Origin of the sequence: Sinorhizobium alkalisoli, from assembly GCF_008932245.1 — a bacterium.
In the GTDB taxonomy this organism is placed as follows: domain Bacteria; phylum Pseudomonadota; class Alphaproteobacteria; order Rhizobiales; family Rhizobiaceae; genus Sinorhizobium; species Sinorhizobium alkalisoli.
Genome location: NZ_CP034909.1, coordinates 3,533,767 through 3,589,828 on the forward strand (window position 1 = coordinate 3,533,767; position 56,062 = coordinate 3,589,828).

Genomic DNA, 56,062 nt, shown 5'->3' on the forward strand with positions numbered 1-56,062 from the left:
ACGACATGCACATGGAGCTGCCGAACGATGTTGCCGAGTGCGCCGATATTGACCTTCTCCGCCCCGGCCACCTTTTTCAGGGCCGTCGCCACCATGTTCGTCTCGAAAGTCAGCATCGTCTGGTCGAGCGGCGACAGATCGAAGATCTCCGAGACACCGTCGCGCTGGGGGATGAGGATGATCCAGGGCCAGCGGCGGTCGTTCATCAGGCGCAATTGGCAGAGGCCGATCGAAGCGATCGGGATGCCGTCGCGCTCAAGGCGCTCATCGAGCGTGAAGGTGGACAAGAAACTCTCCTCGGTGTGCAACGGATTCGCCTTGTTTTGCATACCGATATCAGTTTTTTGATGGCTTGGCTTGCATTTGCTGGCGATATTGCCGATATGGAAGCCGGGAGGTTGGTGGTGGACGAGCCACTCGCCAACCGGGTCAGGTCCGGAAGGAAGCAGCCCTAACGAGCCACGGCACGGGTCATCGTGCCAGCCTCCCACCTTCTTCTCCGTCCTGTCGGGACAAGAGTTCGAGCAGCGGCAGGGTCGATGAGCGACGAAGCGCCTATTTCATCCCCCGGTTCCCTTCCCGTATCACCCGCCGAAAGACCGGCCGCCTATCGCGTTCTCGCACGCAAATATCGCCCGAAGGACTTCTCCGATCTCATGGTCGGCCAGGAGCCGATGGTGCGTACGCTCACCAACGCCTTCGAGACCGGCCGTATCGCTCAAGCCTATATGCTCACCGGCGTGCGCGGCGTCGGCAAGACGACGACAGCGCGCATCCTGGCGCGCGCCCTGAACTACAAGACCGCGGAGATCGACAGGCCGACCATCGACCTGGGTGTCCCGGGCGAACATTGCCAGGCGATCATGGAAGGTCGCCATGTCGATGTGATCGAGATGGACGCCGCCTCCCATACCGGCATCGACGACATCCGCGAGATCATCGAGCAGGTTCGCTACCGGCCCGTCTCGGCCCGCTACAAAGTCTATATCATCGACGAAGTGCACATGCTCTCGACGCAGGCCTTCAACGGCCTGTTGAAGACGCTGGAAGAGCCGCCGGAGCACGTGAAGTTCATCTTTGCGACCACGGAGATCCGCAAGGTCCCGATCACGGTCCTGTCGCGCTGCCAGCGCTTCGATCTGCGGCGCATCAGCGCCTCCGACCTTGTCGGGCTGTTTTCGACCATTCTCAGCAAGGAAGCGGTGCCCTTCGATCCGGAGGCACTGGCCATGGTGGCGCGCGCAGCCGAGGGCTCGGCGCGCGACGGCCTGTCGCTGCTCGACCAGGCGATCGCCCATGGCGGCGGCGCCGTCGAGGTCGAAACGGTGCGCTCGATGCTGGGGCTCGCCGATCGGGCGCGCATCGTCGATCTCTTTGCCCATATCGTCAAGGGCGATGCGGCGGCGGCACTCGGCGAATTTTCGGCGCAGTACGAAGCCGGCGCCAATCCGACCGTGGTTCTGACCGATCTTGCCGATTTCACCCACCTCGTCACGCGGATGAAATACGTGCCCGATGCGGCGAACGACCAGTCCTTGAGTGAGATCGAGCGCACGCGCGGTGCAGAATTCGCAGCCAGCGTCGCGGTGACGACGCTGTCGCGCATCTGGCAGATGCTGCTCAAGGGCATTCCTGAGGCGGAAAGCTCCGCGCGGCCGGCAGGCGCCGCCGAGATGGTTTTGATCCGGCTCGCCCATGCCGCGCATCTGCCCTCGCCGGAGGAGGCGGCGCGGCGGCTGCTCGAGCTTTCGGGAGGGGAAAACGGCGGACGTCCCATGCCGACCCGCAATGGCGCGAGCGCTGAGCCGCAGGCCGGTCCGGCGGTCGGGGCCCGTTCCGTCGAAGCCGCCCCCGTCCAGAGATCTTCGGGCAGTGGCGCCACCATGCTGCGCGCCGTCCCGGACGCAGCACCGCAGCCGATCGGCGTCGGGCGCCTGGAGGACAGCCCGGCAGCGGTGCCGGCCGCGAAGCCGCAGCCGAAGACTCCGGTCGCCTCGATCAGCGACATAGCCGATCTGTGCGCGAAGAACCGCGACATCAAGCTGAAGACTCTGGTGCGTGGTTTCCTGCGTCTCGTGCATATCGAGCCCGGCCGGCTCGACGTCAATCTGCCCGAGGACGCGCCGAAGACGCTGCTCGGGGAACTCGCGGTCAAGCTCAAGGAATGGACCGGCATTCACTGGGTCGTCAGCTACAGCCGCGAGCCCGGCCAGCCGACGCTGGTCGAAGCCGAGCAGCGCGCCCAGGAGGAGCGCGTCAACGACGCGCGCCAGGACCCGGACGTCGCGGCGATCCTCGCACGCTTTCCGGGCGCGAGAATCACCGACGTCCGTATTCGCGCGGCCGAGGAGGAGGAAGCGGAAAGCCTCGCGCCGGCGACGGCCGAATCCGAGGACGGCGATATCGTGCCGGGCGATGACATAGAATAGCGAGAACGGCATGGCGCATCGCGCGCCTTCATTCAGGTCGGAAAACAGGAGACGACAATGCGCGACATCATGGGCATGATGGGCAAGGTCAAGGAAATGCAGGCCAAGATGGAGAAGCTGCAGGCGGAGATCGCCGCGCTCGAAGTCGACGGCGCCTCCGGCGGAGGCCTCGTCACCGTTCGGCTCGACGGCAAGGGCCACATGAAGAGCCTGAAGATCGATCCTTCGCTCTTCAAGGAAGACGATGTCGAGATCCTCGAGGACCTGGTCGTCGCAGCCCACAAGGACGCCAAGGACAAGGTCGAAGCCCTCCAGGCTGAAAAAACCCGCGAGTTGACCGCCGGCCTGCCGATTCCGCCTGGTATGAAGCTGCCGTTCTGAGCGATACGAGACGATTCCGTTTTTCGGCGATATGCGCTAAAAGCGCGCCATGGCAAAGCGAGTCACCGGTCCCGAAATCGAAAAGCTCATCCAGCTCCTGGCGAAGGTGCCGGGCCTCGGCCCCCGATCCGCCCGGCGGGCGGCGCTGCACCTCGTCAAGAAGAAGGAACAGTTGCTCGGGCCCCTCGCCGAGGCGATGGGCGAGGCGCATCGCAAGGTGCGGGTCTGTTCCTGCTGCGGCAATGTCGACACGATCGATCCCTGCACCGTCTGCACCGACGAGCGGCGCGACCAGTCGGTGATCATCGTCGTCGAGGATGTCGCCGATCTCTGGGCGCTGGAGCGCGCCGGCGCCATGAACGCCGCCTATCACGTGCTTGGCGGCACCCTGTCGCCGCTCGACGGCATCGGCCCCGACGACCTGAACATCAAGGGCCTTGTCGACCGGGTGGGCAAGGGCGGCGTGCGCGAGCTGATCCTCGCGGTCAACGCCACCGTCGAGGGCCAGACGACGGCGCATTACATCACCGACCAGCTGGAGGGCATGGAGGTCAAGATCACCCGTCTTGCTCATGGCGTGCCGGTCGGCGGCGAACTCGACTATCTCGACGAAGGCACGCTGACGGCCGCGCTCAGGGCGCGCACGACGATCTGAGCCTTCGCAAACGCTCGTCTGATCGTGGGGAGCCCGATGCTGAAATTCCTGTCCGTTCTGATCCTTTCGCTCGCAACCTCGTGCGGCTCCTGCCTTGCCGCCTCAAAGGCCGAGGTGGAGGGGCAGTTCCGCCGTTGGCTGCAGGACGAACTCTGGCCGGAAGCCGAGAGAGCCGGCATTTCCGCCGGTTCCTTCAAGGCCGCCTTTCAGGGAGTGAGGCTCGATTGGGATCTGCCGGATCTCGCGCCGCCCGGCTTTCCAAAGCCCAAGGAGCGCAAACAGAGCCAGGCGGAGTTTTCCTCGCCAGGATCCTATTTTTCGGAAAAACGGCTGCAGGGACTGGCCGCGACCGGCCGAAGCCTCGCCTCCGCCCATGCCGCAACGCTGAAAAAGATCGAGCGGACCTATGGCGTACCGGGCTCGGTCGTTCTCGCCATCTGGGGGCGCGAATCCGGTTTCGGCCGGGCGAAAATCCCGCATCCGATCATCGACGTTTTGGCGACCAAGGCCTTCATGTCGACGCGGCCCGAGCTTTTCCGGCGCGAGCTGATCGCGGCGCTGCATATTCTGGAGAGCGGCGACGTGAAGGAGGCCGACATGCGCGGCTCCTGGGCCGGCGCCATGGGCCAGCCGCAGTTCCTGCCCTCCAGTTTCCTGCAATATGCCGTCGACTTCGACGGCGACGGCCGCCGCGACATCTGGAACTCCATACCGGACAGCCTCGCCTCGATCGCCAACTATCTCGCCGAGAAGGGTTGGCAGAGCGGCCGTGACTGGGGATTCGAAGTGTCGATCCCGGCCGGGGTCTCCTGCGCGCAAGAGGGGCCCGATCGCGCCCGTCCGATCGCCGACTGGGCCGGCCTGGGCATCGCTCGCGTTTCGGGCAAGCCTTTTCCGGCGGCGGAACGTACGGCGTCCGGCATGATGCTGGTGCCGGCCGGGCGGCATGGGCCGAGCTTCGTGGTGACGCCGAATTTCTATGTCATCAAGGAATACAACAATTCCGATCTCTACGCGCTCTTCATCGGCAACCTTGCCGACCGGATCGCCTCGGGCAGCGGCGCCTTCCGGGCGGACTGGGGCGATGTCGGCAAGATGCTGCGCTCCGACGTGCTCGGAATGCAGAAGGCGCTCACCGCCATCGGCTACGACGTCGGAAAGGTCGATGGGCTGCCGGGCTACAAGACCCGCCGCTCGCTCGGCGACTGGCAGGCGAAAAACGGAATCGCCCCGACCTGCTTTCCGGATGCTTCCCTGAAGGGGAAGTTGCGAGGGGCACTCCCCTAGGTCGCGTTAGAACACGAACATATAAAGCAGGATAATGACGATCAGGGGGACACCCATCAGCCAGAGAACTATACCTTTCATCGCCCGCTCCATGTTGTTGGCGTCTGGTGGTAACGCCGCGAAGGCTATTCCGTTCCCCCATTAACGGTTCTCAAGCAAGACCGCGGCTTTGACCTTCTCCGCCAACTACAGCACCGCGCGTCTTTTCAGACGCGCAAAAGTCGCTGTCTTTGGGATCCGCGCATTGTCATCTTCGTTCGGTGGGCGTGGCGCAATCATACCGAACGGCCCCTCTCACGCCGTCGCCGCGGCAGCAGAATACTTCTGTGCCAGCATTGCGCACACCATCAACTGGATTTGGTGGAAAAGCATCAGCGGCAGAACAATGGCGCCGGTCGACTGCCCGGCGAAGATGACGCTTGCCATTGGCACGCCACTGGCGAGGCTCTTCTTCGATCCGCAAAAGGTGATGGTGATCTGGTCTGGCTTGTTGAAGCCCATGAGGCGGCTGCCGCGCATCGTGAAGGTGAGCACAAGGGCAAGCAGCAGCATGTCGAGACCGATAACGACGGCAATGTCTCTCAACGAGAAAGCCTGCCACAGCCCTTCGACGACTGCCTTGCTGAAGGCGAGGTAGACAACCATCAGGATGGAACCTCTGTCGACGGGAGCCAAAATCTTCTTCTTTGAGCGGACCCAGTCTCCGATCCACGGCTGTAGGATCTGCCCGATGACGAATGGCCCGAGCAACTGCAGCAATATCTTTTCCATGACGTCCGAGGAGAACCCGCCATGGCCGCCCGCGGAAAAGAGCAGGCCGACGAGCAGAGGCGTCAGGAACATGCCGAGTACATTGGAAGCGGAAGCCGAGCAGATCGCGGCCGGCACGTTCCCGCCTGCCACCGACGTGAACGCAATCGATGACTGCACCGTGGACGGCAGGACACTCAGGAACAGGATGCCGAGGTAAAGCGGCTGTGGCAGGATCGATTTCGGCACGAGGCCGAAGGCCATGCCGAGCAGTGGAAAAACGGCGAATGTCGTCAGGAGAATGAACAGGTGCAGGCGCCAATGCAGCACGCCGGCAATGACGATATCGGTAGACAACCGCGCGCCATGCAGGAAGAAGAGAAGCGCAATGGCGAGACTTGTGGCCACGCCGAAATGATCCGCAAAACTGCCGCTTGCCGGCAGCAGTGAGGCAAGGACGACGCTGAAGACGAGCAGGATTGTGAAAGTGTCGGGCAAAAGGCGGCGCATGGTGCTTCCCTGGATGTCAGATGGCTTCCGTAACCAGCTTGATGTTGAAGAAGTTGTCCATGGCCTCGCTTCCGCCTTCCGATCCGTACCCGGATTCCTTTATGCCGCCAAAGGGAAGTTCCGGCAGCGCCAGCCCGTGGTGATTGATCGAGATCATCCCGCTTTGTATGTCGCGGCTGAATGCGGCGCTCGTTTTCCCGGACGTCGTATAAGCATAGGCTGCCAGGCCGTAGGAGAGGCGGTTCGCTTCCGTGATGGCGGCCTCATAGGTCGAAAAGGGACTCATCACCGCCACCGGGCCGAACGGCTCCTCGTTCAGGATTCGGGCACTCAGCGGCACATCCGTGAGAACGGTGGGTTTGTAGAAATTCCCGTGATTGCCGATCCGCTCGCCGCCGGTCGCGACCTTTCCGCCCCGCGCGACGGCATCGCTCACCAGTGTTTCCATGGCTTCGACCCGCCTGCCGTTTGCAAGGGGGCCCATGGTCGTTTCCGAATCCAGTCCATTGCCGACCGTGATGGCCTCCGCAGCCTTGACGAAGCGGTCGAGAAACCGCGCATAGATCTTCTCTTGTATGAGGAAGCGCGTCGGAGCGACGCAGACTTGACCCGCATTGCGGAATTTCGCTCCGGCCAGGATTCGAACCGCAAGATCGAGATCGGCATCGTCGAACACGATCGCCGGCGCGTGACCGCCAAGTTCCATCGTCACCCGCTTCATATGGGCACCGGCGAGAGCCGCAAGCTGCTTGCCGACGGACGTCGAGCCCGTGAAGGAGACCTTGCGAATAATCGGATGGGGAATGAGGTGGTTGGAGATGTCGGCCGGAATGCCGAATACCAGGTTGAGGGCGCCAGTTGGCAAGTCTGCGTCCGCGAATGCGCGAACAAGCTCCGCGCAACTCGCTGGCGTCTCCTCGGGTCCCTTCAGAATGACGGAACAACCGGCCGCAAGACCGGCCGCCACCTTGCGCACGGCCTGATTCAAGGGGAAATTCCAGGGGCTGAAGGCCGCGACCGGGCCGACCGGCTCCTTGACGACGAGCTGCCGAACATTGAGGGAGCGGGAAGGGATGACACGACCGTAAGCCCGCCGCGCCTCCTCGGCAAACCAGTCGATAATGTCGGCCGCCGCGAGGGTCTCGGATTTTGACTCCGCGAGCGGCTTTCCCTGTTCGAGAGTCATGATCGTCGCGATCCTCTCAACCCGGTCCCGCAGCAGCTGGGCAGCCTTGTGCAACAGCTTGGCGCGCTCGACCGCGCTGAACCGAGACCAGGCCTCGAACCCGGTTGCGGCTGTTGCAAGGGCCTCGTCAAGATCATCCCGCCCGGCATTCGCCACTGTTCCGATGATCTCATCGGAGGCAGGATTGACGATCGAAAGGCGCTCTCTCGATCCGTCTCGCCAGATGCCGCCGATATAGAGTTGCGTTTCCGGATAGTCGGACATCACCTTCTCCGATGTTCTGAAATCAGTACCCGAGCGCGCAACCATCCTTGCGGTGATCGGACGCGCCGAGCAGGGTTCCGTGTCGATCATCGATCCAGATCGCCTGCGCTCCGCCGATGGCCCATTTCGGTGGGATCACCTTGAAGCCCCGGCCCTGGAGGTTCTCGCCGATCGCACTTCGAATAGCTTCCTCGGCTTCGATCGTTCTGGTGCCGGGGAGGGGAAACAATCGAGGAAGCTCGATCGCCGCCTGGATATCCATGCCAAAGTCGAACAGCTTCGACAGAAACTGCGCATGCCCCATCGCCTGATAGTGGCCACCCATGACGCCGAATGAGAGGACGGTTTTGCCGTTCCGCGTGACCATTCCTGGAATGATCGTATGCATCGGCCTCTTGTATGGACCGATCGCATTCGGATGCCCGTCCTTCAGCACGAAACTCTGGCCGCGGTTGTGGAACAACACGCCCGATTTCGGAGCCATGAGTCCGCTGCCATAAGGGTGGAAAATGGAATTGATGAAGCTGACGGCATTGCGATCTTTGTCGACCACGGAGATGTAGACGGTGTCCGAATGTTCCACACCATCCATGATACCGATGGCGTCGCAAGCCTGGTTCGCTCTGATCATCGAGGCAAGGTTGTCGGCAAGTTCGTCCGACAGAAGAAAATCGACCGGCACGTCGGCTGTTTCCCCGTCCGCCAGCCAGCGTTCCCTCGCAGCATAAGCAAGCCGGGTCGCCTCCACTTCGATGTGCAGGTTGTCGGCATCCAGAGGATCGCCCGACGGGGTGAAACGCTCCAATATCTTCAGGATCATGAGAGCAATGATGCCTTGCCCATTGGGAGGGCATTCGTGAATCGTCCATCCCCGATAGGTGGCACTAATGGGCGTAACGTATTCTCCTGCGGCGGAGGCGAAATCCTCCAGGGTGTGCAGACCGCCGAGGCCCTCGAGATAGGAGACCATGTCCTCGGCAACGTCACCCCGGTAAAATGCGTCGCGCCCGTGCTTGCCGATAGCCGACAAGGTCTCGGCAAGCTCCGGCTGACGCTGAACCGACCCGACCGCGGGAGCTTCGTCGTTGTCGAGGAAAATGCGGCGCGTCGACGAATCGCGCGCAAGCATTGCCCGCTGATGCGAAATGTCGGCGGCAACGCGCGGTGTGATGGCGTAGCCGTCGCGCGCAAGCGCGATCGCCGGCGCCAGGATATCGGCCATGGACATGCGCCCATGATCAGCGACCAGCCGCGTCCAGGCATCGACGGCACCCGGAATGGTCACCGCGTGAGGCGAGGACCGCTCGATCTCCGAGATTCCTCGGCCGCGGAACCACTGGAAGTCAGCGGCGGCGGGCGTTCGGCCGGAGCCGTTATAGGCGATCACCTGGTCGCTGCCGTTGGCGGCCAGCAAGGCGAAGCAATCGCCGCCAATACCTGTGGAGCCGGCCTCGACCACGCACTGGACCGCACAGGCTGCCACCGCCGCGTCGATGGCCTTGCCGCCGCTCTTGAGGACCTCGATGGCGGTCAGGGTTGCCATGGGATGAGAGGTCGCTGCCATGCCGCTACGGCCGACTGCAATCGAGCGCCCGGGCTGTTCGAAGTTCCTCATGGAATCGTCCTTATGAATAGAGGTTGCTGGCGCGTGCCCATGCATAGGTGTCATCGAGCGCCTTTTCCGAGCGGTCGAACATGTCGTTGATCTCTGCTTCCGTGATGATCAGAGGTGGGCAAAGAGAGTAGTTGTCGCCGATGGCGCGCGTGACGACACCATGCACTTGTGCACGTTTGCCGGCGTGGATCGCGACGCCGTCCGCCGGCTTGAAGGGCTCCTTGGTTACCTTGTCGCGGACGAGCTCGAGCGTACCGATCAAGCCGCGTCCGCGCGCACTTCCGACGAGCGGATGTTCTGCGAGCGCGCGGAGCCTTCGTTGAAAGAGCGGCGCGACTTTCTGGACGTGCCCCAGAATGTCCCGTTCCTCGTATATCTTCAGGGTCTCCAGCGCCACCGCAGTGGCGACCGGGTGCCCGCTGTAGGTGAAGCCGTGGCCGAAGGTGCCGATCTTCTCGCTTTCGGCGACAATGGCCGCGTGGACCTTCTCGTTGACCATCAGCGCTGATATCGGCTGGTATGCCGCCGACAACTGCTTGGCCATGGAAATCATGTCGGGCCGCATGCCGAAGCTCTCGGAGCCGAACATCGTGCCAAGCCGACCGAAGCCGCAGATAACCTCGTCGGCAATCAGCAGGATATCGTACTTTCTGAGCACGGCCTGGATCTTCTCGTAATAGGTTGGCGGAGGGACGATGCAACCCCCCGACGCCATCAGCGGCTCGGCGAAGAAGGCGCCTATCGTGTCGGGCCCCTCGGCAAGAATCAGGTTCTCGAGCGATTCGGCGCAACGGGTCGCGAATTCCTCCTCGCTCTCGCCGGGATGACCATAGCGGTAAAATTCAGGACAATCGGTGTGAAGCACGCCCGCGAGGGGCAGGTCGAAATCGCGATGATTGTTCGGCAAACCGGTGAGACTTGCGGAGGCGATCGTCACCCCATGATAGGCGCGCCAGCGGGAGATGACTTTCTTCTTTTCCGGTTTGCCGATCGCATTGTGATAGTACCAGACGAGTTTCAGCGCCGTGTCGTTGGCCTCTGAACCCGAATTGGCAAAGAACACTTTCGACATCGGGACGGGAGCAAGGCGGATCAACCGTTCGGCAAGTTCGATTGCCGTCTCATGCGATTTTCCGCCGAAGCTGTGATAGAAGGGCAATTCCTGCATTTGCCGCATGGCAGCGTCGACGAGCCGTTGTTCGCTGAAGCCCAACGACGCACAAAACAGGCCACCGAGTCCCTCGATATACTTGTTGCCTTCGCTGTCGATGATGTGGATCCCTTCTCCCCTGGAAATCACCAGCGGCCCGTCCTGCAAATGCTGGGACGCATTCGTGTAGGGATGAAGGACAAACGCCGCGTCGCGCGCTTCGAGCGAATTGAGAAGAATGGTCACGATAACTCTCCGGTGCTGATCTGCTGCATGCCTCCGTGGAATCGCCGGGGATTCGAGGGCATGCAGCAACTCGAGGTGCCACAGCGACGTTTGCGCGTTTGACAGGACGTGCGGCGCTGTCGGCGTGTTGAAAAACTCGCCGCAGTTCGATTGCAGCCGCCGAATCTTTCGAGCTCCGACGGCTGTCGGTCTTGCGGGCCAGATGCCGGGCTACCGGCCGATCATTCGAGGTCGATCTTCATCCACTTTTTTGCAAGTGTGTTGATCGTGCCGTCAGACTTCGCCGCGCGGATCGCCTCATCGAGCATGGCCTTGAGTTCGATGTCGTCCTTGCGAAGGCCGGCAGCGATTCCTTGGCCGAATACGCCTCCGGTGAAGGTCGGCCCGGCAATGGTGTAGTCCTTGAAGTCATCCTTCGACAGCGTCGCGGTGAGCGATGTCGTCTGCGCTATGACGGCGTCGATGCGACCCGCCTGCAGATCGAGGTCGTGTTGCTCGACCGTCTTGTATTCGCGCGGTTCGACGACATCCTTGAAATAGGTGTCAAGGAAAGCAACGTTGGCCGTGGAGACCTGCGCGCCAACCGTCTTGCCGTTGAGAGCGTCCCGAAGAGGCTGCAATTCCTGCTCGACCTTCGCTTTTTCGCCCGCAAGATCGATCGTCGTTCCGGTGCCGGGGAGATTGGCGAGCGGGCCTGACTTTTCGACCATGAACGCCGCCGCGGTCGGAGCGTAGGGTTCGCTGAAGGAGATGACGGCAAGGCGCTTCTCCGTGACGATCATCGACGCCATGATGACGTCGAACTTCTTGGCGATCAGCGACGGGATGAGCCCGTCCCAGTCCTGCGCGACGATGTTGCATTTGATCTCCATGCGGGCGCAGAGATCATTGGCGAGATCGACCTCGAAACCGGCAAGCTTCCCGTCGGGTCCCGTGAAATTCCACGGCTCGTAGGCGCCTTCAGTAGCGATGGTGATTTCCGTTGGCCTGTTCTCAGCGTGGGCGCTGCCAGTGGCAAGGGCGACCAGAACCATGCTGGCGCATGCAAGTTCGATTGTTCTCATTTTCATTCCCCTTCTTGGTTTGGCGCTCATTATTGAGCGGCACTTGCTCTTGATCAGCGTGGCGGCTCGATCTGCCGAACGCGAACCCTTGTCGCCTCTGCGGCCAGGCAGAGAATTTCGAACAGAACCTGGGCGGCGATCTGCGCCGTATTCGTGGTCGGATCGTATTGCGGCGCGACCTCGACGACGTCGCCGCCGACAATGTCGAGGCCCGAAAGGCCGCGAAGGATGCCGAGCGCCTGGGCGGAGCTGAGCCCGCCGACTTCCGGTGTGCCAGTTCCTGACGCGAATGCCGGGTCCAGGGCATCCACGTCGAAACTGACATAGGTCGGGCCGTCACCCGCTACCGCGCGGGCCCTTTCGATCACATGCTTGATGCCGAGCTCCTCGACCTCCTCGGCGTGAATGACCGTCATTCCAGAGGCGTAGGAAAACTCCCAGAGATACTCGGAATTGCCGCGAATACCGATCTGTATCGTTCGGCGGGGATCCAGCACGCCGTCAAGCACGGCTTGTCGGAACGGGCCGCCATGATGGAATTTGCAGCCCTCGAACGAGCCGCTGGTATCGCAATGGGCATCGATGTGGATCATGCCCACCGGACGATCGCGTCCGACGGCGCGGAGCAATGGCAGTCCTATGGAGTGATCGCCGCCGACCGAGAGCGGCACAGCTCCAGCATCGACGACGCTGCGAACATATCGCTCTATATCCTCGTGGGAACGAGCCAGATCGAAACGGCTGCGAAAGGGCACGTCGCCCACATCGGCCACACGGACGTGTGCAGTGGGAACCGCACGCAAGACGTGATCGTAGGGCCCGACTCTCTCGACGTTGCGAACGGCGCGAGGACCGAAGCGTGCCCCGGGGCGGTTCGTCACGCCCAGATCCAAGGGAATGCCGAGAAGCGCTACGTCGATATCCGTAAACCGGGGCGCGGCGTCCTGCCGAAGAGGGGCTTTCAGCAATGTCGGGACGCCGCAATAGGGCGCTTGGCGGCTGTCGCCTTCGCCGAAGACTTGGTCTGCGACCTTGCGAAACTCCGGATCGAATATGTCTGCCCCGGATGCGTTTCCATAGCGGGCCCGCAGTTCTTCGAGGCGCAAGATTCCGGGCATGCAAACTCCTCTCGTCCCATTTTAGCCCCGCGGCTCGTCCCGACCGGGCCTTCGACAAAATCCGGTTGAATGCTGTGGGCAATATTGTATACATATTCGTATTCCACTTGATCTGGCAAGCGGAAAATCGATATCGTTCCCGCAGAGATCGGACTTCACGGCGGCGGACGATGAAAGGGGAGCTGGTTTGACACTCGGGAAAACGGAGCCGCGCGGCTCTCTGCGCGAAACGACATATGCTCGACTGAAGGATTTGATCCTCAGCGGACAGCTGAGGCCCTCCGAGCGCCTATCCGAAAACGCTCTCGCAAAGAGGCTCGGAGTAAGCCGCACGCCCCTCCGCGAAGCGTTGATGAAGCTTGAAGAGGAAGGCCTGGTGGTCGGCCAAAGAAACCTCGGTTACACGGTTTCCGACCTGGATATCACCGCCTTCTGCAATCTCCTCGTCGTCCGGGAGGCGCTCGATGTCTGTGCGGCCCGGCTCGCCTGCGCCACGGCGACGGAAGAAGACCTCGACAGGCTCCGCGGCGTCATCGCGCAGATGGTTGAGCTCAAGGAGAGCGTCAGCGACACGCCTTCCGATGCGGCGCGAAACCTCGATCTCGGTCTCTACATCCACCGGGTCATTCTGGAGGCGGCGCGCAACGATGCGCTCACCCGGGTCAGCGAGCAGGTGTATCAGCAGCTGCGGCTGGCGCTCTGGCTCGAGGTCCTGTGGGTGGATCTCGAGCAAACCGATCTGGAGGAGCATCGGGCCATTGCCGATGCCATCTGCGCGCGCGACCCCGAGGCCGCCGAAGCGGCTGCCCGAGCGCATGTCCAGAGCTCACTGAAAAACATGTCGAAACTGCAGCGCATCTGGGCGCATCGACGGGCTGTGGATTGATACGCCCGCGGGGCGGGAAGGTCGGAATACGGATGGAACTCATCGACAGGTATTTGGCGCTCGTCGGTTTTGGCGAGACCGGTTGGGGCGCGCTGCTGCTCAGCGCATCGGCCATGACCATCGCGGTCTCCGTCTGCGGTTTCTTGACAGGTACCGTCCTCGGAACGGTCGTCACGTTCATGAAGCTGTCGCGGTACCTGGTGCTCCGCTGGCTGGGGGACGGCTACACGACCGTGCTCCGCGGCGTGCCCGATCTCCTTGTCATCTACCTTTTCTATTTTGGCGGGAGCGCATTTCTGGGGTCTCTCGGAGGTCTCTTCGGCTATGAAGGCTTCATCGGGATGCCGGCTTTCCTCACCGGCACATTGGCGCTCGGCGTTGTTTCCGCAGCCTATCAATCCGAAGTGTTTCGCGGGGCCTTCAAGTCCGTCGCCGGCGGCGAGCTCGAGGCGGCGAGCGCCGTCGGAATGCGGCCCTGGCCGAAGTTTCACCGCATCGTCGCGCCCCTGGTTCTGCGCTACGCCATTCCCGGACTGGGCAACACCTGGCAGCTCGTGCTGAAGGAGTCGGCGCTGATTTCCATCACGGGCCTCGTCGAACTTCTGCGGCAATCGCAGATCGCCGCCGGTTCGACGCGGCGCCCTTTCGAGTTCTACCTGACTGCCATCGTCCTCTATCTCGTCATCACCTGGGCATCGTCGATCGCCTTTCGCCATTTGGAAACGAGAACCATGCGCGGCACCCGGAGGTCTCTGTGATGGACATTCAATTCATGTGGGAAACGTTTCTCATCCTCCTGACGGGCCTGCCGCTCACACTGGAGCTTGCAGTGACGTCGATTTTCGCCGGCGGCATTTTCGCACTCGTTCTGTCGCTTCTTGCGGTGGTCGGAGGACCGATCGGCGGTGGTTTCACCCGAGGCTACGTCTTCGTCTTCCGAGGGTCGCCGCTGCTCGTGCAGATGTTTCTCATTTATTACGGTCTCGGGCAGTTCAGGCCGTTCCTGCAGGACGTCGGCCTTTGGCCAATGCTGCGTGAGCCCTATTGGTGTGCGGTGATCGCACTGACGCTGAACACGGCGGCCTACACCAGCGAGATCTTCCGCGGAGGCTTGCAGGCCGTTTCCGTCCAGCAGATCGAGGCGGCACGTGCTTGCGGCATGTCGGGCCCCCTCTTGTTCAGGCGCATCGTTTTGCCAATTGCCATTCGGCATGCGCTCCCAGCCTACGGCAACGAAGTCATCCTGATGCTCAAGGCCACCGCGCTGGCATCCGTCATTACCATCATGGAAATCACCGGCCTTGCGGGGAAGCTGATTGCCGACAGCTTCCGCGCCTTCGAGGTCTTCATTGTCGCCGGTGCGATCTATCTCGCGATTACCTTTCTCGTCACGCGTCTGATGATGATCGTTGAATTCTGGCTCTCGCCCCATCTCCGCATGAGGCCACCAACTCTGGCATAACGGGAGTACGCATGTCCGACAGGGGAACGTTTCTCGCGGCTGACAACAAGAACAGCACAGCCGCCGTCTCGATCAAGGACCTTCGCAAATGCTTTGGTCCGCTGGAAGTGTTGAAGGGAGTTTCCCTAGAGGCCGGGGAAGGAGAGGTGATCTCGATCCTCGGTTCATCCGGATCCGGAAAGTCGACGATGCTGAGATGCATCAATATGCTCGAAGTACCCGACAGCGGTGAAGTCCGTATCGGCGGCGAAATGTTTCGGCTGAAGAAGGGGCGATTCAAAACCGAGCCGGCCGATCGGCGGCAGGTCGACCGTCTTCGCCAACACATTGGAATGGTATTCCAGAGCTTCAATTTATGGTCGCATATGACGATCCTCGAGAACGTGATCGAAGCGCCCGTACACGTTCAAAAGCGCAATCGCGCCGAATGCATCGAAGAGGCGGAGGCTTTGCTCGAGCGGGTCGGGATCGGCGACAAGCGTAATGCATACCCCGGGCATCTGTCCGGCGGACAGCAGCAACGGGCGGCAATCGCACGGGCGCTGGCGCAGCGGCCGAACGTCATGCTCTTCGACGAGCCGACATCCGCCCTCGATCCGGAGCTAGTCGGCGAAGTGCTGAAGGTTATGCGTTCGCTCGCCGAGGAAGGCCGGACCATGCTCGTCGTCACCCACGAGATGGCGTTCGCACGTGACCTGTCCAGTAAGGTGGTGTTCTTGCACAAGGGCGTCGTCGAGGAAGAGGGCCATCCTGCCGAAGTGTTTCAACACCCGAAGTCCGAACGGTTCAGGCAGTTTCTTTCCAACGAGCGGTAGCGCCGGGCGCTCACGACAGGTAGGCCGTCAATGCATCTCGACCGGCCGCTTATAGCGCTCGTAATGCTCGGGAACGATGGTCTGGCGCTCGACCATCCGGTGAACGCGCGGTGGCTTGTCGCCCCGATGAAGCGCCGTCAGCCTGTCGCCGACGGCGGCGTCGGCCTGAGTGCGGCGCTGGTTGTGCCGGACATATTCGACCCAGGTCGGCACGTGGTAGGTCTCAGTCCAGGTGGTCGGGTTCTCAAGGTCGCGCATCAGCGCCCAGTGGCCGGCACCGTCGCGGATGCGGATGCGCCGCCGCTCCGCCATCGTCTTCAGGAATTCGGGAATGTCCGCCTCGGCGATCTCGTAGTCGATCATCACCACGATCGGGCCACTGCGGGGCTTCAGGTCGAGCGCGAGCAGCGGCTCGTTGAAGCGGTTGAGCGGGTCGAGGTTCAGCGACGTGAATTCCGGCAGCGCGAAGCGCAGGCCGATGGCAATGCCCGCGAGCATGAGCAGACAGGAGCCGATCAGCGCGTTGGCGGCGCCGTATTCCTCGGCGGCCACGCCCCAGAGCCAGCTGCCGCCGGCAATGCCACCGAATGTTGCCGTCTGGTAGAGCGATAGCGCCCGGCCGACCACCCAGCGCGGCGTGGAGAGCTGAACCGTGGTGTTGAAGAGAGACAGGGCCAGCACCCAGCAGGCGCCGGAGACGGTGAGCACGAGCGCGGTCAGCCAGGCCGCGGTGCTCATCGCGGTGACGATCGCGCTCAGCGCGAAACCGGAAAAGGCGCAGCGCACGATGGTTTCGCTCGACAGATGTTCCCGAAGCCGCGCGCTCAGCAGCGCGCCGCCGATCGCGCCGAGACCGAAAGCGCCGAGCATGATGCCGTAGGTGAGCGGCCCGCCGGCGACGAGATCGCGCGCCACCAGCGGCAGGAGCGCCAGGATCGCGCTTGCCGAAAGGCCGAAGGCAAAGCCGCGCAGCAGCACCTTGCCGATATTGGGCGACATTGCCACATAGCGAAGGCCGGCGAATACCGCCCGTCCGAGCGCCTCCCGCGGCAGCCGGCTCACCTCGGTTGTGGGGCGCCAGCGGAAAAGGGCGAAGAGTATGGCGACATAGCTGATCGTGTTCACGGCGAAGGCGGCGGCGGCTCCGGCCGCCGCAACAATGGCGCCGCCGATTGCCGGCCCGACGGTGCGGGTGATGTTGAAGCCCATGCTGTTCAGGGCGACGGCCGCCGGCAGGTCGTCCCGCGGCACCATGTCGCCGACCGAGGCTTGCCAGGACGGATTGTTGAGCGCCGTGCCGCAGCCGATCAGGAAGGTGAAGATGAGCAGCAGCCAGGGTGTCACGAGCCCGAAATAGGCCGAGGCCGTCAGGAGCGCCGACACGGCGAGCATGAAGCCCTGAGCGACCAGCATGATGCGGCGGCGGTCGAAATTGTCGGCGAGCGCGCCCGAGACGAGCGAGAAGAGCATGATCGGCAGCGAGGTGGACGCCTGCACCAGCGCCACCATGTTGACCGACTGGGAGATGGAGGTCATCAACCAGGCGGCGCCGACCGCCTGTATCAGCCCACCGAAATTGGAGGCGAGGCTGGCGGTCCAGATGGTGCGGAATGTATTGTGGCTGAAAGGGGCCAGCGGCGATTGGCGGTTCGTCACCTCGTAGTCTCTTCCATTCGATCCTGAACCGGGAGGTTTCTTCGTTATACGCCTTGAAACGCGATGCGCCAGCCGCTGAAACTTGCCCCGACGAGCGAAAGGGGCAGTGTGCGACGTGAAGGCGCCGTTCGGCGCTACCCTTGCAATCTCCGGCAAGGAAGCGTATATGAGCCTCAAATTCTTGATCGGTAGATGAAGAGTGGGCTCCGTCAGGACCCGCTCTTTTTTATTAGCCGGTCCGATGAGGAGATGATCGTTGTCCGATAATGCATCGGCTGAAAGTGCAAATGAACCGCGGCTGATCGTGGAAACCGGCCTTGACCGGCGTGTTGCCGACATCGTCGAGCCCGTTCTGGTGCAGATGGGCTTCCGGCTGGTGCGCGTGCGGCTCTCCGGCCAGAATGGACTGACGCTGCAGGTCATGACGGAACGCGACGACGGCATGATGACCGTCGAGGATTGCGAAGAAGTCTCCAAGGCGATCTCGCCGGTTCTCGATGTGGAAGATCCCATCGACAAGGCGTATCATCTCGAAGTGTCGTCGCCGGGTATCGACCGGCCGATGGTGCGCAAGTCCGACTTCATCCGCTGGCAGGGTCATCTGATGAAATGCGAGACGTCGGTCATGGTCGACGGGCGCAAGCGTTTCCGCGGCAAGATCGTGTCGGTGGACGAGGAGGGCTTCCGCCTCGAGCGCGACCAGCCCGCCTATGGCGAGGAGGCAGCGGTCGCAATCCCGTTCACCGCCCTTTCGGAAGCGCGGCTGATCCTGACCGACGATCTGATTCGCGATGCGCTGACGGCCGACAAGAAGGCAAAGGCGGCGCGCGCCGCCAACGAAAACTTCGAAGACGAAGACAAACCTATCGAATGAGGCAGGGCGCTCTTTGAGGCTTCTGCAACCAGACGGAGACAAGACATGGCAGTCAGTGCTAACCGGCTCGAACTTCTGCAGATCGCAGATGCTGTGGCACGCGAAAAGGTGATCGACCGGGAGATCGTTCTGGCCGCGATGGCAGATGCGATCCAGAAGGCGGCGCGCTCGCGCTACGGCTCGGAATCGAACATCCACGCCGACATCAACCCGAAGACCGGTGAAATCCGTCTCCAGCGTCTTCTCGAAGTGGTCGAGCATGCCGAGGACTATTCGACCCAGATCCCCCTCGAGCTGGCGCGCGACCGCAATCCGGACGCCAAGCTCGGCGATTTCATCGCCGACCCGCTGCCGCCGATGGATTTCGGCCGCATCGCTGCGCAGTCGGCCAAGCAGGTGATCGTGCAGAAGGTTCGCGAGGCCGAGCGCGATCGCCAGTATGAAGAGTTCAAGGACCGCGTCGGCGAGATTGTCAACGGCACCGTCAAGCGCGTCGAATACGGCAACGTCATCGTCGATCTTGGCCGCGGCGAGGGTATCATCCGCCGCGACGAGATGATCCCGCGCGAGGCCATGCGCTATGGCGACCGCGTGCGCGCCTTCGTTTACGACGTTCGCCGCGAACAGCGCGGGCCGCAGATCTTCCTGTCGCGCACGCATCCGCAGTTCATGGTCAAGCTTTTCACCATGGAAGTGCCGGAAATCTACGACGGCATCATCCAGATCAAGTCGGTCGCCCGCGATCCGGGCTCGCGTGCCAAGATCGCCGTCGTCTCGAACGATTCGTCGATCGATCCGGTCGGCGCCTGCGTCGGCATGCGCGGTTCGCGCGTCCAGGCGGTTGTCGGCGAGCTGCAGGGTGAGAAGATCGACATCATCCCGTGGTCGCCGGATCCGGCGTCCTTCATCGTCAACGCCCTGCAGCCGGCGGAAGTGACCAAGGTCGTCCTCGACGAAGATGCCGAGCGCATCGAGGTCGTGGTACCCGACGAGCAGCTTTCGCTCGCCATCGGCCGCCGCGGACAGAATGTCCGCCTTGCTTCGCAGCTCACCGGCTGGGACATCGACATTCTCACCGAGCAGGAGGAGAGCGAGCGTCGCCAGAAGGAATTCAACGAACGCACTCAACTGTTCATGGAAGCGCTCGACGTCGACGAGATGGTCGGCCAGGTGCTCGCCTCCGAAGGCTTTGCCGAGGTCGAGGAAATCGCCTATGTCGACCTCGATGAGATATCGTCGATCGAAGGTTTCGACGAGGAGACTGCGACGGAGATCCAGACGCGCGCCCGCGAATATCTGGAAAAGATCGAGGCCGAAATGGATGCCAGGCGCAAGGAGCTCGGCGTTGCCGACGAGTTGCGTGGGATCGACGGGCTCACCAGCCAGATGCTGGTGGCGCTCGGCGAGGAAGGCATCAAGACGGTCGAGGATTTCGCCGGCTGCGCCGCCGACGACCTCGTTGGCTGGACCGAGCGCAAGGACGGCGAGACCAAGCGCTTCGAGGGCGTTTTCTCGAAGCTCGACGTCACCCGTGAGGAGGCTGAGGCAATGATCGTCCAGGCCCGTCTGGCGGCCGGCTGGATCACCGAAGAGGACCTGGCCAAGGATGAGGACGAGCCGATCGAAGTCGCCGAAGGCGCCGAGCAGGATGCCTGAACCTGATGACCGCAGCAACCGAGGCCGGGATAAAGCCTTTGGACATTCTGCCCTCGGATAGCGGGCCGAAGAACCGGAGCGGCAGCAGCCGGACCTGCATCGTCACGCGCGAGAGCGGTTCGCCGGAGACGCTGATCCGCTTCGTCGCCAGTCCGGACGGTCGTGTGATCCCGGATCTGAAGCGGCAGCTTCCCGGGCGCGGTTGCTGGGTCAAGGCGGAGCGTCAACTGATCGAGAAGGCCGTGGCGAAGAAGCTCTTCGCCCGCGCCCTTAGGGCCGATGTCAAGGCCGATGCGGCGCTGGCGGACGAAGTGGAAAGGCTGCTCGGCGAGCAGCTCGCCGGCATGATGAACATGGCGCGCAAGGCCGGCCAGTTCGTCACCGGTGCGACGAAGACGGAACAGGCCGTGCGTGGGCTCGCGGCGCTCGGCGTCTTCCACGCGATCGATGCGGCTGCCGACGGCGTCCGCAAGGTCGATAAGGCTCGCAAGGCGATGAGCTTTGTCAGCGAGGACGAAACGGAAATACCAGCCTTCCGCCCCTTCACGGTGGCGGAAATGGAGGGCCTTTTGGGAAGTAATGCTTTTATCCATGCCGCAGCGCTTGCAGGGCAGGCGGGTGAAGGTGTAGTGAAGCGCGCAATGATGCTCGAAAAGTACCGAGGATCCGTCCCGGTCCGGGCCGAAGGCGGCGCTGGCAAGCCACAGCAATGACACGCGTCACCGGCAGATGCCGGCATGGCGAACCTTGCTTGAGACAATTTGGAAGACGGGGTCAGGTGATACGCATCCGGCCCTGATCGCTAGGAACGGAACGGAATGACCGACAACAAAGACGACAAGACACTCAGCGTAGCGGGCAAGAAGACGCTGACCCTGAAGCCCTCCGGGGTGCAGCATGGGACGGTACGCCAGGATATGGGCCGCGGTCGCACGAAGGCGGTCGTGGTCGAAACCAAGAGAACGCGCGGCCATGTGACCAAGCACAAGGACGAGCGCCCGATCACGCCGGTCGCCGGAACGCCGGCTGCCCGGACGGCCGAGCAGCGCCCTGTTCCGCCGCAGCCGGCCGGCCGGCCGGCCCCGCAGCCGCAGCCGCATCAGCCCCGCGCGGAGCAGAACCGTCCGCGTGTCGGCGTCGTCCTGAACGATCTGTCGGCAGGCGAAATGGAAGCCCGCCGCCGCGCGCTCGCCGAAGCTCAGGTCCGTGACGCCGAGGAAGCCAAGCGCCGCGTCGAAGAGGAAGCCCGCCGCCGGCGCGAGGAAGAAGAGCGTCTCGCGCGCGAGAAGGAAGAGGCCGCCCGTCGCGCCGCCGAAGAGGCTGCGCGCCCCGCCGGAGAAGCAGTAAAGGTCGAGGAAGTAGCGGAAGAGGGGCGTCCGGTTGTCGCCGAGCGCCCTGCCGGGACGCGCCCGCAGCCGGCACGTCCGGCGCCCTCCGCACCGCAGACGCCGCCGGCCGCCCTTCGTGGCCGCCGTGCCGGCGCTGAGGAAGAGGACGAGCGTCCGCGTCCCGCCGCCGGAGTGCCCCGCGGCAAGGTCACGCGGCCGGAGCCGGCAAAGCCTGCCGCCCGTCCGAAGGGCGACGAAGGTCGCCGCCAGGGCAAGCTGACGCTGACCGCTGCCGTCGACGAAGACGGCAGTCAGCGCGGCCGCTCGCTTTCGGCAATGCGTCGCCGCCAGGAGAAATTCAAGCGCAGCCAGATGCAGGAAACGCGTGAGAAGATCTCGCGTGAAGTCGTCCTGCCGGAGACCATCACGATTCAGGAATTGTCGCAGCGTATGTCGGAGCGCGCCGTCGACGTCATCAAGTTCCTGATGAAGGAAGGCCAGATGATGAAGCCCGGCGATCTGATCGACGCCGATATGGCCGAACTCATCGCGGTCGAATTCGGCCACACCGTCAAGCGCGTCTCCGAGTCCGATGTCGAGGAAGGCATCTTCAACATCGCCGACGTGGAAGAGGATCTGGAGGCGCGGCCGCCGATCGTCACGATCATGGGCCACGTCGACCACGGCAAGACGTCGCTGCTCGACGCGATCCGGCATGCCAACGTGGTGGCCGGTGAAGCGGGTGGCATCACCCAGCACATCGGCGCCTATCAGGTCGAGCAGAACGGGCAGAAGATCACCTTCATCGACACACCCGGCCACGCCGCCTTTACGGCGATGCGCGCCCGCGGCGCTCAGGCGACGGACATTGCCGTCCTGGTCGTCGCGGCCGATGACAGCGTGATGCCGCAGACGATCGAGTCGATCAACCACGCCAAGGCGGCGAATGTGCCGATCATCGTGGCGATCAACAAGATCGACAAGCCGTCGGCGGACCCGCAAAAGGTCCGTACCGAGCTTCTGCAGCATGAGGTCTTCGTCGAGTCCATGGGCGGTGAAGTGCTCGACGTCGAGGTTTCGGCGAAGAACCATACCAACCTCGACAAGCTGCTCGACGCGATCTTGCTGCAGGCGGAAATCCTTGACCTCAAGGCCAATGCGAACCGGACGGCCGAGGGTACCGTGGTGGAAGCCGAGCTCGATCGCGGCCGCGGTGCGGTTGCGACGATTCTCGTCCAGAAGGGAACCCTCACGCCGGGCCAGATCATCGTCGCGGGCGACCAGTGGGGCCGGGTGCGTGCGCTCGTCAATGACAAGGGCGAGCATGTGAAGGCTGCCGGTCCGTCGACCCCGGTCGAAGTCCTCGGCCTCTCCGGTACGCCGGCCGCCGGCGATAAATTCGCCGTCGTCGAAAGCGAAAGCCGTGCCCGCGAGATCTCCGAATATCGCCAGCGGCTTGCCCGTGAGAAGGCGGTCGCCCGCCAGTCCGGCTCGCGCGGTTCGCTCGAGCAGATGATGAGCCAGCTCCAGACCTCCGGCCTCAAGGAGTTCCCGCTGGTCATCAAGGGCGACGTTCAGGGCTCGATCGAAGCGATCGCCGGCGCATTGGAAAAGCTCGGTACGGACGAAGTCCGTGCACGAATCGTGCATTCGGGCGCGGGCGGCATTACCGAGTCGGACATCTCGCTCGCCGAGGCTTCCAACGCCGCGATCATCGGCTTCAACGTCCGCGCCAACAAGCAGGCGCGCGATGCCGCCGAGCGCGCCGGTATCGAGATCCGCTACTACAACATCATCTACGATCTGGTGGATGACGTGAAATCGGCGATGTCCGGTCTGCTCTCGCCTGAGCGGCGCGAAACCTTCCTCGGCAATGCCGAGATCCTGGAGGTGTTCAACATCACCAAGGTCGGCAAGGTCGCGGGCTGCCGCGTCACGGAGGGCAAGGTAGAGCGCGGTGTCGGCGTCCGCCTCGTGCGCGACAACGTCGTCATCCACGAGGGCAAGCTCAAGACGCTCAAGCGCTTCAAGGACGAGGTCTCCGAAGTCCAGTCCGGCCAGGAATGCGGCATGGCCTTCGAAAACTACGAGGACATCCGGCCGGGCGACACGATCGAGTGCTTCCGCGTCGAGCACGTCACGCGGACCCTCTAAGGCTACTGCATGTCTCCTTTAATCGGCCTCGATTAAAGGACAAAGACATGCAGCAGTTCAAAGCTACAGCGATCTTCGCGCGTCTGATAGGACGCGCGGCGCTGTAGTCCGGCAGGAGATTGTGCGAGCGCCGGATCGCTTCCGGCGCTCGCGCTGTTTTCTACAGAACCGAAAGCGACCGCCGCGGAACGGCAGGCGGTCCGGGATAAAAACGATGACTAGACCCACATCCTCCGCCCCGTCCCAGCGCATGCTGCGCGTCGGCGAACAGGTGCGTGCCGCGATCACGCAGGTGCTGCAACGCGGCGAAGTGCGCGATCCTGTGATCGAGAAAACGGTGATTTCCATTTCCGAGGTGCGCATGTCGCCCGACCTCAAGATCGCCACCGCCTATGTGACACCGCTTGGCGTCGTGGATCACGCGGCGATCATCGAGGCGCTGAACAAGCATGCGAAGTTCATCCGCGGCCGGCTCGGACCGCAGCTTCGGCAGATGAAATACATGCCGGACGTCCGATTCCGCGACGACACCAGCTTCGACAACTACAAGAAGATCGACGCGCTGCTTCGCTCGCCCGAAGTCAGCCGCGATCTCGATCCGGATTCCGAAGACGAAGAATAAGAATGTCCAAACCGCGCAAACCCAAGGGCCGTCCAATCTCGGGCTGGCTTATTCTCGACAAGCCGCTCGACTACGGTTCCACCGAAGCGGTCTCCAAGATCAAGTGGCTGTTCAAGGCACAGAAGGCGGGTCACGCCGGCACGCTGGATCCGCTTGCCTCCGGAATGCTGCCGATCGCGCTTGGGGACGCGACGAAGACCGTTCCCTATGTGATGGATGGCCGCAAGATCTACGAATTCACTGTGGCCTGGGGCGAGGAACGCTCGACCGATGACCTCGAAGGCGAGGTCGTCCGCTCGTCGGCCGAGCGGCCGAGCGAGGAGGCGATCCGCGCTTTGCTGCCGAAATATACAGGTGTCATCGCACAGGTGCCGCCGCAGTTTTCGGCGATCAAGATCGACGGCGAGCGCGCCTACGACCTCGCGCGCGACGGCGAGACCGTGGAGATTCCGGCGCGGGAGGTCGAGGTTTTCCGTCTGTCCTTGATCGGCTGCACGCCGCATCTGGCCCAGTTCGAGATCGAATGCGGCAAGGGAACCTATGTCCGCTCGCTTGCCCGCGACATGGGCCGCGACCTCGGCTGCTTCGGCCATATAGCATCACTCCGCCGCACCTTCGTCGCTCCCTTCGGCGAGGAGGACATGGTGCCGCTTGCCGAACTCGTTGCGCTGGAAAAGATAGAGGACGAGGCGGAGCGGCTTGCCGCCCTCGACGGCTGCCTCATCGAGACCGGCGAAGCGCTTTCCGACCTGCCGCATGTTGCGGTCAACGACGATCAGGCGTACCGACTCCGGATGGGAAATCCGATCATCCTGCGGGGTCGAGACGCGCCTCTGCCGGCCCCTGAAGCCTATGCCACGGCGCGCGGCAAGCTCGTCGCCATCGGGGAGGTCGCCGAGGGTGAATTCCGGCCGAAGCGCGTATTTGCCGGTCAGTGAGCAATCCAGCGCATCGGCCCGAAAATCGTAGCGCGTCTGAAAAGACGCCACTATGCATAACGGTAGCGTAAATGGGTTTGGCGGCGCCCCCACCACAACCATGAGGCGGCACTGTGATCGTGCGCGCCAAGGCTGAGTAATCCCGTTGAATTGCCGCACGTCTTCGTTGTCATATCGAGGGCGATCGAGGGAGATCCGCATCAGGCGCCGCCGAAAAGTCATTCCCGTCGAAGCAAGCGCGCGTATACTCCTATTGACGCGAAGGGAGTGAAGTGTGTCGATCGGATTGCCCCCACCTCGTGTGCCGGCGGGCGGATGAGGGGATACACGGTCTTACATCCCAAGGGCAAAAGGCGATCCGGATGATTGAAGTGAGCAAGAGTGAGCGAGAGATCTCTGGCGGCGGCTTACAGTCGGTAGCTAGCTACATTCGCCACTACCTCCGGCGTCCCTTCAGCTTCTACCTGATTTCGCTCCTGTTGATCGCAATCATACCGCCCTTCATCTTCTCGCTGGTGATCCTGAAGCGCAGCCTCGATGCACAGGAGCAGGTGGTTACCTCGCTGCTCAAGGCCTCGACCGGATCCGTCACGCGCATCGTCGAGCGCGAGGTGGAGGGAATGCTGACGACGCTGAAGGTGCTTTCGACCTCGCCGGCGATCGATCCTGACAAAATAGGCACCTTCTTCGATCGCGCGTCGGTGGCGCTCGCCGATTCCGATTCCGACATGATCATGATCGACCGCAACCACAATCTGCGCCTGAACACACGCTTTCCCCTCGGAACGCCGCTCGGCAAGGGTTCGGATCCAGAAATCGAACGCGCCTTCACAAGCGCCACGCATTCCGTCTCGGGCGTCTTCTTCTCCGAAGCGAGCGGGCGATGGGTCTTCAGTGTCTACCTGCCCTATATGGCTTCGGACGGAGAGCAATATCTGCTGGGCCTGACCCAGGATGCTTCCAGCATGGGAAAGGCCGTCAACCGCGAGACGCTGTCGCCCGGCTGGAATGCGGCGCTGGTCGATCGCGCGGGCAAGGTCATCGCCTCCTCCGATCCGGTGGTGAGGTCGGGCGAGCCGTTCTTTCTGAAGACGCTGCCGGCGATCAGCATCGGTGTTGGCAATGTCAGTGCGAACGGCACGGAATATCGGGTCGCATCGGAATTCTCCGTTGTGTCCGGCTGGCGCATCGTCGCCTGGGCGCCGCGCGAGATCGTCGATCAGCCGATGGTTTCGTCATTCCTGTGGCTGTCGCTCGGCGGAGTCCTCTTCGCGGGGATCGCAATCGCGGGTTCGCTGACGATCGCGCGGCTGCTGACGCAGGGCGTCAAGCTCCTGGCGCTCGACGCGCGGCGTCTCGGTGCCGGCGAAGCGATCGAGCCGCGCCGCTATGTGATCGCCGAAGTCGAGGCCGTGTCGGCGGCTCTGGCGCTCGCGGCGGCCGCGCGCACCCGGGCCGAAGCGGAAATTCGCCTTCTGATGCGCGAAGTCGCCCACCGCTCGAAAAACCAGTTGACGGTCATCCAGTCGATGCTCGCCCAGTCTGCCGCGTCCGCCGACGATACGACGGAATTCGTCGATGCATTCCGCCGGCGCCTGGCTGGGCTGGCGCGCTCGACCGACCTGATGCTTGCCAATGCCGCGCTCGGGGTCGAATTCCGCGAGCTGGTGCTGGGCCAGTTGCAGCCCTTTATGCCCGACGATCAGAACCGTGTCATACTCAAGGGTCCGGATCTGCGGCTGGACACGCAAATGGCCCAGACGCTCGGCATGGTTTTCCACGAGCTGTCGACCAACGCCATCAAGCATGGTGCTCTCGCCAATCCGGCCGGGACGATCATGCTGGAGTGGTCAATGGAGGAGAAAATGCTCGTCATTCGTTGGCGCGAGCGGGGCGCGAAGATAAGCGTCTCGAACAAGGCCAGGCCCCGCAGAGGGTTCGGAACCGTCGTGATCGAGCGCATGCTCGGCATGGCACTGAGCGCCGAACTGGAGCGAACGACGCATGCCGACGGCATCGAATGGCTGATTCGCATCCCGCGTGACGGGGGGGATAGCCGCGAGGAAGCGGCGTCGTGAGGGGTCGGGAGGCGCCTGTGCGGACGGCGCAAGCGCCAGTGGTGCATCGCCCTTTCCTTTTGGACCGGTTTCGGTTATAGGCACGCCAGCGAAGGGGCGCTGCCTCTTCGTGTGAACGGCCGCGGCTGGACGACATCCCGGCTGCCGGCGACCCCGAAATCCTCGAACGAAAGGATCATCCGATGTCGATCGCTGCAGAGCGCAAGGCTCAACTCATCAAGGAATTCGCGACCGCCGAAGGCGATACCGGCTCCCCGGAAGTCCAGGTTGCGATTCTGACGGAACGGATCAACAATCTGACCGAGCACTTCAAGGACCACAAGAAGGATAATCATTCCCGCCGTGGCCTTCTCGCGCTGGTTTCCAGCCGTCGTTCGCTCCTCGACTATCTGAAGAAGAAAGACGAAGCGCGTTACACCAAGCTGATCGGTGCCCTCGGCATCCGTCGCTGATAAAGCTGACCGGCGGGTCGCCTGGCGATCCGCCGGCTTTTTTTGGCGCTCGCGCGCCGCAATGCATGTTTCCATAAATCGGAACCGATTTAAGGCTAGAAGACATGCAGGCAATCGAAATGCTGCACCGACATCGCGCCTTGAGAAAAGCCGCGCTTCGCTGCAGAAATCGTCTCCCCAGGAGCGCCGGACGCGCTTGAAAGAAAGGGGGGATTGTCCAGCGAACCGGATGGGCCGGTATCGCGGATCAACCGATGGCCCGTCATGGGGCAGGATTGCAGGATGCTTCCGCGCCTGCTTGCCGAGGCGCTTCCCTGCGGGTGCGCAGCAGGCGGCGAGCGGCCGGTCTTATCAGAAGCCTCCCGTTGTCTTGCCCGTGATGCGCCATAAGCGGCATTGAGATCGCCCGCGCCGCAGTGGCCGCGGACGCTCTCCCGCACACGAAGGACAGAACATGTTCGAGACCCACAAGGTAGAAATCGAATGGGCTGGGCGTCCGCTCAAGCTCGAAACCGGCAAGATCGCCCGCCAGGCCGACGGTGCCGTTCTCGCCACCTACGGCGAAACCGTCGTGCTTGCCACCGTCGTTTCGGCCAAGGCGCCGAAGCCCGGCCAGGATTTCTTTCCCCTGACCGTCAACTATCAGGAAAAGACCTATGCCGCCGGCAAGATCCCCGGCGGTTACTTCAAGCGCGAAGGCCGCCCGTCGGAGAACGAGACGCTTGTTTCGCGCCTGATCGACCGTCCGATCCGCCCGCTTTTCCCCGAAGGCTACAAGAACGACACGCAGGTCATCATCACCGTCATGCAGCATGACCTGGAGAACAATCCGGACGTCGTGTCGATGGTCGCCGCCTCCGCTGCGCTGACGCTTTCCGGCGTTCCCTTCATGGGCCCGGTCGGCGGCGCCCGCGTCGGTTACATCAACGGCGAATACGTCCTGAACCCGCATCTCGACGAGATGGACGAGTCCACGCTCGACCTCATCGTCGCCGGCACCCAGGACGCCGTGCTGATGGTCGAGTCGGAAGCGAAGGAACTGCCCGAGGACGTGATGCTCGGCGCCGTCATGTTTGGCCACAAGGGCTTCCAGCCGGTGATCGACGCGATCGTCAAGCTTGCCGAAGTCGCCGCCAAGGAGCCGCGCGAATTCGATCCGGAAGACCATTCCGCGCTCGAAAACGCCATGCTCGAACTTGCCGAGGCCGAACTGCGCAACGCCTACAAGATTACCGAGAAGACTGCGCGCTACGCCGCCGTCGATGCCGTCAAGGCGAAGGTAAAGGAACATTTCCTGCCGGAGGGCGTCGAAAACCCCGGCCATACCGCGGAAGAGATCGCTCAGGTGTTCAAGCACCTGCAAGCCAAGATCGTCCGTTGGAACATCCTCGATACGCAGAGCCGCATCGACGGCCGCGATCTCGTAACCGTTCGCCCGATCGTCGCCGAAGTCGGGCTCCTGCCGCGCACCCACGGCTCCGCACTCTTCACCCGCGGAGAGACGCAGGCAATCGTGGTTGCCACGCTCGGTACCGGTGAAGACGAGCAGTATGTGGATTCCTTGACCGGCATGTACAAGGAAAACTTCATGCTGCATTACAACTTCCCGCCCTTCTCGGTCGGCGAAACGGGGCGCCTCGGCTCTCCGGGCCGCCGCGAGATCGGTCACGGCAAGCTCGCCTGGCGCGCCATCCACCCGATGCTGCCGACGGCTGAGCAATTCCCCTACACGCTGCGCGTCGTCTCCGAGATCACCGAATCGAACGGCTCGTCCTCGATGGCGACCGTCTGCGGCACCTCGCTGGCGCTGATGGATGCCGGCGTGCCGCTCGCCAAGCCCGTTGCCGGCATTGCCATGGGCCTGATCAAGGAAGACGAGCGTTTCGCCGTTCTCTCGGACATCCTCGGCGACGAGGATCATCTCGGCGACATGGACTTCAAGGTCGCGGGCACCGAATCTGGCATCACCTCGCTGCAGATGGACATCAAGATCGCCGGGATTACCGAGGAGATCATGAAGGTCGCGCTCGACCAGGCGAAGTCCGGTCGCGTTCACATCCTCGGCGAAATGGCCAAGGCGATCTCCGAAAGTCGCGGTCAGCTCGGTGAGTTCGCGCCGCGCATCGAAGTCATGAACATCCCGGTCGACAAGATCCGCGAAGTCATCGGATCCGGCGGCAAGGTCATCCGCGAGATCGTCGAGAAGACCGGCGCCAAGATCAACATCGAGGACGACGGCACGGTCAAGATCGCCTCGGCCTCTTCGAAGGAGATCGAGGCCGCCCGCAAGTGGATCCACTCGATCGTTGCCGAGCCGGAAGTCGGCCAGGTCTACGAGGGCACGGTCGTGAAGACCGCCGACTTCGGCGCCTTCGTCAATTTCTTCGGCGCCCGCGACGGCCTCGTCCACATCTCTCAGCTCGCCTCCGAGCGCGTCGCCAAGACGACCGACGTCGTCAAGGAAGGCGACAAGGTCTGGGTCAAGCTGATGGGCTTCGACGAGCGCGGCAAGGTCCGCCTCTCCATGAAGGTCGTCGACCAAACGACTGGCAAGGAGATCGTCGCCGAGAAGAAGGATGGTGGCGAAGCGGCCGAATAAGCCGGCATTGCCGCAAGAATGCGAGCGTGGCTCCGTGCGCAAGTGCGGGGCCACGCCCGTTTCCGCCGTTATGAGACCCCTCCCCAACCCCTCCCCACATAGGGGGAGGGACTCAGTGCTGCACCCGCCTGCCGCCATCTGCACCTCCGAAATCGGGGAGCCGTTGAGGAATGGAGAGGCGGTGCGACAGGTAAGCCCCTCCCCCTTGTGGGGAGGGGTTCCTCCGCTGACCTTGAAACCGGAATCCACCCCCATGAGCCGTGACGCGCTGAAAACCCTCTTCCATCCCTTCGACACAGGCATCATCGACCCGCCGGGCGAAGACGAGCGCGTTCTGTTCCTCGGCGCCGAGGCCGGTTACCGACTGCCGGAAGGCTTCGCCGGATCGATCGCCGCCGTGCAGCCGCTGCGGCCCCTCTATCGCGCCTTGGCGGCCGCCCGCATCGACGTTGCGCCCGTCGCCGCGGGTGAGGACTACGACCTGGCGCTGGTGCTCTGCGGCAAGCACAAAGGCGAGAACGAGAACAGGATCGCCGAGGCGCTGAAGCGCACCCGCGCCGGCGCGTTGGTGGTCGTCGCCGGCGGCAAGGAGGATGGCATCCAGCCGCTGCGCAAGAAGATCGGCAAGTTAGGCTGGGATGGCGATTCCATGCCGAAATACCATGGCGTCGCCTTCTGGTTCACGCGCCCCGAGGACGTTTCAGAAGCCGTCTCCAGGCTCACGAAAGCGCCGGTGCACATCGAAAGCCTGTTCGAGGCCGCGCCCGGCATGTTCTCGCATGACCGCGTCGATGCCGGCTCGGAGTTGCTCGCGTCGCGCTTGCCGCGCGATTTCACCGGACATGCGGCGGATTTCGGAGCCGGCTGGGGCTATCTTTCGGTCAAGCTCGCCGAGGCGTCCCCGGGTCTCAAGGGCATTGATCTCTTCGAAGCGGATTACGAGGCGCTGGAGGCCGCACGGGCCAATATGACGGCGAACGCGCCCTCGACCCCGGCGCGCTTCTACTGGCACGACCTGACGGCCGAGGAGACGCGCGACAAGTACGACCTGATCGTCATGAACCCACCCTTCCACGAAGGGCATGCGGCGGAACCGGCGCTTGGCGCGGCCATGATCGGGGCCGCCGCCAAGGCCCTGAAGCAGGGCGGCCGCCTGCTGCTGGTCGCCAATCGCGGCCTGCCCTACGAACAGGTCCTGTCGGAAGGTTTCAGGGAAAGCGGCGAAACCTGCCGCAATGCGCGCTTCAAGGTGCTCTGGGCGAAGCGCTGAGCGGCTTTTCGGCTCGCCCTCCATCCGCCCATTGTGAGCCGCTGGTGCGAATCTCGCCCGGCGGTGTCACTCCGCGTCGGCGATCCTGAGCGTGTCCAGCGTCGGCATGGAGGTGATGTTGTAGCCCGAATCCACGTAATGGATCTCGCCGGTCACGCCGCGGGAGAGGTCCGAGAGAAGGTAGAGCGCCGAGCTGCCGACGTCGTCGATCGTGACGGTGCGGCGCAGCGGCGAGTTCTTCTGTTGCCAGGAAAGCATGGCGCGCGCGTCGGAGATGCCGGCGCCGGCGAGCGTGCGGATCGGGCCGGCGGAGATTGCGTTGACGCGGATGCCGCGGACGCCGTAATCGGCGGCGAGATAGCGCACCGAGGCCTCGAGTGCAGCCTTGGCGACGCCCATCACATTGTAGTTCGGCATGACCCGCACCGAGCCGCCATAGGTTAGCGTCAGCATGGTGCCGCCCGCGCTCATCAGATCGGCGGCACGCCTGGCGATCTCCGTGAAGGAGAAGCAGGAGATCACCATGGTGCGGCTGAAATTTTCCCGGGTCGTGTCCGCATAGAGTCCCTTGAGCTCGCTCTTGTCGGAGAAGCCGATGGCATGGACGATGAAGTCCAGCTTGCCCCAGCGCTCCTTGATCGCGGCGATGGCGGCATCGACCGTGGCGATGTCCTCGACGTCGCAGGGCAGCAGGAAGTCGGAGTCGAGTTCGGCCGCCAGCGGCTTCACGCGTTTGCCGAGCGCCTCGCCCTGATAGGTGAAGGCCAGTTCCGCACCCTGCGCTGCCAGCGTTTTCGCAATCCCCCAGGCAATGGAATGATTGTTGGCCACACCCATGATGAGGCCGCGCTTTCCGTTCATCAGTCCGTTCATGCTGTTATCCGTTGTAGCGCTGGAACACGAGCGTTGCGTTCGTGCCGCCGAAGCCGAAGGAGTTCGAAAGAACCGTGTCGATCTTGGCATTGTCGATCCGCTCACGCACGATCGGCACGCCTTCGAATTCCGGGTCCAGTTCGCGGATATGGGCGCTTTCGCCGATGAAGCCGGCCTGCATCATCAGCAGACCGTAGATCGATTCCTGTACGCCGGCCGCACCGAGCGAGTGGCCGGTGAGCGACTTGGTCGATTGGATGTGCGGAATTCTGTCGCCGAAAACCTCGCGGATGGCGCCGATTTCCTTCTGGTCGCCGACCGGCGTCGACGTGCCGTGGGTGTTGATGTAATCGACCTCGCCCTTCACGGTCGCGAGCGCCTGGCGCATGCAGCGCACGGCGCCTTCGCCGGAGGGGGCGACCATGTCGTAGCCGTCGGAGGTCGCGCCGTAGCCGACGAGTTCACCATAGATCTTGGCGCCGCGAGCCTTTGCCCGCTCCAGTTCCTCGAGTACCACCACCCCTGCGCCGCCGGCAATGACAAAACCGTCGCGGTCGGCGTCATAGGCGCGCGAGGCGCTTGCCGGCGTGTCGTTGAAGTTCGAGGACATCGCGCCCATCGCGTCGAAGAGGTTGGACATGGTCCAGTCGAGGTCTTCATGGCCGCCCGCGAACATCACGTCCTGCTTGCCCCACTGGATCATCTCCGCCGCATTGCCGATGCAATGCGCCGAGGTCGAGCAGGCCGATGAGATCGAGTAGTTGACGCCATGGATCTGGAACCAGGTCGCAAGCGTCGCGGAGGCCGTCGAGGACATGGCCTTCGGCACGGCGAAGGGGCCGATGCGCTTGGGGCTCCCGTTCTTGCGGGTGATCTCGGCCGCTTCGACGATGGTGCGCGTCGAGGCGCCGCCCGAGCCCATGATGATGCCGGTGCGCTCATCGGTAATGTCGGCAGCTTCCAGGCCGGCATCCGCGATCGCCTGCTTCATCGCCACATGGTTCCAGGCGCCGGCCTGCGACAGGAAGCGCATGGCGCGCCGGTCGACGAGGTCGGTTGGATCGAGCGTCGGCCGACCCCAGACCTGGCATTTGAAACCGTGTTCGGCGAAATCCGGAGAAAACGTGATGCCCGACTTCGCCTCGCGCAGCGACGCGGTGACTTCGTCTGCATTGTTACCGATCGAGGAAACGATGCCGAGGCCCGTTACAACAACCCGTCTCATAATTGATGACCTTTTCTTCGGTTGGATCCGTGCGGGTCAGGGCCCGCAGTTCAATCGGCCTTTTCCTGGAAAAGGCCGACCCTGAGGTCGGTAGCCCTGTAGATCACTTCGCTGTCGGCCTTCATCCAGCCATCGGCGATGCCGAGCACCAGCCGGCCGCGCATCACGCGCTTGAAGTCGATGCCGTATTCGACCAGCTTGGTCTTCGGCGTCACCATGCCGGTGAACTTCACCTCGCCGGTGGAGATGGCACGGCCCTTGCCGAGCTCGCCGAGCCAGCCGAGAAAGAAGCCGGTCAATTGCCACATGGCATCGAGGCCGAGGCAGCCCGGCATAACGGGATCGCCCATGAAATGGCAGGGGAAGAACCACAGATCCGGCGTGATGTCGAACTCGGCACGCACATAGCCCTTGTCGTGCGGACCGCCGGTCTCCGAAATATCGGTGATGCGGTTGAACATCAGCATCGGCGGCAGCGGCAGCTGTGCATTGCCGGGGCCAAACATTTCGCCTCGGCCGCAGGTCAGGATTTCCTCATAGCTGAAGCTGGATTGTCTGGTGGTCATGAAAGGTTGTTTCCCCGCGTGTCTCAAGTGTTGTCTGCCTGCTTTAGAGCAAGCGCGGCCCGAATTGAAGCGCAGCCCGTCGGTGACTGCAGTTTGTCACGTTCTTTCAAGTAGAGCGACATTGCGGTTTGGAAAACCGCCTTGGCATTGTCCTCCATTTCGCTCCCTGTGGCGATATCGTTCCGCCGTCGCTTACAGTATGAATGTGGCCACGGCCAGAGTTAAATGCCAGCCTTCCCCCGCTTTGGCCCGATTTTCAGGCCTTTGCGCGCTACTTCCGGCCTAGAATCTATTGAAAGCAACGGCGCTAGAAGTTATATCGCAAGCTGATGGTCCATGGTCCTCAAGCAGGAATATCGGAACGGTTGCCGTATGACGAAAGCAATGGAGATATCCTCGCAGGAGAGGCTGCGCAAATCGGGCTTGCGTCCGACGCGCCAGCGCGTGGCGCTTGCCGATCTCATCTTCGCCAAGGGCGACCGCCACCTGACGGTGGAGGAACTGCATGAGGAGGCGGTCGTCGCCGGCGTCCCGGTATCGCTCGCGACCGTCTACAACACCCTGCACCAGTTCACCGAGGCGGGAATGATCCGCGTTCTCGCCGTCGAGAGCGCGAAGACCTATTTCGATACCAATGTCTCGGACCACCACCATTTCTTCGTCGAAGGCGAGAACGAGGTCCTCGACATTCCGGTGAGCAACATCCAGATCGACAATCTGCCCGAGGCGCCGGAAGGCATGGAAATCTCCCATGTCGATGTGGTGATCCGCCTGCGCCGCAAATCCCGCTGCTGAGCGGCTGACCTTTCATTATCACATCACCTCGTTCGGGTCGCGGCCCGGCCCCGCCTTGCCGGTCGGCAGCGTCCAGCCGTATCGAAGCGCCCCGCCGCGCACGGCAAAGGCGGCGGCCACGCCGAGCGCCGAGCTTGCCGCGAGAGGCAGTCCGGCGATCGTCGCCAGCACGAAACCGCCGGCACCGACGAGCGCCGCGGTGACGTAGATCTCTGGCCGGAGCAGCACCGAAGGCTCGCCGGCGAGGAGATCACGCAGGATCCCGCCGAAGGTTGCCGTCAGCATGCCGGTCACCAGCGCGACGATCGGCGAACCGGTGGCCGCGAGCCCCTTTGCCGCGCCCATGACGCAATAGGCCGAAAGGCCGATCGCATCGAGCCAGACGAGCATCCGGTAGCGCGACTCCAGACGGTGGGCCCCGAAGAAGACGAGAAGGCCGACCACGGCGCAGACGACGAGATAGGCCGGGTTGACCGCCCAGAACACGGGAGTGGCGCCAAGGACGACGTCGCGCATCGTACCGCCGCCGATGCCGGTCACCGAAGCCAGGAAGATATAGCCTATGATGTCGAGCTGCTTGCGCGAAGCCGACAGTGCGCCGGTCGCCGCAAAGACGGCGACTCCGGCATAGTCGAGAAATTCAAGAATCGGCATCGGGCTCCCCGCGTCATGGTGGGTGAGTTGCAGGCTGGCGCAGCTTGCCTCCTCTCGTCAATGGCTGCCATCAACCCGAATCCGGCAGGACCGTCGGCGTTCGGCCGGTCAAGTAGTAGCCGATCAGGCCGATCCATTCGCGCGCCGCGGTGGTCGTCAATTGGGCATTGAGCGAGGGCTGGGTGAAATCAAAGCCGAGCCGAACCTTGCCGCTGGTGCGGTAGTCCGTCGGCCAGGGCATGACATCTACCCCGAGCCTGCGGAACAGGCCGACCGAACGGGGCATGTGGAAGGCGGAGGTGACGAGCGCGCAGTTCTCAAGCCGATGGGCGGCGAGCAGGTCCTTCGTGTTCGCCGCGTTCTCGAAGGTCGTGCGCGATTCTTCCTCGCGGATCAGACGCTCCGGCCGGATGCCGAAAGCCGCAAAGAAGGCTTCCGACGCCCTCGCATCGCCCTCATAAGTCCCGCTGAACGATCCGTCGCCGCCTGAGACCAGAACGCGTGCCGCCGGATAGGTCCTGGCGAGCCTGACCGTCTCGACGAAGCGATCGCCCGCCTGGTTGAACTCCAGGCCGCCGCGTCCCGCCATCACCTCGTTCTCGAAGGCCCCGCCAAGCACGATGATGCAGGAGAGTTCCCGCGGCGGCGAGGGGCGGGGAAACCGGTCCTCCAGGATCTGCAAGAAATAGGAGCCCGTGCTCGTGAACAGGGTCAAGAACAGCACGAGAAGCCCGAGCACGCTCAAGGCGCCGCTGGTTCGCCGAAGACGGGCGAAGGTCAGCAGCAGGCCGATCAGCAGGCTGAAGAAGGCGAAGGAAAGCGGCTGGGCGACGAGCCAGAAGATTTTCGAAGCGAGGAACATAAAGCCGTTCTTCGGGGGCGGATGGTTAAAATTCCGGAAAATCGACCGGAGAACGAATTGTCACCCGGCATGCAGTTACCTTGGTGTCTGCCCCATGCCGCCCGCGTGTCTTAATATGACGATGGTGCCACAGGGAGGGAAACCGATGAAACGATCTTGCGCATTTTCAACATGTCTCGTTGTGCTGGGCGTCACGGCTGCGGTTGCTCAAGACGATCCGTTGCCGCAGGGCTTCGAGACGCAGCCGCTGATCAAGACGGGCCTGAGCAGAGATGATGATCCGATCGTCTACCCCACCGGAAATCCCGAGGTGATCTCCGTTATCGGTACGCTGACAAAGAACGGACGGACCGCCCTGCACGAACATCCCGTACCCGTGTACGTCTATATCATGGAAGGCGAGGTGGAATTGAGAACGGAAGGCAAGGAGCCGCATCGCTACAAGGCGGGTGAGGCATTCATCGAAACGCAGAACCGCAAGCACCAGGCCTTCAACGCGTCCGACATGCCGACCAAGATTCTAGTGGTTTTTATCGGCGAACAAGGCAAGCCGACAACGGTTGTGACGGAGTGATGGCAGTCCGCTCGGGCGCTGGAGATATATCAACCTGCACCAATATTGATCGAAAACGCCCTGAGTGGCCCGTCTGTCGGCCGCCAGCGGGGTCGCAAACCTCGACCGATGCACGAGCATGGCTCTGCGGTCCGCTCCTCACAGGACATCCGCAGCCGGTCTCACGCACTCGGTGCAGGTTGGTTAAGGCGCCTCGGGAGAGAGTTTGGTGGAGCTAAGCGGGCTACAACCCTCGCCATCTTTTTCGTGAGCTGTTTCAAATTGTTGTTGAAATTCAACGACTGCTGGGACTAAGGCAGGGTACTTTCTTGGGTACTCAGCCGGAGGTTTCATGCCAGCGCCATCGTCAGCCGACACCAAATACCTTGAAGTACACGGCAGCAAATGGCGGGTTGTCGTGAACGTGCCGAGGAAGCTGCAAAGGAAGCTCGGGACAAAACTCAAGCGTCCTCTGGGTACCGACAGCCTTCGCGAAGCCAACCGGTTGAAGTGGGATATCGTGGCTGAACTCAAGGCCGTCATAGAACAGGCCGAACGTCCCGACATGTCGAAGGAGGCTGCCCTTGCCAATGCCCGAGTGAAAGCCATGGAGGAAGCGCGGCGGCTCTCTCTGCGACGACTGGTGGCGTTCGGCACCGAGCAGAGGGAGAGAGTTGACGATGCGATTGAGGACTACGCCGAGGCTCTGGCGGGTGATCCTATCGAGGCCGACGAGCAGGGCCACCCGGTCTACGAACCGAAGCGCGACGCCCTTGCGATGGAGTTTCTTGCGATTGCAAAGGGGAAACGAACGCCCCTCGATTTCCACCATGAGAAGTACATGTCCATGTCGCACGTGAAGGCGCGAACCGCAGCAGACGACAGAAGGGCCTTCAAGTTCCTCAAGGAATGGTGCGAGAAGACTGGCGTTCCTCCGTACCTCCAAGCGATGTCGAAGCGCGAGGCCGTCCGGTTCTGTGACGACCTTCCCGGCTTGGTCGGCAAGAGCGACCCCGCAACGCTGAACAAATACATCAGCCGCCTTTCCGTGTACTGGGCGTGGTTAGAGGGACGCAGGTCCTAAGCAAGCGCTCGTAAATCTTGTCCCACGGAGTGGGCTGCACAGGGGCAAACATTCCGATCTGGAGGTTGAAGACATCTCCGAAGCAAGCCCTGACGTGCTTGTAGGAAAATGTAGAGAAGCGACCTTTCATCTGCCTTAGTGCAGAGCGCTTCAGCTCGTCCGAGAGCGGCGCAATGCGGGCCAAGTCGGTGTCAGGCAAAAGGGGCATCGTCATGTGGTTCTCCAGATAACGGTCGCAAGCCTACCGACACCTTATGGAATCGGAATCGCTCCACAATCACATTATCCGGAATCCGGAGCCCAAACGCAACTTCTGTGCGCGATTTGTTCACGACATGCGACCATGGCGAGTCTTTGGCGTGTGAAAGGTCTACCAACCTCCCCGACGGCATTCGACCGTAAGAGTTCAACACTTGCTGAACCAATCCGGTGAGCCGCGCATCATCGGGTAGGCCAAGCTCTCTCGGCCTTCCCGTCAGCGGGTCCTGACCAGTGGCTCGAAAGTTTATATATTCGGAACCTGCCTCCTTGAAGGAGCGGTAGGCGGTTGGATGCACTGGGCCGTATTGCCATGCCTCAAAATACCCTGATACCAACGGCGTCTTGGTTTGAATGAGGTAAATCCCGTGAGCGAAATACAGGAGCTTCTGAAGCGCAAGGTTGGTGATCTTGATGTCGAGCCGATCAGCTTCATCAAGCATCAGATTGGCTACAGCCCTCGGGTCATATCCCTTGCTCATCTCATATGGCTTTCGCCTTCCATCCATCTATTTGAGGGCCGCGTTAGCTGATTCTTGCTGAACACGAGGTAAAGAGATGGGTGGCGACGAAGCGTCTCGTCGCGATCTCCTGTGTCGTCCCGGCCCTTACCATGGCAGAACTCGGTCTTCCACTCCAGAATGTTGGGGAGAAATTTCTGAGCGACCCATCAAACTACAGGCAACCCGGCGCGTCCCCCCGGGTACCCCCTCGTCTTGCATTGACGGAGCTCTCTGTTAGGCATCTATCAAAGAGAACTGAGGGCGCTGATTTGCATTGCGCGGTTGTGGACATTGGGTCGCCCAGCAAGGGCAACCTTGGTTGGTGGCTTCACGGTCCCGACTGGGATGTCGGCGGAACCGACGTGGAGGCGATGAAGACGGCTTTCGCACATTGCCTCAGGCAAGGCCCTATGGTCCTCGGGTTTGAGGCGCCGATGTATGTTCCCGCCAAGCGAGATTTGATGAGAGCCCTCCAGCAAAGACCGGGGGAAGGGAACCGTCCGTGGAGCGGGTCTGCTGGAGCAACGGTCGCGACGATCTCCATGGCAATCGTCCCCTCCCTTCTCGACTTCCTTTGCGCCGAGGTGCCGAATGCGGTGGCATGGCAGGATTGGACCTATACGCCGACCGAGCCGGGACAGATGCTTGTATTTGAAGCATTCGTGTCGGGCGGTTGCTCCTCTGGTCACGACGTGGATGCAAGGCAAGCAGCCGTGGAGGCTTACAGGCTTCTGACGGGCTCAGCGAAAGTGCTGAGTTATTTGGGTTCTGAGGAATGCTTCAGCTTGTTGGGTGCGGCTTTGATCCACGCTGGCCTCTCCGACGACATCTCGGAACTTAGGCGACCGTGTCTTGTGGTTCGAGCTGAGAAGCAATGGCAGCCTGATCAATAGGGTATGCCTCTGCAGAACCAGTCCGTTGATGGTTCGATAAATGCCTCTTGACTACCCATAGAGAACCAATAATAAGAGAACTACCCATAACGAACCGAGGTAGTTTCCCATGTATGTCCGCGCCTATCTCCGAGCCAGCACCAAAGACCAAGACGCCAGCCGCGCCAAGGACGATCTGTTCCGCTTCGCTGAAGAACGCGGTCTGAAGATCGCAGCCTCCTATATCGAGAACGAGAGCGGCGCTTCTTTGGCCCGCCCTGAACTGTTCCGGTTGCTGTCTGACTGTCATCCCGGCGATGTGCTGCTGGTGGAACAGGTGGACCGCCTAAGCCGGTTGAACGCTGCCGACTGGGAGCGGTTGAAGGCAGAGATACAGGGACGGCGGGTGAAGGTGGTCGCTCTTGATCTTCCGACTTCATGGATGATGGCGACTGCAAATAAGGACGACATCCAAAGCCGGATGCTGGACGCGATCAACGGCATGATGCTGGACATGCTGGCTGCGATTGCAAGGAAGGACTACGAGGATCGCAGGAGGCGACAGGCGCAGGGCATTGCCAAGGCCAAGACGGAAGGCATGTACAAGGGCAGGCCCGAAGACGGTGAACGGAATGCGTCCATCATGACGATGCTCACCAACGGTCAAAGCTGGGCCAGCATCATCGCCGCCACGGGTTGCTCCCGCTCCACACTGTCCCGTCTCTCGAAGCGGGTGAAGGCTAACGCGTTGGCGCGGGGATCGAACGGAGGCTGATCCGGCATACCGCTCAGGAGGCGGTGCGGCTGGGGCGTTTCACACCCCTCGGCCCCGGGGCGGCAAGTGGACACCGACGCAGGTTTCGAGGGTCTTGGATCGGGCCTCCTCTCCGTCATAGCGGGATGGCCGTATTCCGCTTCCGTGGAGGCGTTTCAGAGGGTTCAGCGTCTTTCCGCTACTGCCCCAGCTCGAACCGCAGAACACGCTCAGGAGGCTGCTACGGAATCATGAATCGGGGTCGAATGGGGGCAACAGGAGCACTTTCATTTTGATCGTGCGCCCCCACCGTCGCATCGACACCGCGAAAGGAATTCACCATGGCACATGGCAATGTCGCCCCGCGTCCCGCCTCTGGCGTTCAGCCCCCATCATCAGCAAGGCAATCACGACCAGTCCGATATTTCGCGGTGACCTACTTCGACGGGGAGGAAGTCCTGAGCGGCGGACGGCAGTCCGTCTTCCGTTCGAAACGATTGTACCGCGCCAAGCGGATTGCCCGTTCGAATATGCCGCCCGAGGCCCACCGCATGGAGCTTGTCGAGATCAACGGGGCAGACTTCGAGGAGCGCCGGGAGACCCGACGACAGCGCTCTAGCGAATTGGGGCAACAGTAGGTCTACCCCGGGTTCCTCTATAGTTAACTAAGGTATCCACCTAGATGAACTGGGATTCCTGACCAAAGCTCCCTGAGAGAAGAGGGATGGATCATTCCATCTCCTCCCCATGACCATAGCGTAACCGCAGTGAACCACGGTCTACACCTGCGGTGCAGCCTCAGGGCTGGGCTATGGCTCCCCTCTCGCAGGTGATCTCCGTGGCACCCACGCGGAAGCATTCCAGCGTTCTCACCAGAGCTTGACCCGTAATGAGGAGGATCATTGATCGCCTCCTTCCCCGAAGACAGCCAACCACTGACGTTCGAAGACTGATCTCAGACATGCCTTGGGTCTTCGCCCAGGGCGACTGCTGATAGGTGCTCCCCCAGACGTTGGCAATGCTTGGCATAGGCTGCGGTCGGTCTCTGCGGTCCATCTGCCATGGCTGGTCGCCCCGGCTTTCCGGCGTTTGGGGTCGTCTCCTCCAATTCACCCATCATCATCATCATCATCATCAACAGGAAAGGTACCCTGCATTGATCCCAGCGGTCATCACCGCCATGTACACGATAAAACTGACCGGGTCCTACGTCGCCCGTCATGTCGAAAGCGGCCTTACGGTCGATCTCACCTCCCGTCGAAGCCGCAGCAGCACCAAGGGGCCGATCTCTCCGTTATGTCGGAAGCTGATCGACCTCGGACACGACCCCTGCGGGAAGGTCCACATCATCCGCAGGGCTCTCGACAAGGATGGACACACTCCCGTCTTCCAGCGTGATCGAATGCTCAGAACATGGGCTGGCCTTGATTGCGTCGAGAGCGAGACGCGGTCGGTGCGTGTTCAGAAATGTCGTCCTCGTCCTGAGAAGGTAGACGCATCTCAAAGGGTTTAGCAGCGCTTAGTGATCGGGGTGCCAACGGCAGCCCTGTCCCGCGGCACGGCACTGTGTCTTCAATCCGCCTTGGCTCCTCTTGCTGGAGCCTCGGTGGCAGGACGGATTGCTTCGGGTGTAGCTCGTCCATCGGTGTCTTTTAGTCATGCGTTATTAGCCTGGCCGAACCCGACCAGCCGTTGGTAGCGTCCTCCAAGGCAATCACGCCGACAAGAAACAGTTGCATCATAGAAGCCAGAGCTGTTAGCTCATGATTGGTTGGTAGGACATTGGGGGAGCAGGTGGCTACGATCGATGAACTTGATAAATTGGCAGATGACGAACTGCTGGAACGAATTGGCAAAGCGGCAGCCGCCAGCCTCGACAAAACGGACAATCCGGATACGCTGGGGCTCGCCGGGGGAGATTTGCGCAACCTAGGCCAAAGAATTTATCACCGCCTGAGCCGCGAACTCCATCAGCTTGTTTGCGGTAGCGAAGTCGCTGATGTAGAACAACGGTCGAAACTGACCAAAGTTCTCTCTTTGGACCCAACCCAAATGACCACCGGACTGACGGCTGCCCTGGTGGTGTACTTGGGCGCCGACCCTGTTGTGGCGACCATAGTCGCTGTACTAATGGTAAAGCGCATTGTACTTCCTGCCGGAAGCGAGCTATGCAAGTTCTGGGGAGAGCAACTTTCTTAACATCATCAATTAGTCGTCCCTAGTCCAGGTTTGCGGGAGCCCTTGAACTGGCTCGTTGCGTTAGGGTTCCCGCTCGACGCTTGATGAAGAAAGAGTTGGCAAATTTTCATCCCGGCGACAAGCCTAATCGGGATTTCGCCGACGTTAGCCAGTTCTAAAGTAAGACAACCGGCAAAGCCGGGTTGAACACCGGCTGCCGTCTCAATAATCAGCCCCCGCCGCCCCAAGGATGACTTTCCCGTAACATATCCGGCTAAATCACCTGGGAGATGAAGCCATTCAAGCGTTATCCCGAGAACAAACTTCCCAGGATGAAGTATGAAAGGCTGGCCAAAGGGTACGAAATGCTCTTTGGTGAACCGGCTATCGTGTTCGGAATTTGCTAGATCGAGAATGTGCAGGTTTGACTGCTTCATCGTTCTAAACCATCGTCCGAGCCGAAGATCGATTGAAGCTCCGGCCTCAGCGCGGAACTGTGTTTCATCCGGCGATGGAATGACTGTTAGAGAAGAGTCCGCAGCGGCCACAAACATCCGGTCGGCAAGTTCTTGGCAATTTAACATGCTCGCTGCCCATCATAATTAATCCATTCGTGAACTTCAAAGCTCTTCAGTACCAGATCATTGAGGATGGGGAGTTTCCGCTCCGGCTTCACTCCCGGCAAGCTCCAACGATCCAGGTCATCCCTGATGGCCCATGCTGCGACCAGAATTTCTGCGGGTGTTTGTTTGCCGGTTGGAGAGATCTTGCGGAGCCTTTCTGTCGCCTGATTTACGCCTTCCTCGGAAGGTCGGACGAGGCCACAGTCCGAACAAAGCTTCTCTACGACACGCTGGATGTCAGGGACCATCATTTGGGTAACGTCTTGGGCGATGGCTGCTATTGTGTCCCGCGGAGCATCCGGTTCACTGAATGCCTCTGGAAGCGAGCCACGGCTTGTGAAATCCCAATCGGCAGCTGCGCGGGCTAAATGCCGAGCGCGGACCTTGTTCGGCGGGTAATATTCAGAGGTTCTGCGTCCGCTGTCTGGCGAAAGTATGTATTCGAACGCTGCAAGAAAGGCATCACCGAAGATCCAGAGGCCAAGTAGATCGCAAAAAATCTCCTCACATTGACGTTGAGCAAATGAATTGCTCCTTCCCCAAACTTCCAGAGCCATCAAGTCAGTGTCGATCGTCTCGGGGGTCACTCCCGATGCGAACAACGTCTTGACGTCAGACCAGCGTTTCCGGAACTCTTCAATTACGGCCGCTGCTATCTTGGAAACAAGGTTCGAGCGAACGGTGGTTCGACGCCAAACCGCATGGCCAAGTTCGTGACCTGCCACGGGCACGAGAAGAGCGTTTTGCGCTTCTGAAGCGGGTAGTCCTACAAAAATGTAATTCTCTAGCCTTGAGGGAGGCAGCGGATAAACAAAGGGATTGTAGCTCCATTCAGAGCCAACGACGATCTTGAGGTCGTCTCCCAGCAAAGCTGAGCTGATTTCCTTTATTGGGGCATAAATCTCGAAACTATTTCGTACGTCCGACGAACGAACGATGAACCCGATGAAACCCATCAGGTCGGACACGGTCGCTTGGGCCTCGATTCCGTAGCGCCGTATTATCTTCTCGTCTGTGTCGTCGTCGAGATCTAGTATTTCATTCAGCTGCTCTTGAAGAGCGACCTGAATAAGACGAAGGGCCCCTGCAGAGTCTGGATAAGCCCAGTCTGTGTCAAGGAGCCCAGTGACGAGTTGAACCGCAGCCTGAAGCCTTTGTACCGAAAATTCTTTAGCCAGAGAAACTGTAGTCATAATCGAAGACGCCACGCTCGTTCATACCTTGAGGCATCTTGTTCTTATGAATAAAGTCATGGATGAACAAGCTAAAGGACTTCAAGGGCTTCAATCCGTCTTCGGTAGCTCCCGAGCTGGCGGATTGACGCAGTTCTTGGGCGATCTTCGCTATCTCAGTCGTCAACATTTGCGTTGTGGTTACGCGATGGCTAGTGGCCGTTTGCACCGCAGCAGTTAACATCTCAGATCCAAGCGGCCCGAGGGAAACGCTCGTACTCGCCGCACCTGACTCATAGTGTGCAAGCGAAGCCAAGGCATCCACAAACCTTTCTATGACCTGCACGTCAGCCGGCCTATGGCGCTCGATTTTATCAAGCTGCGTGGCTGCCTTCAAAGCCAGTCTTGCGAGCTCGTCTGCTTCTATAGTGGCTGTGGCGGGGAGCATAAGTTCCTCTCGATCTTAGAACAAATCGGGATCAACGATTGAAGAGTCGCATATTCGCGTAAGGTGCGCCACTCTTTTTTTTGTTCCAATGTCAAGGCTAATTTTCAATTGCATCAAATGTCGTCCAGCCAGTTTGCCGTACGGAGGTTAACATTTCCCCCCTCCACCTTCGCAACTCAAAGCAATGAAGGCCCTTGCGTGGCTTTAAGGCTGACCGCTTCGATGATGGGTACGCAAGCTGGGTACTAACGTGGGTACTAAGCTAGTGCTCGCTAGCAAGCAAGTCTTTGTTTAACCACGTCTTTTCGCGCTTTGGAAAAATTTGGTGGAGCTAAGCGGGATCGAACCGCTGACCTCTTGCATGCCATGCAAGCGCTCTCCCAGCTGAGCTATAGCCCCATCGAGGGTCCGGCTGTGCCGGTCCGGGAACATCGTCGGGCCATCGTGCCCGGCGAGTGGCGGCTTATTACTTCTGCTTTTTGCAGATGGCAAGCCGAAAATTGAAGGCCGGTGCGATTTTCTCTGTCCCCCCGGCTTTGACCCCGACCGCGGGCTGTTCCGGCGGGCGGGGCGGTTTCACGCGTCTTTTGAGACCCTTAGGCCAAGGGCATGCGGGCGAAGCCGCCCGCATCGCTGGAGCTTGATCAGACGTCTTCGTCGTCGTCGGAGACGCCGATGATGTCGCTCATGTCGTCATCATCGTCCTCGTCGTCGGTCTCAAGGAACGTGCTGTCGTCGTCGTCGCTGTCGATCTCGACGTCGTCATCGCCGAGATCCGGCAGGTCGTCGCCGCCCGCAGCCTCGTCGTCGGCATCCTCGAGCGAAACGAGTTCGACTTCCGTGTTCTCTGCATCGACTTCCGTGACGTCTTCCTCCTCCTCCTTCTCGAGCACCTTGGCGACGGAGCTTTCCTCGAAGAAGGACAGCGGATAGGACTTGCCCGTATAGGGGGAGACGATCGGATCACGGTTCAGATCGTAAAATTTGCGCCCGGTTTCCGGGTCGATACGCTTTGTTCCAAGTTCCGGTTTTGCCACAGTCAAAGCCTCTTGAATGGCCGGCGAGCCGGCACTTGCCGGTAATCCCGGCTGATGGAAAGGTATCAAACTGATGATTGATTAGCCGGTCCCCTTAATCGTCTTGGCCGCGTCTGTCAAAGACAAACTTCCGTGTCGCGTCACGGCAATTTCTTCCCCTTGAGAGGATGACCCATTTTCAGCTTTGTGTTACGGAGCCGGCCAGACGGAGCGGCTCCACCTTTTGCCATCACAGCAGGGTTGCGGGCCGCCGCCACGCCGGACTGTTAGAGGAAAAAGCACCATGTCCCACGGCCAGAGCTCGCGGCCCGCCACCGCACGCAAGTCTTCCGATCTCAAAGGCACCGTGCGGATCCCCGGCGACAAGTCGATCTCGCATCGCTCCTTCATGTTCGGCGGCCTTGCCTCGGGCGAGACGCGCATCACCGGCCTGCTCGAAGGCGAGGACGTGATCAACACCGGCAAGGCCATGCAGGCCATGGGCGCGAAAATCCGCAAGGAGGGCGACGCCTGGATCATCGACGGTGTCGGAAACGGGGCGCTGCTCGCGCCGGAAGCGCCGCTCGATTTCGGCAATGCCGGCACGGGCTGCCGCCTGACCATGGGCCTGGTCGGCGTCTATGATTTCGCGTCCACCTTCGTCGGCGACGCCTCGCTTACGAAGCGGCCGATGGGGCGCGTCCTCGATCCGCTGCGTGAGATGGGCGTGCAGGTGAAGTCGGCCGAGGGCGACCGCCTGCCGGTGATGCTGCACGGGCCGAAGACGCCGAACCCGATCACCTATCGCGTGCCGATGGCTTCCGCCCAGGTGAAGTCCGCCGTGCTGCTCGCCGGCCTCAACACGCCCGGCATCACGACCGTCATAGAGCCGGTGATGACGCGCGATCACACGGAAAAGATGCTCCAGGGCTTCGGCGCCGATCTCTCGGTCGAGACCGATGCGGCGGGCGTGCGCACCATCCGCCTCGAGGGCCGCGGCAGGCTCACCGGCCAGGTGATCGACGTGCCCGGCGACCCGTCCTCGACCGCCTTTCCGCTGGTCGCCGCCCTTATCGTTCCGGGTTCCGACGTCACCATTCTCAACGTCCTGATGAACCCGACCCGTACCGGCCTGATCCTGACGCTGCAGGAAATGGGCGCCAACATCGAGGTCATGAACAAGCGCCTTGCCGGCGGCGAGGACGTCGCGGATCTGCGCGTGCGCCATTCCGAACTGAAGGGGGTCACCGTGCCGGAAGAGCGCGCACCGTCGATGATCGACGAATATCCGGTGCTCGCCGTCGCCGCCGCCTTTGCCGAGGGCACCACGGTGATGAACGGGCTCGACGAGCTGCGCGTCAAGGAATCGGACAGGCTTTCCGCCGTTGCCGATGGCCTGAAGCTCAACGGCGTCGATTGCGACGAGGGCGAAGCCTCGCTCGTGGTGCGGGGGCGCCCCGATGGCAAGGGCCTCGGCAACGCCCCGGGCGAAAAGGTGAAAACCCATCTCGATCACCGCATCGCCATGAGCTTCCTCGTCCTGGGGCTCGCCTCGGAACATCCAGTGACGGTCGACGACGCGACGATGATCGCCACCAGCTTCCCGGAATTCATGGGCCTGATGACGGGGCTGGGCGCGAAGATCGAGCAGACCGAGACCAAGGCAGGGTGATGACACTGGTGATTGCCATCGACGGACCCGCAGCAGCCGGCAAGGGAACGCTCTCGCGCCGCATCGCCGAGGAATACGGCTTCCATCATCTCGATACCGGGCTCACCTATCGCGCCACCGCGAAGGCGCTTCTCGATGCGCGACTGCCGCTCGACGATGAGGAGGTGGCGGAGAAGACGGCGCGCGAGGTGGAGCTTGCCGGGCTCGATCGTTCCGTGCTTTCGGCCCATGAGATCGGCGAAGCGGCCTCGAAGATCGCCGTCATGCCGGCCGTGCGCAGGGCGCTGGTCGAGGCGCAGCGCGCCTTTTCCCGGAAGGAGCCGGGAACGGTGCTCGACGGCCGCGACATCGGCACCGTCGTCTGCCCCGATGCGGCGGTGAAGCTCTATGTCACCGCCTCGCCCGAAGTCCGGGCGAGGCGGCGCTATGACGAGATCGTCGCCGGCGGCGGGAGTGCCGACTATGACGCCATCTTCGAGGACGTGAAACGGCGCGATGAGCGCGACATGGGCCGGACCGACAGCCCGCTCAGGCCCGCCGAGGACGCGCACTTGCTTGACACGTCTGAAATGAGTATAGAGGCGGCATTCCAGGCGGCGAAAATGCTGATCGACGCGGCCTTGAAAGAGAATATCTGAGGAAGGCCTCGTCCTCGGCCCCGGCCGGACTGCCTTCCGGCATGATCTCGAAAACCCTACCGCGGTTTCGGGACGGATCATGCGAAATCAAGAATCCGGATCGTGACGACAGTTCGACAGAATGGTCGGCATGTTCCGAAGAAGCCTGAAATTCCGTCCACGCGCCGGAAAGCCCCGTTGAAGGGGCGGACTGGGTTCAGGCCGTTCAACGCGAACCACCGGCGCATATGCGTCTCAAGCGAGATGCAGCAGGAGATTATATGTCTGCAACCACCCCCACCCGTGATGATTTCGCAGCACTTCTGGAAGAGTCCTTCGCCAAGACGGACCTCGCCGAAGGCTACGTCGCCAAGGGCGTCGTCACGGCCATCGAAAAGGACGTCGCCATCGTCGACGTCGGTCTCAAGGTCGAAGGCCGCGTGCCGCTGAAGGAATTCGGCGCCAAGGCAAAGGACGGCGCGCTCAAGGTCGGCGACGAGGTCGAAGTTTACGTTGAGCGCATCGAAAACGCGCTCGGCGAAGCCGTGCTCTCGCGCGAGAAGGCTCGCCGCGAGGAAAGCTGGCAGCGCCTGGAAGTGAAGTTCGAAGCCGGCGAGCGTGTCGAAGGCATCATCTTCAACCAGGTCAAGGGCGGCTTCACCGTCGATCTCGACGGCGCCGTGGCCTTCCTGCCGCGTTCGCAGGTCGACATCCGTCCGATCCGCGACGTGACGCCGCTGATGCATAACCCGCAGCCCTTCGAAATCCTGAAGATGGACAAGCGCCGCGGCAACATCGTCGTTTCGCGCCGCACGGTTCTGGAAGAGTCCCGCGCCGAGCAGCGTTCTGAGATCGTTCAGAACCTCGAGGAAGGCCAGGTTGTCGAAGGCGTCGTCAAGAACATCACCGATTACGGTGCGTTCGTCGACCTCGGCGGCATCGACGGCCTGCTGCACGTCACCGACATGGCATGGCGCCGCGTCAACCATCCGTCGGAGATCCTGAGCATCGGCCAGCAGGTCAAGGTCCAGATCATCCGCATCAACCAGGAAACCCACCGCATCTCGCTCGGCATGAAGCAGCTCGAGTCCGATCCGTGGGATGGCATCGGTGCGAAGTATCCGGTCGGCAAGAAGATCACCGGTACCGTCACGAACATCACCGACTACGGTGCGTTCGTCGAGCTGGAGCCGGGCATCGAAGGCCTGATCCACATCTCCGAAATGTCCTGGACCAAGAAGAACGTCCATCCCGGCAAGATCCTGTCCACCAGCCAGGAAGTCGACGTGGTCGTTCTCGAAGTCGACCCGACCAAGCGCCGCATCTCGCTCGGCCTCAAGCAGACGCTCGAGAACCCGTGGCAGGCCTTCGCCCATAGCCATCCGGCCGGCACCGAAGTCGAAGGCGAAGTCAAGAACAAGACCGAGTTCGGTCTGTTCATCGGCCTCGACGGCGATGTCGATGGCATGGTCCACCTCTCCGATCTCGACTGGAACCGCCCGGGCGAGCAGGTCATTGAGGAATTCAACAAGGGCGATGTCGTCCGTGCTGTCGTTCTCGATGTGGACGTCGACAAGGAGCGCATCTCGCTCGGCATCAAGCAGCTCGGCCGCGATGCCGTTGGTGAAGCTGCCGCTTCCGGAGAACTGCGCAAGAACGCCGTCGTTTCGGCCGAGGTCATCGGCGTCAACGATGGCGGCATCGAGGTGAAGCTCGTCAACCACGAGGACATCACGGCCTTCATCCGCCGCGCCGATCTCTCGCGTGACCGCGACGAGCAGCGCCCGGAGCGCTTCTCCGTCGGCCAGACCGTCGATGCCCGCGTCACCAACTTCTCCAAGAAGGACCGCAAGATCCAGCTGTCGATCAAGGCTCTGGAAATCGCGGAAGAGAAGGAAGCCGTCGCTCAGTTCGGTTCGTCCGACTCCGGCGCTTCGCTCGGCGACATTCTGGGTGCGGCCCTCAAGAGCCGCCAGGGCAACGAATAATCGTTCTTGCACTGACAGCAATGGAACCCGCGGAGAGCGATCTCCGCGGGTTTTTTTCATGGGCGGAACTACACGACGGACAGGATTGCCGTAGCGCCCGGGGATTTCGGCATCGGTTGAGGAGACATGAGGTCGACGGGACGCGGCGCGATTCGCGGATGATCTGCGCGACCGGGCAGAGCACGATGCTCAACCGAGGCCGCCGAGTTTCCTGTAGAGATCGTAGGGATCGGCGTCCGGCTCTTCCGACGGATCATCTTCGCCGTGCTGACGGGCGTCGCCTTCGCCGCCATCCTCCGCTCCGGGTTCGGCATTCTCATCGCTCTCGTCCTGCGGCTCCCGCTCCGGCTTGTCATTTTCCGCCTCCGCCTGGGTCGGCGGGAAGGGGACAAGCGCAAAAGGGATGACTTCTTTGGGAAGTCCGCTGTCGACGAGAAGGGCGATCGCCTGCTGCGTCGACGGGTCGTCGGGCGCCTGCAGCGGACGCTGCTGGATGGCGGCACCGTCCCGGGAAGGAGGGTCGTTCCGGTCCATCGCGTCCGGATCGACGGAAGGCTCGCCGCCTGCCATCGTGCTACGCGACCGAATGGCGCTATCCCGCGCCGGTTCTTGGGTGGGAAGATCCGCTGACGGGTGCCGTCGATCGCCGGGGGAACCCGGCGATTCTGATCGCGCGCCGACCGCCGGCTTGTGCAAGTCGGCGGGGCTCTCGCCCGCAAGCGCGTTGACGGCATCGCCGAGCGCGCGCGAGGGGGCTGCCGTTCCATTCCGCGCGGCGGCCGGCCGCGCCTGTTGCCGCTCGCCTTCCCCCCTGGCCCGCGGCGGCCCGTAGGTACCGTCCGAATCCGGTCCCGCTGGGCCTTCTTCCGGCTCTCGGTCCGCCCCACCGTGTCGCGCCTGCTCCGTCTTCGCTTCGGCCTTCCGCCTTGCATCGGAGACGGGTGTGTCGCCACCCGAGGCTGCCGGTGTCTGGCCGGCCTTCTCTGGCGGTGCCCGTGGGGCGCTGCTGTCGGCATCGCCGGGCAAAATCCTGTGCACCGTTTCCGTGGGGCCGTCTTCAATCGGGGCCGGACTATGCGTTTCGACCGGAGCCCGGCGGCTCTCGCCGGCATTTTCCGGCTTTGGACTGCCCGCACGCGCCGCGTCCGGCCTCAGCTCGGGCCGGTCTTCGATCGCCGGATCGGTTCCTCCGGCCTCGCCATCGGCGCCGAAAGTTCTTTTCAACATCGCCTGCAGCAAGGCCGCGTCGGCTGTCGAGGCCGGCGCAGCAGGATTCTGCAGCGGCGGCGCCGACAGGGGCAAGCTTCTAATTGCAGGCCGCTCGGCAGGAAGCGGCGGTACGGCCCCGGGCTCGGCCGGCGGCACGCTTGCCGCTTCGCGGGCTGCCGCGGCGAGACGTTGTAGCGGATTGCGGGAAAGCTCCCTCTCGACGGCGAGACGTTCAGGTGCGGGCAGGGATTCGATGAACGCCACCAGCCGTCGAGCGGCGGCCAGTTCCCTGTCCTGGGGCAGGAACGACGATTTCAGGAGGCGGGAAAGATCGTCGGTCAACCGCGCAACGGCATCGCTGGAAACTACCTGATCGCCGGAAAGGTGATGGGCGAGCGCATCGAGGATCTTCTGGACCGCCACTGCCCGCGGGCCCACGGAGGGCAGCGAACGGCGAACACCCTGGGCGTCATCGCCCGGGCCGGTCGCGTTCCTGATCGTGACGATGGGCATCGGCATCTGCTCTCCAAGGCGCGCGGCGGTCCGTGCCGAGCTATGCTCGCCGTCGCGATTCCAGGTGATCGGAGGGGCGCTTCATGCGCTTTGCTGCATGTCTTTGCACTTAAAGTCGCGGTCGATTCCAGGAGACAGGCAGTTGCCCGCATGGTCCGCCGCGGGCTCGAACGCTTCGACTCTGCGCATCGAGCGCCAAAGATAAACCGGAGAGGTTTATCAAGCGTTAACCATGTTGTAGGGGGGCGCGGCCGCCCTTGCATCGGAACTTCTCCAGGTCCATCCTGCCTCTGCCGAGACACCGGATCCCGAACTTGATGGAGCCGCCGATGACAATCCGTCCGCCGCAATCGCTCAGTCCTCGCGGGGTCACCGGCGGTGGCCTCAACGTTTTGGAATACGAGCTGATGGCGGAGCGCGCGGACGCGCTTGGCCGCCACGGCCTGAAAGTCGAGACAGCGATCGCGGCGCTGAGCGGTTTCGACGCCGACAAGCAGCCGCCGCAGGAAAGGCATCGGCTGCTCGACGAGGCAGCCGATGCGGTCTGGGCATTTCTGATCCAGCGCGAAATATGCGGCTTGCGCGACAGCCGTGACGTCGTTCGCCGCTATGGCATCCCAAAGGAGGTCATGGCGCGCCTGGGCATCGTCCGCAGACGACAGTCCCGGGCCGAGCCCGCTTAGCGGTACGGCGAATTGCAGACCCTGTAGAGCCCGCTATAGGCCAGATAACGGTTGGTCGCCGGATTGTAGGAGCGATAGCGCGACAGGCACCAGTTCACATGCGCGCTGTAACCCTGCCCGACATAGCCGGGACGGTAATGTCGGTAGCCGTAATCGGGGCGGAAATAGCGGTAGCCATAGTAGCCGGGGCCGTAATACCGGGGACCGAAATAATAGCGGTTCCCATAATAGTAGCGGCCCGGATAATAGCCGGGACCCGTCCCGATAGTGATGCTGATGCCCGAGCGTCTCGGATAATAGCCGCCACCCCAGCCGCCGTAGGTGCCCGACCACGGCCCGTAATAGCGCGGGCCCCAGCCATAATAGTGTCCACGGTGGCGCACGGGCTCGATTTCCGCCGGCACCGAGGCCGCTATGTCGAGCACCGGACGCGGCATGGCCATGGCAGGCGCTGCAGGAGGGATCACGGAGGCGGCCGCCAATGCGCAGCTCAGAACGAAATTGCGAAATCCCGTCATCTTGTCCTCACTTTCAGAAAGCCGTGCTTTCCGGTTACCGTCCCTTCTCTGTCCTTGCTGTTTGCGGGTTTATCCCAACGCCGCGGCACGCGTCTGAAATGCCGGATTTCCGCGCCGGTCAGCATGCCTCAAGCATGCGCCTCTTGAGCGGTGATGTCACTGAATTTCTTCAGCTATCGCCGCGGGCAGGGGTTCGCCGCGAAGTGCCGTCACGCGATCGCACGATTTTGCCTCGGCTTTTTCGCCTTCCGACACGAAAACTTCAAAATGCCTGTTGACACTTTGGGCCGGGCCTTTTACATGCCGGTCCGTCGCCCAGATGGCGGAATTGGTAGACGCGCAGGTTTCAGGTACCTGTGCCGCGAGGCGTGGAGGTTCGAGTCCTCTTCTGGGCACCATTTCCCCTTTTCAGATCGTCTCTGACGATCATGAATTGCAGAAAAGACCCGGTTCGCCGGGTTTTTTGCATGTCAGGGGTGCGCTCTTTCAAGCCGCTCTGTCCGCCTGCCCGGTGCGTTATTGCCCGGTTGGGGCGCGTCAATTGACCGTGACCGGCCGCGAGCGCATCCGCCTGACCGTTTCGCGCTCCGCCCGCTTGCAGCGCATCGGCGGCAGGTCGCGGTCCATCAGTTCCATGTCCTCAAGCACCATGTCGCCCATCTTCTTGAACGCGACGTCGAGCGCCCCCGCGCGATGCGCAGAGCGCAGGAAACCCGGAAGCCTGCGGATCCTGTGGTCGAGCGGCAGCGGTTCTTCCGGAAAGACGTCGCTCGCCGCGAGGATATGGCCGCGCTCGACCGCCGCAACGAGCGCGTCGAAGTCGACGACGCCGGCGCGGCTGAGGAGGATGAAGGCGGCGCCGCGGCGCATCCTGGCGAAGGCATCGGCGCCGAGGAAGCCCTCGTTCTCGCTCGTCACGGCGGCGACGACGAAGACGAAATCACTTTCAGAAAGCACCATTTCCAGCAAAGCCGGCTCGACGCCGCTGTCCTTGAGAAGGGAGGCCGGCAGCCAGGGGTCATGAACGCGGATGCGGGCGCGGAATCCGGAAAGCACGCGGTTCAAGGCTCGTCCGAGATCACCGAAGCCGATGATGCCGATCTCGGAGCCGGAAAGAAGCCGCGCCGAGCGGTTGCCTTCGCCGCCCCAGAGCTCGCGCCCTTCGCGAAAGGCGAGATCGGCATCGACGATGCCGCGGGCGAGATTGAGCGCCATTGCGAGACCCAGTTCCGCCACCGGCTCGGCGAAGACCTGCCCCGTCGTCAGCACATGAATGCCGCGGCGGAACAGGATCGCATAGGGCATGTTGTCGAGGAGATTGCTTTCGACATTGAGGATCGCCCGCAAGCGCGGCAGGCGCTCGAGCGTGTCCTCGTCCAGGGGTGGCTGGCCTATGATATAGCGCGCTTCGCCGAGCGTCTCGTCGCCTAGCCCGGCAAAGTCTGCGGGATCGGCTTCGATCACACGATAGCCCCGATGGAGCAAGGCAAGGGCCTCGGGCGTGAAGATCAGATCGAGTGTGCGTGGCGCGGGGGCGCTGATGACGAGCGGGCGGTCTATCTCCGTCATGTCTCTCCTCCCGATCGGCTGCGGGCACGGCAACCGTTTCATCTTTGCAGGAGCAGGCAACCCTTGCCAAGACGGCTGCGGGTCAATAGTTCAGCCCGCGTTTCTGCCGCTCGAGCGACGGCGGCAGCCGCCCGCTCTGGAAGACCGGACCGCCGCCCTTGCGGCAGCGGTAGATGGTTTCATAGCGAGGCCGGCCGCTGGAGGGCTCGAACGGACCGTAACGGTCGACGAAAACCTGCTCGCAGACCACATCGGCACCTTCCTTGAGCGGATCGAGCGGCTCAACGCCGGGAAGGTCGTGAAACGCCTGCGCAAGCTGCAGCGTCGCCCGGTCCGCCAAGCCTGGCTGGGAGGAGAGACCGAGAAGCAGAGCGGCCAAAGGAAGCGCCGAGGCGGAACGAAACCTGATCATGCTTGCGGACTTTTCCGGCAGGGGCCGGCGAATTCGACGCCGACGCGAGAGGAACGGTATCGCGGCCGCCAAACTTGCGCTATAGGCCAACGACGTTGAAGGCATTTGGGGATTTTCAATGGCAAATACAATAAGGTTCCACGAAGGCGATATTTCCGCGACGGACGCCGCGCGCTATACGGGTGCGATCGCCATCGACACGGAAACGCTGGGCCTTGTCCCCCGCCGCGACCGCCTTTGCGTCGTGCAGCTCTCCCCGGGCGACGGCAGCGCCGACGTGATCCGCATCGCCGCCGGCCAGAGGCAAGCGCCGAATCTCGTAGCGATGCTCGCCGATCCCGCCCGCCAGAAGATCTTCCATTTCGGCCGCTTCGATATCGCAGTGCTGTTCCACACCTTCGGCGTCACGGCGGCGCCCGTCTTCTGCACGAAGATCGCCTCGCGTCTCACCCGCACCTATACGGACCGGCACGGGCTCAAGGACAATCTCAAGGAACTGCTCGACGTCGACATTTCCAAGCAGCAGCAATCGTCCGACTGGGCCGCCGATATCCTCTCGCCGGCGCAGCTCGAATATGCGGCTTCCGACGTGCTCCATCTGCATGCCTTGCGCGACAGGCTGACCGAACGCCTCCTGCGCGACGGCCGCATCGAGCATGCCGAAGCCTGCTTCGCCTTCCTGCCGACACGGGCCAAGCTGGACCTGCTCGGCTGGGAAGAGACCGATATTTTCGCCCACAGCTGAGCGTGCGGCGGCTCAGGGCGTCAGCCACAGAAGCGCGGCATAACGCGCCGCCTTGCCGATCGTCACATAGACGAGGAAGATGGTAAGCGGGGTGCGCAGCAAGCCGGCGGCCAAGGTCAGCGGATCGCCGATGATCGGCAGCCAGGAGAAAAGCAGCACCGGCTGTCCGTAGCGGGTGAACAGCGTCTCGGCCTTCCGCCGGGCAGGCGATGACACGGGAAACCAACTTCGGCCCTCGAAACGCAAGAAGAACCG

The 56,062-nt window shown here is 62.2% G+C and carries 53 protein-coding genes, 2 tRNA genes and 1 other RNA gene (2 of these 56 running past the window's edge); 31 read left to right on the top strand and 25 right to left on the bottom strand.

Going from position 1 to position 56,062, the window contains the following annotated elements; genetic code table 11:
• Nucleotides 1–329, bottom strand: the 5' portion of a protein-coding gene (locus EKH55_RS16800) for an HIT domain-containing protein (protein ID WP_069459887.1). It extends 118 nt beyond the left edge of the window; the window shows 329 of its 447 coding nt (coding positions 1–329); its start codon is at nt 327–329; its stop codon lies beyond the left edge, outside the window.
• 64 nt (nt 330–393) lie between these two features.
• Here EKH55_RS16800 and ffs point away from each other — a divergent pair.
• From ffs to EKH55_RS16825, 5 genes are all read left to right on the top strand, one after another.
• Nucleotides 394–491, top strand: an RNA gene (ffs, locus tag EKH55_RS16805) — signal recognition particle sRNA small type.
• Between the two features lie 48 nt (nt 492–539).
• Nucleotides 540–2,429, top strand: a complete 1,890-nt coding sequence (locus tag EKH55_RS16810; protein WP_151611863.1) for a DNA polymerase III subunit gamma/tau — start codon at nt 540–542, stop codon at nt 2,427–2,429.
• Nucleotides 2,430–2,486: 57 nt separating this feature from the next.
• The gene (locus tag EKH55_RS16815; protein WP_069459885.1) at nt 2,487–2,810 is read left to right on the top strand and encodes a YbaB/EbfC family nucleoid-associated protein; all 324 of its coding nucleotides are present in this window, start codon (nt 2,487–2,489) and stop codon (nt 2,808–2,810) included.
• Between the two features lie 49 nt (nt 2,811–2,859).
• Nucleotides 2,860–3,465 (top strand): recombination mediator RecR, encoded by a 606-nt coding sequence (gene recR / locus EKH55_RS16820; RefSeq protein ID WP_069459884.1) that lies wholly within the window; start codon nt 2,860–2,862, stop codon nt 3,463–3,465.
• A gap of 36 nt (nt 3,466–3,501) precedes the next feature.
• Nucleotides 3,502–4,752, top strand: a complete 1,251-nt coding sequence (locus EKH55_RS16825; protein ID WP_151611864.1) for a lytic murein transglycosylase — start codon at nt 3,502–3,504, stop codon at nt 4,750–4,752.
• 294 nt (nt 4,753–5,046) lie between these two features.
• On the opposite strand, the gene EKH55_RS16830 is transcribed toward EKH55_RS16825, so the two are convergent.
• From EKH55_RS16830 to speB, 6 genes are all read right to left on the bottom strand, one after another.
• Nucleotides 5,047–6,012 (bottom strand): bile acid:sodium symporter family protein, encoded by a 966-nt coding sequence (locus EKH55_RS16830; protein ID WP_151611865.1) that lies wholly within the window; start codon nt 6,010–6,012, stop codon nt 5,047–5,049.
• A 16-nt stretch (nt 6,013–6,028) separates the two neighbouring features.
• A complete protein-coding gene (locus tag EKH55_RS16835; protein WP_151611866.1) occupies nt 6,029–7,462 on the bottom strand; it encodes an NAD-dependent succinate-semialdehyde dehydrogenase in 1,434 nt (477 codons plus the stop codon).
• Nucleotides 7,463–7,484: 22 nt separating this feature from the next.
• Complete coding sequence (gene ggt, locus EKH55_RS16840) at nt 7,485–9,077, bottom strand: gamma-glutamyltransferase (RefSeq protein ID WP_069459880.1); 1,593 nt, start codon at nt 9,075–9,077, stop codon at nt 7,485–7,487.
• Nucleotides 9,078–9,087: 10 nt separating this feature from the next.
• Nucleotides 9,088–10,473 carry an aspartate aminotransferase family protein gene (locus EKH55_RS16845; protein WP_069459879.1) on the bottom strand — a complete coding sequence of 462 codons (1,386 nt, stop codon included), beginning with the start codon at nt 10,471–10,473 and terminating at the stop codon, nt 9,088–9,090.
• A gap of 221 nt (nt 10,474–10,694) precedes the next feature.
• Nucleotides 10,695–11,507, bottom strand: a complete 813-nt coding sequence (locus EKH55_RS16850) for a transporter substrate-binding domain-containing protein (RefSeq protein WP_425353243.1) — start codon at nt 11,505–11,507, stop codon at nt 10,695–10,697.
• Between the two features lie 83 nt (nt 11,508–11,590).
• Nucleotides 11,591–12,655, bottom strand: coding sequence for an agmatinase (speB, locus tag EKH55_RS16855; RefSeq protein ID WP_069459877.1), 1,065 nt, complete (start codon nt 12,653–12,655; stop codon nt 11,591–11,593).
• Nucleotides 12,656–12,842: 187 nt separating this feature from the next.
• On the opposite strand from speB, the gene EKH55_RS16860 reads away from it, so the two are divergent.
• The 4 genes from EKH55_RS16860 to EKH55_RS16875 are packed head-to-tail and all read left to right on the top strand — an operon-like array spanning nt 12,843 to nt 15,818.
• Nucleotides 12,843–13,541 carry a GntR family transcriptional regulator gene (locus EKH55_RS16860; protein ID WP_069459876.1) on the top strand — a complete coding sequence of 233 codons (699 nt, stop codon included), beginning with the start codon at nt 12,843–12,845 and terminating at the stop codon, nt 13,539–13,541.
• A gap of 32 nt (nt 13,542–13,573) precedes the next feature.
• Complete coding sequence (locus EKH55_RS16865) at nt 13,574–14,299, top strand: ABC transporter permease (RefSeq protein WP_151611867.1); 726 nt, start codon at nt 13,574–13,576, stop codon at nt 14,297–14,299.
• Nucleotides 14,299–15,003 (top strand): ABC transporter permease, encoded by a 705-nt coding sequence (locus EKH55_RS16870; RefSeq protein ID WP_069459874.1) that lies wholly within the window; start codon nt 14,299–14,301, stop codon nt 15,001–15,003. The genes EKH55_RS16865 and EKH55_RS16870 overlap by 1 nt, the downstream gene beginning before the upstream one ends.
• 11 nt (nt 15,004–15,014) lie before the next feature.
• Nucleotides 15,015–15,818, top strand: a complete 804-nt coding sequence (locus tag EKH55_RS16875) for an ABC transporter ATP-binding protein (protein ID WP_151611868.1) — start codon at nt 15,015–15,017, stop codon at nt 15,816–15,818.
• Between the two features lie 27 nt (nt 15,819–15,845).
• Here the strand turns inward: EKH55_RS16875 and EKH55_RS16880 are convergent, their stop codons facing one another.
• Entirely contained in the window at nt 15,846–17,474 is a 1,629-nt protein-coding gene (locus tag EKH55_RS16880; protein WP_151611869.1) for an MFS transporter, read from the bottom strand.
• Between the two features lie 256 nt (nt 17,475–17,730).
• Between EKH55_RS16880 and rimP the strand changes: the two genes are divergently transcribed.
• The 10 genes from rimP (at nt 17,731) to EKH55_RS16930 (ending at nt 31,445) form a co-directional block, all read left to right on the top strand.
• The gene (rimP, locus tag EKH55_RS16885; protein ID WP_069459871.1) at nt 17,731–18,348 is read left to right on the top strand and encodes a ribosome maturation factor RimP; all 618 of its coding nucleotides are present in this window, start codon (nt 17,731–17,733) and stop codon (nt 18,346–18,348) included.
• Nucleotides 18,349–18,393: 45 nt separating this feature from the next.
• A complete protein-coding gene (gene nusA, locus EKH55_RS16890; protein ID WP_069459870.1) occupies nt 18,394–20,004 on the top strand; it encodes a transcription termination factor NusA in 1,611 nt (536 codons plus the stop codon).
• 5 nt (nt 20,005–20,009) lie between these two features.
• Complete coding sequence (locus EKH55_RS16895; protein WP_151611870.1) at nt 20,010–20,717, top strand: RNA-binding protein; 708 nt, start codon at nt 20,010–20,012, stop codon at nt 20,715–20,717.
• A 105-nt stretch (nt 20,718–20,822) separates the two neighbouring features.
• Nucleotides 20,823–23,486 (top strand): translation initiation factor IF-2, encoded by a 2,664-nt coding sequence (infB, locus tag EKH55_RS16900; RefSeq protein ID WP_151611871.1) that lies wholly within the window; start codon nt 20,823–20,825, stop codon nt 23,484–23,486.
• Between the two features lie 214 nt (nt 23,487–23,700).
• Nucleotides 23,701–24,108, top strand: a complete 408-nt coding sequence (gene rbfA, locus EKH55_RS16905) for a 30S ribosome-binding factor RbfA (RefSeq protein ID WP_069459867.1) — start codon at nt 23,701–23,703, stop codon at nt 24,106–24,108.
• Between the two features lie 2 nt (nt 24,109–24,110).
• Nucleotides 24,111–25,046, top strand: a complete 936-nt coding sequence (truB, locus tag EKH55_RS16910) for a tRNA pseudouridine(55) synthase TruB (RefSeq protein ID WP_069459866.1) — start codon at nt 24,111–24,113, stop codon at nt 25,044–25,046.
• 362 nt (nt 25,047–25,408) lie between these two features.
• The gene (locus tag EKH55_RS16915; protein ID WP_069459865.1) at nt 25,409–27,124 is read left to right on the top strand and encodes a sensor histidine kinase; all 1,716 of its coding nucleotides are present in this window, start codon (nt 25,409–25,411) and stop codon (nt 27,122–27,124) included.
• 182 nt (nt 27,125–27,306) lie between these two features.
• Nucleotides 27,307–27,576, top strand: coding sequence for a 30S ribosomal protein S15 (gene rpsO, locus EKH55_RS16920; protein ID WP_069459864.1), 270 nt, complete (start codon nt 27,307–27,309; stop codon nt 27,574–27,576).
• Nucleotides 27,577–28,030: 454 nt separating this feature from the next.
• Nucleotides 28,031–30,175, top strand: a complete 2,145-nt coding sequence (gene pnp / locus EKH55_RS16925; RefSeq protein ID WP_069459863.1) for a polyribonucleotide nucleotidyltransferase — start codon at nt 28,031–28,033, stop codon at nt 30,173–30,175.
• A 253-nt stretch (nt 30,176–30,428) separates the two neighbouring features.
• Nucleotides 30,429–31,445, top strand: coding sequence for a class I SAM-dependent methyltransferase (locus EKH55_RS16930; RefSeq protein WP_069459862.1), 1,017 nt, complete (start codon nt 30,429–30,431; stop codon nt 31,443–31,445).
• 66 nt (nt 31,446–31,511) lie between these two features.
• Here the strand turns inward: EKH55_RS16930 and fabI are convergent, their stop codons facing one another.
• From fabI to fabA, 3 genes are read right to left on the bottom strand one after another with little or no spacing between them, the layout of a single operon-like run.
• Complete coding sequence (gene fabI / locus EKH55_RS16935) at nt 31,512–32,318, bottom strand: enoyl-ACP reductase FabI (RefSeq protein WP_069459861.1); 807 nt, start codon at nt 32,316–32,318, stop codon at nt 31,512–31,514.
• A 4-nt stretch (nt 32,319–32,322) separates the two neighbouring features.
• The gene (gene fabB / locus EKH55_RS16940) at nt 32,323–33,543 is read right to left on the bottom strand and encodes a beta-ketoacyl-ACP synthase I (protein ID WP_151611872.1); all 1,221 of its coding nucleotides are present in this window, start codon (nt 33,541–33,543) and stop codon (nt 32,323–32,325) included.
• 50 nt (nt 33,544–33,593) lie between these two features.
• A complete protein-coding gene (gene fabA / locus EKH55_RS16945) occupies nt 33,594–34,109 on the bottom strand; it encodes a 3-hydroxyacyl-[acyl-carrier-protein] dehydratase FabA (protein WP_069459859.1) in 516 nt (171 codons plus the stop codon).
• A gap of 372 nt (nt 34,110–34,481) precedes the next feature.
• On the opposite strand from fabA, the gene irrA reads away from it, so the two are divergent.
• Complete coding sequence (gene irrA / locus EKH55_RS16950) at nt 34,482–34,904, top strand: iron response transcriptional regulator IrrA (RefSeq protein WP_069460031.1); 423 nt, start codon at nt 34,482–34,484, stop codon at nt 34,902–34,904.
• 18 nt (nt 34,905–34,922) lie between these two features.
• Here irrA and EKH55_RS16955 read toward each other — a convergent pair whose 3' ends face one another.
• Together EKH55_RS16955 and EKH55_RS16960 are read right to left on the bottom strand one after the other, a co-directional pair.
• Nucleotides 34,923–35,558: a trimeric intracellular cation channel family protein gene (locus tag EKH55_RS16955; RefSeq protein WP_069459858.1), complete on the bottom strand. Its 636-nt coding sequence runs from the start codon at nt 35,556–35,558 to the stop codon at nt 34,923–34,925.
• 70 nt (nt 35,559–35,628) lie between these two features.
• Entirely contained in the window at nt 35,629–36,420 is a 792-nt protein-coding gene (locus EKH55_RS16960) for a YdcF family protein (protein ID WP_069459857.1), read from the bottom strand.
• A 181-nt stretch (nt 36,421–36,601) separates the two neighbouring features.
• Here EKH55_RS16960 and EKH55_RS16965 point away from each other — a divergent pair, with 181 nt between their 5' ends.
• Nucleotides 36,602–36,994 (top strand): cupin domain-containing protein, encoded by a 393-nt coding sequence (locus EKH55_RS16965; RefSeq protein WP_192803727.1) that lies wholly within the window; start codon nt 36,602–36,604, stop codon nt 36,992–36,994.
• Between the two features lie 331 nt (nt 36,995–37,325).
• A complete protein-coding gene (locus tag EKH55_RS16970; RefSeq protein ID WP_151611874.1) occupies nt 37,326–38,057 on the top strand; it encodes a DUF6538 domain-containing protein in 732 nt (243 codons plus the stop codon).
• On the opposite strand, the gene EKH55_RS30435 is transcribed toward EKH55_RS16970, so the two are convergent.
• Both EKH55_RS30435 and socA read right to left on the bottom strand, forming a co-directional pair.
• Nucleotides 38,008–38,271 (bottom strand): hypothetical protein, encoded by a 264-nt coding sequence (locus tag EKH55_RS30435; protein ID WP_151611875.1) that lies wholly within the window; start codon nt 38,269–38,271, stop codon nt 38,008–38,010. The genes EKH55_RS16970 and EKH55_RS30435 overlap by 50 nt on opposite strands.
• A complete protein-coding gene (gene socA, locus EKH55_RS16980) occupies nt 38,249–38,797 on the bottom strand; it encodes a type VI toxin-antitoxin system SocA family antitoxin (RefSeq protein WP_151611876.1) in 549 nt (182 codons plus the stop codon). The genes EKH55_RS30435 and socA overlap by 23 nt, the downstream gene beginning before the upstream one ends.
• A 392-nt stretch (nt 38,798–39,189) precedes the next feature.
• Between socA and EKH55_RS16985 the strand changes: the two genes are divergently transcribed.
• The 3 genes from EKH55_RS16985 to EKH55_RS17000 all read left to right on the top strand — a co-directional run bounded on the left by EKH55_RS16985 (nt 39,190) and on the right by EKH55_RS17000 (nt 42,643).
• Entirely contained in the window at nt 39,190–39,711 is a 522-nt protein-coding gene (locus tag EKH55_RS16985) for a hypothetical protein (protein WP_151611877.1), read from the top strand.
• Between the two features lie 109 nt (nt 39,712–39,820).
• Nucleotides 39,821–40,465, top strand: a complete 645-nt coding sequence (locus EKH55_RS16990) for a recombinase family protein (RefSeq protein WP_151611878.1) — start codon at nt 39,821–39,823, stop codon at nt 40,463–40,465.
• Between the two features lie 1,773 nt (nt 40,466–42,238).
• Nucleotides 42,239–42,643 carry a hypothetical protein gene (locus EKH55_RS17000; RefSeq protein WP_151611880.1) on the top strand — a complete coding sequence of 135 codons (405 nt, stop codon included), beginning with the start codon at nt 42,239–42,241 and terminating at the stop codon, nt 42,641–42,643.
• Between the two features lie 5 nt (nt 42,644–42,648).
• On the opposite strand, the gene dcd is transcribed toward EKH55_RS17000, so the two are convergent.
• The 5 genes from dcd to EKH55_RS17025 all read right to left on the bottom strand — a co-directional run bounded on the left by dcd (nt 42,649) and on the right by EKH55_RS17025 (nt 45,902).
• A complete protein-coding gene (dcd, locus tag EKH55_RS17005; RefSeq protein ID WP_210249905.1) occupies nt 42,649–43,206 on the bottom strand; it encodes a dCTP deaminase in 558 nt (185 codons plus the stop codon).
• A complete protein-coding gene (locus EKH55_RS17010) occupies nt 43,200–44,438 on the bottom strand; it encodes a hypothetical protein (RefSeq protein ID WP_151611881.1) in 1,239 nt (412 codons plus the stop codon). Before EKH55_RS17010 ends, dcd begins: the two co-directional genes overlap by 7 nt.
• On the bottom strand, nt 44,416–44,865 hold the full coding sequence (locus EKH55_RS17015) for a hypothetical protein (RefSeq protein ID WP_151611882.1): 450 nt from the start codon (nt 44,863–44,865) through the stop codon (nt 44,416–44,418). The genes EKH55_RS17010 and EKH55_RS17015 overlap by 23 nt, the downstream gene beginning before the upstream one ends.
• A 323-nt stretch (nt 44,866–45,188) precedes the next feature.
• Nucleotides 45,189–45,264, bottom strand: a tRNA-Ala gene (locus EKH55_RS17020).
• 245 nt (nt 45,265–45,509) lie between these two features.
• Nucleotides 45,510–45,902 carry a TIGR02300 family protein gene (locus tag EKH55_RS17025; protein WP_069460030.1) on the bottom strand — a complete coding sequence of 131 codons (393 nt, stop codon included), beginning with the start codon at nt 45,900–45,902 and terminating at the stop codon, nt 45,510–45,512.
• Nucleotides 45,903–46,185: 283 nt separating this feature from the next.
• On the opposite strand from EKH55_RS17025, the gene aroA reads away from it, so the two are divergent.
• The 3 genes from aroA (at nt 46,186) to rpsA (ending at nt 50,158) form a co-directional block, all read left to right on the top strand.
• Nucleotides 46,186–47,553, top strand: a complete 1,368-nt coding sequence (gene aroA / locus EKH55_RS17030; RefSeq protein ID WP_151611883.1) for a 3-phosphoshikimate 1-carboxyvinyltransferase — start codon at nt 46,186–46,188, stop codon at nt 47,551–47,553.
• On the top strand, nt 47,553–48,191 hold the full coding sequence (gene cmk, locus EKH55_RS17035; RefSeq protein ID WP_151611884.1) for a (d)CMP kinase: 639 nt from the start codon (nt 47,553–47,555) through the stop codon (nt 48,189–48,191). The genes aroA and cmk overlap by 1 nt, the downstream gene beginning before the upstream one ends.
• A gap of 260 nt (nt 48,192–48,451) precedes the next feature.
• Entirely contained in the window at nt 48,452–50,158 is a 1,707-nt protein-coding gene (gene rpsA, locus EKH55_RS17040) for a 30S ribosomal protein S1 (RefSeq protein ID WP_069459853.1), read from the top strand.
• A gap of 189 nt (nt 50,159–50,347) precedes the next feature.
• Here rpsA and EKH55_RS17045 read toward each other — a convergent pair whose 3' ends face one another.
• Nucleotides 50,348–51,886, bottom strand: coding sequence for a hypothetical protein (locus EKH55_RS17045; RefSeq protein ID WP_151611885.1), 1,539 nt, complete (start codon nt 51,884–51,886; stop codon nt 50,348–50,350).
• A gap of 323 nt (nt 51,887–52,209) precedes the next feature.
• On the opposite strand from EKH55_RS17045, the gene EKH55_RS17050 reads away from it, so the two are divergent.
• Nucleotides 52,210–52,563 (top strand): DUF6665 family protein, encoded by a 354-nt coding sequence (locus tag EKH55_RS17050; RefSeq protein ID WP_151611886.1) that lies wholly within the window; start codon nt 52,210–52,212, stop codon nt 52,561–52,563.
• Here the strand turns inward: EKH55_RS17050 and EKH55_RS17055 are convergent.
• A complete protein-coding gene (locus EKH55_RS17055; RefSeq protein ID WP_069459851.1) occupies nt 52,560–53,081 on the bottom strand; it encodes a BA14K family protein in 522 nt (173 codons plus the stop codon). The genes EKH55_RS17050 and EKH55_RS17055 overlap by 4 nt on opposite strands.
• 313 nt (nt 53,082–53,394) lie before the next feature.
• Here EKH55_RS17055 and EKH55_RS17060 point away from each other — a divergent pair.
• Nucleotides 53,395–53,479 (top strand) — tRNA-Leu (locus tag EKH55_RS17060).
• A gap of 139 nt (nt 53,480–53,618) precedes the next feature.
• On the opposite strand, the gene EKH55_RS17065 is transcribed toward EKH55_RS17060, so the two are convergent.
• Nucleotides 53,619–54,650 carry a hydroxyacid dehydrogenase gene (locus EKH55_RS17065; RefSeq protein WP_069459850.1) on the bottom strand — a complete coding sequence of 344 codons (1,032 nt, stop codon included), beginning with the start codon at nt 54,648–54,650 and terminating at the stop codon, nt 53,619–53,621.
• Nucleotides 54,651–54,732: 82 nt separating this feature from the next.
• On the bottom strand, nt 54,733–55,062 hold the full coding sequence (locus tag EKH55_RS17070; RefSeq protein ID WP_069459849.1) for a hypothetical protein: 330 nt from the start codon (nt 55,060–55,062) through the stop codon (nt 54,733–54,735).
• A 118-nt stretch (nt 55,063–55,180) separates the two neighbouring features.
• Here EKH55_RS17070 and EKH55_RS17075 point away from each other — a divergent pair, with 118 nt between their 5' ends.
• Nucleotides 55,181–55,807, top strand: a complete 627-nt coding sequence (locus EKH55_RS17075) for a ribonuclease D (protein WP_069459848.1) — start codon at nt 55,181–55,183, stop codon at nt 55,805–55,807.
• Between the two features lie 12 nt (nt 55,808–55,819).
• Here EKH55_RS17075 and EKH55_RS17080 read toward each other — a convergent pair whose 3' ends face one another.
• Nucleotides 55,820–56,062, bottom strand: partial view of a YqaA family protein gene (locus EKH55_RS17080; protein WP_083265384.1) — the 3' portion only. 171 nt of this gene lie beyond the right edge of the window; the window shows 243 of its 414 coding nt (coding positions 172–414); the start codon falls outside the window, past its right edge; its stop codon occupies nt 55,820–55,822.

Bases quoted from the DNA above. Each gene is read 5' to 3' on its own strand.
- aroA (WP_151611883.1), top strand. From the start codon at position 46,186: ATGTCCCACGGCCAGAGCTCGCGGCCCGCCACCGCACGCAAGTCTTCC.
- EKH55_RS17015 (WP_151611882.1), bottom strand. From the start codon at position 44,865: ATGCTCCCCGCCACAGCCACTATAGAAGCAGACGAGCTCGCAAGACTG.
- socA (WP_151611876.1), bottom strand. From the start codon at position 38,797: ATGAGCAAGGGATATGACCCGAGGGCTGTAGCCAATCTGATGCTTGAT.
- infB (WP_151611871.1), top strand. From the start codon at position 20,823: ATGACCGACAACAAAGACGACAAGACACTCAGCGTAGCGGGCAAGAAG.
- EKH55_RS16850 (WP_425353243.1), bottom strand. From the start codon at position 11,507: ATGGTTCTGGTCGCCCTTGCCACTGGCAGCGCCCACGCTGAGAACAGG.
- ggt (WP_069459880.1), bottom strand. From the start codon at position 9,077: ATGAGGAACTTCGAACAGCCCGGGCGCTCGATTGCAGTCGGCCGTAGC.
- cmk (WP_151611884.1), top strand. From the start codon at position 47,553: ATGACACTGGTGATTGCCATCGACGGACCCGCAGCAGCCGGCAAGGGA.
- EKH55_RS17045 (WP_151611885.1), bottom strand. From the start codon at position 51,886: ATGCCGATGCCCATCGTCACGATCAGGAACGCGACCGGCCCGGGCGAT.
- fabB (WP_151611872.1), bottom strand. From the start codon at position 33,543: ATGAGACGGGTTGTTGTAACGGGCCTCGGCATCGTTTCCTCGATCGGT.
- EKH55_RS17075 (WP_069459848.1), top strand. From the start codon at position 55,181: ATGGCAAATACAATAAGGTTCCACGAAGGCGATATTTCCGCGACGGAC.
- EKH55_RS16830 (WP_151611865.1), bottom strand. From the start codon at position 6,012: ATGCGCCGCCTTTTGCCCGACACTTTCACAATCCTGCTCGTCTTCAGC.
- EKH55_RS16865 (WP_151611867.1), top strand. From the start codon at position 13,574: ATGGAACTCATCGACAGGTATTTGGCGCTCGTCGGTTTTGGCGAGACC.
- dcd (WP_210249905.1), bottom strand. From the start codon at position 43,206: ATGTTAAATTGCCAAGAACTTGCCGACCGGATGTTTGTGGCCGCTGCG.
- EKH55_RS16875 (WP_151611868.1), top strand. From the start codon at position 15,015: ATGTCCGACAGGGGAACGTTTCTCGCGGCTGACAACAAGAACAGCACA.
- EKH55_RS16810 (WP_151611863.1), top strand. From the start codon at position 540: ATGAGCGACGAAGCGCCTATTTCATCCCCCGGTTCCCTTCCCGTATCA.
- EKH55_RS16955 (WP_069459858.1), bottom strand. From the start codon at position 35,558: ATGCCGATTCTTGAATTTCTCGACTATGCCGGAGTCGCCGTCTTTGCG.
- EKH55_RS16815 (WP_069459885.1), top strand. From the start codon at position 2,487: ATGCGCGACATCATGGGCATGATGGGCAAGGTCAAGGAAATGCAGGCC.
- EKH55_RS16825 (WP_151611864.1), top strand. From the start codon at position 3,502: ATGCTGAAATTCCTGTCCGTTCTGATCCTTTCGCTCGCAACCTCGTGC.
- EKH55_RS17010 (WP_151611881.1), bottom strand. From the start codon at position 44,438: ATGACTACAGTTTCTCTGGCTAAAGAATTTTCGGTACAAAGGCTTCAG.
- EKH55_RS16930 (WP_069459862.1), top strand. From the start codon at position 30,429: ATGAGCCGTGACGCGCTGAAAACCCTCTTCCATCCCTTCGACACAGGC.
- EKH55_RS17055 (WP_069459851.1), bottom strand. From the start codon at position 53,081: ATGACGGGATTTCGCAATTTCGTTCTGAGCTGCGCATTGGCGGCCGCC.
- EKH55_RS30435 (WP_151611875.1), bottom strand. From the start codon at position 38,271: ATGACGATGCCCCTTTTGCCTGACACCGACTTGGCCCGCATTGCGCCG.
- truB (WP_069459866.1), top strand. From the start codon at position 24,111: ATGTCCAAACCGCGCAAACCCAAGGGCCGTCCAATCTCGGGCTGGCTT.
- EKH55_RS16895 (WP_151611870.1), top strand. From the start codon at position 20,010: ATGACCGCAGCAACCGAGGCCGGGATAAAGCCTTTGGACATTCTGCCC.
- irrA (WP_069460031.1), top strand. From the start codon at position 34,482: ATGACGAAAGCAATGGAGATATCCTCGCAGGAGAGGCTGCGCAAATCG.
- EKH55_RS17050 (WP_151611886.1), top strand. From the start codon at position 52,210: ATGACAATCCGTCCGCCGCAATCGCTCAGTCCTCGCGGGGTCACCGGC.
- rpsA (WP_069459853.1), top strand. From the start codon at position 48,452: ATGTCTGCAACCACCCCCACCCGTGATGATTTCGCAGCACTTCTGGAA.
- EKH55_RS17065 (WP_069459850.1), bottom strand. From the start codon at position 54,650: ATGACGGAGATAGACCGCCCGCTCGTCATCAGCGCCCCCGCGCCACGC.
- recR (WP_069459884.1), top strand. From the start codon at position 2,860: ATGGCAAAGCGAGTCACCGGTCCCGAAATCGAAAAGCTCATCCAGCTC.
- EKH55_RS16985 (WP_151611877.1), top strand. From the start codon at position 39,190: ATGAAGACGGCTTTCGCACATTGCCTCAGGCAAGGCCCTATGGTCCTC.
- EKH55_RS16970 (WP_151611874.1), top strand. From the start codon at position 37,326: ATGCCAGCGCCATCGTCAGCCGACACCAAATACCTTGAAGTACACGGC.
- EKH55_RS16870 (WP_069459874.1), top strand. From the start codon at position 14,299: ATGGACATTCAATTCATGTGGGAAACGTTTCTCATCCTCCTGACGGGC.
- speB (WP_069459877.1), bottom strand. From the start codon at position 12,655: ATGCCCGGAATCTTGCGCCTCGAAGAACTGCGGGCCCGCTATGGAAAC.
- EKH55_RS17070 (WP_069459849.1), bottom strand. From the start codon at position 55,062: ATGATCAGGTTTCGTTCCGCCTCGGCGCTTCCTTTGGCCGCTCTGCTT.
- EKH55_RS16915 (WP_069459865.1), top strand. From the start codon at position 25,409: ATGATTGAAGTGAGCAAGAGTGAGCGAGAGATCTCTGGCGGCGGCTTA.
- EKH55_RS16835 (WP_151611866.1), bottom strand. From the start codon at position 7,462: ATGTCCGACTATCCGGAAACGCAACTCTATATCGGCGGCATCTGGCGA.
- rbfA (WP_069459867.1), top strand. From the start codon at position 23,701: ATGACTAGACCCACATCCTCCGCCCCGTCCCAGCGCATGCTGCGCGTC.
- pnp (WP_069459863.1), top strand. From the start codon at position 28,031: ATGTTCGAGACCCACAAGGTAGAAATCGAATGGGCTGGGCGTCCGCTC.
- rpsO (WP_069459864.1), top strand. From the start codon at position 27,307: ATGTCGATCGCTGCAGAGCGCAAGGCTCAACTCATCAAGGAATTCGCG.
- EKH55_RS16990 (WP_151611878.1), top strand. From the start codon at position 39,821: ATGTATGTCCGCGCCTATCTCCGAGCCAGCACCAAAGACCAAGACGCC.
- fabA (WP_069459859.1), bottom strand. From the start codon at position 34,109: ATGACCACCAGACAATCCAGCTTCAGCTATGAGGAAATCCTGACCTGC.
- nusA (WP_069459870.1), top strand. From the start codon at position 18,394: ATGGCAGTCAGTGCTAACCGGCTCGAACTTCTGCAGATCGCAGATGCT.
- EKH55_RS16960 (WP_069459857.1), bottom strand. From the start codon at position 36,420: ATGTTCCTCGCTTCGAAAATCTTCTGGCTCGTCGCCCAGCCGCTTTCC.
- fabI (WP_069459861.1), bottom strand. From the start codon at position 32,318: ATGAACGGACTGATGAACGGAAAGCGCGGCCTCATCATGGGTGTGGCC.